Here is a 55807-nt window from a genome sequence, read left to right as displayed (position 1 = left end):
GAATCGCCGGTGGCGAGGAGGACCGCGTCTCCTGGCTCAACCGCTTCTACTTCGGCGGAGGTACCCACCCGGGGCTCCGCCACGTCGTCGACAACCTCGGTGAAATCGACGCGAAGAGCATCAACTCCGTGCGGATCACCGACGACATCACCCTGCGCATCGGTAAGTACGGGCCCTACCTCGAGGTCGCGCAGGAGGAGGGGCAGGAGACGCCCCGGCGCGTTAACCTGCCGCTCGAGCTGGCCCCCGACGAACTCACCCCCGCCAAGGCGCAGGAGCTCGTCGACGCCCCGGTGCAGACCGACCGCGTGTTGGGCAGCAACCCCGACTCCGGCAAGACGGTTGTGGTCAAGGACGGCCGGTTCGGCCCGTACGTGACCGAGATCGACCCCGAGCCCGAGACGACGGCGGATCCGGCAACGGGTGAGGTCGTCGAACCTGCACCCGTGAAGCGCGGCGCGAAGAAGCCCGCGGTCGTCAAGCCGCGCACCTCCTCTCTGTTCAAGTCGATGGACGTCGCGTCGATCGACCTGGCCACGGCACTGCGCCTCCTCGATCTGCCGCGGACTGTCGGTGAGGACCCCGAGAGCGGGGAGCCGATCACTGCGCAGAACGGCCGCTACGGCCCGTACATCAAGAAGGGCACCGACAGCCGGTCGCTCACGAGCGAGGACCAGATCTTCGAAGTCGACCTCCCGAGCGCGCTCGAGATCTTCGCGCAGCCCAAGTACGGGGCACGGCGTGCGTCGAGCGCACTCAAGGAGTTCGAGGCGGACCCGGTCAGCGGCAAGCCGATCCGCATCCGCGACGGCCGCTTCGGCGCATACGTCACCGACGGCGAGACCAATGTCACGATCTCCAAGGGCATGACGATCGAGGAGATCGACTTCGAGCACGCGGTCCAGATGCTCGCCGACAAGCGGGCGAAGGGTCCGGCGAAGAAGGCTCCGGCCAAGCGCGCGCCGGCGAAGAAACCGGCCGCCAAGACGACGGCCGCGAAGACGACGGCCGCGAAGAAACCGGCCGCGAAGACGACGGCCGCCAAGACGACTGCCGCGAAGAAACCCGTCGCGAAGACGACGGCGGCCAAGACCACCGCCGCGAAGAAGCCTGCCGCGGCGCGCGCGACCGCCGCAAGCCGCGCGGCGGCGTCGGCGGCCCCCGAGGCGACGGACGCGACCGAGTCGTGACGGGGCTGTTCGTCACCCTCGAGGGCGGGGACGGCGCGGGCAAAACGACGCAGGCCCGGCTGCTCGAGGAGTGGCTGGGCTCGCGTGGCGAGACCGTCGTCCGCACCCGGGAGCCCGGCGGCACCGAGGTGGGCGTGCAGATCCGCGAGATCGTGTTGCACCACCGTGGCGAGATCGCCCCCCGGGCCGAGGCGCTGCTCTACGCCGCGGACCGCGCCCAGCACATCGGCACGCTCGTGCGTCCGGCGCTCGAGCGCGGCGAGGTCGTCGTACAGGACCGCTACATCGACTCCTCGGTTGCTTACCAGGGTGCGGGCCGGGTGCTCGACGCGGTCGAGGTCCGGCGCCTCTCGGAGTGGGCGACCCATGACCTGCGGCCCGATCTGAGTGTCCTGCTCGATCTGGACCCCTCCGTCGCACGCGGCCGGCTCGACGCGGCCCGCACCCGCTTCGACCGGCTCGAAGCCGAGAAGGCGGAGTTCCACGGACGCGTCCGCGAGGGGTTTCTGGCCATTGCCGCGGGCGATGCGGAACGGTTTCTCGTGGTGGACGCCTCACGTCCGATCGAGGAGATCGCGGCCGAGATTCGCTCCCGCGTCGAGGCGCTGCTCGAGCGTCCGTCCGCTGTCGGTACTCATGGTTAGCCTGGTGGCATGACCGTCTGGAGCCAGCTCGTCGGGCAGGAGCACGCCATCGACGCCCTGCACGACGCGGCCGCGCCCCGGGACGGCCGCGGCCGCGAGTCGGCGTCGATGACCCACTCCTGGCTCCTCACCGGCCCGCCCGGGTCCGGGCGCTCGAACCTCGCCTACGCCTTCGCCTCCGCCCTGCTCTGCCGGCGGGGCGGCTGCGGTGAGTGCCCCGATTGCCGCCAGGTCGCGGCCCGCTCGCACCCCGATCTCTCGGTGCTCGCGACCGAACGCGTGATCATCTCGATCGACGAAGTGCGCCGCCTGGTCAGCAGCTCGCAGTATTCGCCCTCGGTCTCGCGCTATCGCGTCATGGTCATCGAGGATGCCGATCGGATGAGCGAGCGCACCTCGAACGTCCTGCTGAAGGCGCTCGAGGAGCCGCCGGAGCGGACGGTCTGGATCCTGTGCGCCCCGAGCGAGGCCGACCTGCTCCCCACCATCCGCTCCCGCGTGCGCTCGGTGCGCCTGCGCGTGCCGAGCGTGGCGGACGTCGCCGGGCTGCTCCGACGCCGCGACGGTGTCGACGCCGAGACCGCCGAGCGCGCCGCCCGCCAGGCGCAGAGTCACATCGGCATGGCGCACCGTCTCGCGACCGACGCGAACGCCCGCGAACGGCGGGAAGAGACCCTCCGGATCGCCCTGCGCCTGCGCGGAGTCTCGGACGCCGTGCTCGGCGCCGCGCGGATGATCGAGGTCGCGACCGAGGACGCCAAGGCGATCACGATCGAGCGCGACGAGGTCGAGCGGCAGCAAGCGTTGCGGTCGCTGGGCGTCGAGCCCGGCGGCACCGTGCCGGCGCAGCTCCGCTCGCAGCTCCGAGCGCTCGACGAGGACCAGAAGCGGCGGGCGACGCGCAGCCTCCGCGACGGCCTGGACCGGATCCTCGTCGACCTCCTCTCCCTCTACCGCGACGTGGTGCGCCTTCAGCTGGGAGCGCCCGGGGGCGTCATCAACGAAGAGGTCCGCGCCGAGATGACGGCCCTCGCGGAGTCGACTCTGCCCGAGCGCACTCTCGCCGTCCTCGAGGCGATCGCGACCGCCCGGCAGCGCATCGACGCCAATGTCTCCCCGGTCCTTGCTCTCGAGGCCCTGCTCGTGGTCGCCGCTCGGCGCCCGGTGGCCGCGTGAGGAGGGGGCGCCGGTCGGCAGCCGTGCTCGCGATCATTGCGGCCGCGTCGCTCCTCACCGCCTGCTTCGCACCCGGACCGAGCGTGGAGCGGACCTCCTCCCCGCAGCCGCAGGCCGTCGCAGCCGGTCTCGAGCCCTACTACTCCCAGGTCCTGGTCTGGGACGACTGCGGCGACGGCGCCCTCTGCACCGACGCGACCGTGCCGCTGGACTGGGACAACCCGTCGGGCGGGACCGCGTCGATTGCGCTGGTCCGCCGCCCCGCGACGCGGGGTCCTGCACTCGGATCACTGCTCGTGAACCCGGGCGGGCCGGGTGCCTCGGGCGCCGACCTCATTCGGGACAGCGCCGACTACGCGGTCGACTCGGCGCTCGCGGCCCGCTACGACGTCGTCGGTTTCGACCCCCGCGGAGTGGGGGCCTCGACCGCGGTCTCGTGCGTGGACGCCGCAGGACTCGACTCCTACCTCTACGACATCACGCCGGGGGAACGGGGCAGTGACGAGTGGATCCAGGCGCAGCGCACGTCGGACGCGGCGTTCGCGTCCGCGTGCGAGCAGCGCAGTGGTCCGCTTCTTGGCGAGGTCGGCACGACGAGCGCGGCCCGCGACCTCGACGTGCTGCGCGCAGCTCTCGGTGACGAGACGCTGCACTACCTCGGCTACTCCTACGGCACCTTCCTCGGCGCGACCTATGCGGGGCTCTTCCCCGAGCGGGTCGGGCGTCTCGTCCTCGACGGCGCGATCGACCCGGCGGCGACCTCGTTCGACGCGGCGCTCCAACAGGCGAAAGGTTTCGAAAGCGCCCTGCGCGCCTACTTGGCCGACTGCCTCCGCTCGGCCGACTGCCCGTTCACCGGCACGGTCGACGCGGGCGCGGCCCAGCTGGGCCGGATGCTCGAGGACGTCGAGGCGTCGCCGATCCGGGCCTCCGATGGCCGCGAGCTGGGCGCGAACACGTTGTTCACGTCCATCGTCTACCCGCTCTACGACGCCACCGCGTGGGGATCGCTGAGCGGGATGCTCGCCGAGGTGCGCAGGGGCGACCCCGAGATCGCCTTCCAGTTCGCCGACGCGTACAACGGACGCGACGGGGACGGGCAGTACTCGAGCAACACCACCGAGGCCTTCCTCGCAATCAACTGCGTCGACTACTCCTACAACGCCGACACCGCCTCGATGCGCGCCAACGAGGCGGCCCTCGAGCAGGCCGCGCCGACGCTCGGGCGCTACCTTGCCTACGGAGACATCCTCTGCAGCCAGTGGCCGGCCGCGTTCGAGGGGTCGCGCGCGCCGATCACCGCCGAGGGCTCGGCACCGATCCTGGTCGTGGGGACGACGAACGACCCGGCGACCCCCTACGTCTGGGCCCAGGCCCTGGCGGGTGAACTCGCCGCCGGTCACCTCGTCACGTACGACGGCGAGGGCCACACGGCCTACAACAAGTCGAACTCGTGCGTGAACGACGCGGTCGACGCGTACCTGCTCGAGGGGACCGTTCCGAAGGAGGACCCGCAGTGCTGACCGAGCAGGAGTGCATGCAGCAGCTCGGGCTCCGCGAGCGCAAGCGCCGCGCCACGCGTCGGGCGATCGAGATCGCGGTCCTGCGCCTCGCGAGCGAGCGCGGTCCCGAGCGCGTGACCATCGAGGACGTCGCGCGTGCCGCCGACGTGTCGACACGTACGTTCTTCAACTACTTCGCCTCGAAGGAGGACGCGCTGGTCGGCGGTCTCCCCGTAATCGCCGACGAGACCGCCGCCGCCTTCGTCGCCGGTCGGGGCACGGTACTCGATGATCTCCAGGTCGTCTTCGTCGCGGCGATGGAGGAGCCGTTCGAGGAGGACCGAGAGCTGCACGTCCTCCGGCGCGCACTCTTCCGCGAGCATCCCCACCTCGTGGGGCTCAAGATCGCCGGGATGCGCGAGTTCGAGCTCGCGATCGAGGGGCTGGTCGTCGAGCGCCTCGGCCACCAGGACGATGACGTCGAGCGCGTCCGCAGCCGGGCGCGGATGCTGACTCTCCTCGGTCTGGCCGCAGTGCGCCACGCCTGGGCGGCCTGGGTCGATCACGACGGCAAGGAGGCGCTGCCCGGCCGAATCGCCCGCTCGTTCGAGGAGCTGCGCGGTGCGCTGGCCTGAGCGGGCCGCGGCGGTCTCGGGCGCGTTCCGGGCGCCACCCGGCGGGGCAGTGGCCCGATTCACTCCAGGGTGCGCGAGCAGGCTATGCTGGTTAATCGTGTCCGAGGCTCCGGCCCTACGTACACGCCGCCTTAGCTCAGTCGGCAGAGCGTCTCACTCGTAATGAGAAGGTCGTGGGTTCGATTCCCACAGGCGGCTCCGTGTTGCCGGGGCTCCGTGTCCTCGGGCTTCGTGTCCTCGGGCTCCGTGTCGCCCGACCTGCGACGCCCAGGTCGCAGCCGGTTAGCCTGGTCGTGATGATCGCCACTCCGCCTCGCCGCCGCCTCCTCGCGATCGCCGCGGTGCTCCTCGCCGCCGTGCTGGGTATCGCTGCCTTCGGCGCTGGTACGGCAGTGGGCAGGGCCACGGAGCCGGACGCGCCGGTGGTGGCAGTGGCCGCGGCTCGAACCGCTCCTCCGAGTCCGACCGCCACGGCGCGGCCAAGCGCCGCCGAAGCAGGTGAGGCGCTGCGCACCTGCTCCGTCGCAGGGCTCGCGGCCGATCCGCGACTGGGCTCGCTGCAGGCGCGGGTGGTCGACGCCGCGACGGGCGAGGTGCTCTTCGACCGTGGGGGCGCGACGGCGTCCCGCACCGCCTCCGCTCTCAAGATCCTCACGGCAGCGTCGGCACTCGCCGTGCTCGGGCCCGACGCGCGCATTGCCACCACGGTGGTGCGCGGGAGCGCGCCGGGGAGCGTCGTCCTCGTCGGCGGTGGCGACCTCACCCTGAGCCGGTTGCCCACCGGGCAGGAGTCCACCTACGCAGGGGCAGCGCATCTCGACGACCTCGCGGCGCAGGTCGAGAGCGCTTGGGACGCCGACCCTTCGACGGACGGCACGTCGATCACGTCGCTCGTGCTCGACTCCTCCCTCTACTCCGGTGAGACATGGCAGCCCAGCTGGAACCGCAAGGAGCAGGTCGACGGGTACATGCCCGAGATCACGTCGCTCCAGGTGGACGGCGACCGCGAGGATCCGGCGGCCTCCACCTCCGAGCGCGGCACCGATCCGGTCGGCCGCGCGGGCCAGGCATTCGCCGACGAACTGAGCGGCGCGCCCACGATCTCGACCGGGACCGCGCCCGCCGGTGCCGCCGTGCTCGGGACGGTCGAGTCGGCCCCGGTCGGCACCCTGGTGCAGCAGATGCTGCTGGTGTCCGACAACGCGATCGCCGAGATGCTCGCGCGGCTCGTCGCGATCCGCACGGGCGCGGGCAGCGATTTCGGCGCGGAGCAGGCCGGTGTGCTCCAGGGGCTCGCGGGATACGGAGTCGACACGTCCGGCATCACACTCGTCGATGGCTCCGGTCTCAGCGACGACAACGCGGTCGCCCCGGCGTTCTTCACCGAGCTGCTGCGCAGGGTGCAGGCCCGCGAGGGGCAGCTGGGCGTTCTCCTCGACGGCCTGCCGGTGTCCGGCCGGACAGGGTCGCTGTCCTACGCCGACCGCTTCGCCGGTGACAACGCTGCCGCAGACGGGGCGGTGCGCGCGAAGACCGGCTGGATCGACACGGGCTACACCCTCGCCGGCGTGATCACCGCGGCGGACGGCACCGAGCTGACCTTCGCGATCTACGCTCTCGGCGACGTCACGGACTCGGCGAAGACGGCCATCGACACCCTGGTCACCGGCGTCTACCGCTGCGGCGGGGCGTTGTCCGACTCGTGATTCGAAGCGGCGTCGACCACCACCTCCTCGTCTCGGAAGGACCACGATGACCACCGCACTCCTCATCGTCGATGTGCAGAACGACTTCACCGAGGGAGGTGCGCTCGCCGTCACCGGTGGCACGGCCGTCGCCGAGGGCGTGAGCGCGTACCTCGCGGCGCACCCGGACCGCTACGCCGCGGTGCTCGCCTCGCGCGACTGGCACGAGGGCCACTCCGACAACGGTGGTCACTTCGCAACGGAGCCAGATTTCGTCGACAGCTGGCCTGTGCACTGCGTCGCAGGCACGACAGGGGCGCAGTTCCACCCGGGCCTGGACACCGCGCACATCGACGTGCAGATCCTCAAGGGCCAGGGCCGTCCCTCCTACTCCGCGTTCGAGGGTGCGACGCAGGAGGGGGCGGCGCTGGACGCCGTGCTCGCCGACCGGGGCATCACGGAACTCGACGTCGTGGGACTCGCGACGGATCACTGCGTCCGCGCCTCGGCACTGGATGCGCGCCGGGCGGGGCTCGAGGTCCGGGTGTTGAGTGATTTGGTGGCGGGCGTCTCTGAGGAGGCGAGTGCGGCGGCGCTGCGCGAGCTGACGGAGGCGGGGGTCCGCGTCGAGCGCTCACGCTGAGGGAGATCTCCCTCCACAGGGCTTGGCGGCGCGGGAGTTCTCACGACGGGCCAGGACCTCGCTCGCGGTGGGACGTCCCGACCTACACTGGAGGACGGAAAGCTCCTCTCCGCGCGGTCTCCGCGCTTCGATCCGAAGAAAAGGTTCCCTCCCGTGACTGATTCCGTCGCCGCTAGCGCCGCCGAGACCGCTCTGCTCGCGAGCATTCCCACGCAGCTGCTGATCGGTGGTGAGTGGGTGGACGCGTCCGGCGGCGGCTCGATCGATGTCGAGGACCCGGCGACGGGGGCGGTCCTCGTCTCGATCGCCGATGCGACCCCGGGGGACGGTGTCCGTGCGCTCGACGCCGCGGTCGCAGCCGGGCCCGCGTGGGCGGCGACCGCGCCGAGGAAGCGCGGCGAGATCCTGCGGAGGGCCTTCGACCTCCTGAAGGAGCGCACCGAGGAGTTCGCGCTCCTGATGGCGCTCGAGATGGGCAAGCCGGTGGCGGAGGCGCGGGGTGAGGTCGTCTACGGTGGCGAGTTCCTGCGCTGGTTCAGCGAGGAGGCCGTGCGCATCACGGGCCGTTACGGCGTCTCGCCCGAGGGCAGCGGGCGGATGATCGTCTCGCAGCACCCGGTCGGCCCCTGCTATCTGATCACCCCGTGGAACTTTCCCCTCGCGATGGCGACCCGGAAGATCGCCCCGGCCCTCGCAGCGGGCTGTACGGTCGTCGTGAAGCCGGCCGAACTCACTCCGCTGACCACCCTCGCCTTCGCGGCTCTGCTGGCCGAGGCGGGGCTGCCCGCGGGTGTCGTCAACGTGATCACCACCTCGTCGGCCGGGGCCGTCTCGGCTCCGATCCTCGCGGACCCCCGGCTCCGGAAGCTCTCTTTCACCGGCTCCACGCCGGTCGGGAGAACGCTGTTGCAGCAGGCGTCCGAGAACGTGCTGCGGACGTCGATGGAGCTCGGCGGCAACGCGCCGTTCGTCGTGTTCGAGGACGCCGATCTCGATCGCGCCGTCGAGGGCGCCATGCTCGCCAAGTTCCGCAACATCGGCCAGGCCTGCACGGCCGCAAACCGTTTCTTCGTGCACGAGTCGATCGCCGAGGAGTTCGCCGCGCGGGTCACCGAACGCGTGAACGAGTTGCGGATCGGCCGCGGCACCGAGGACGGGGTGAGCATCGGTCCGTTGATCGATGAGCACGCCGTCGAGAAGGCGGCCTCCCTCGTGGCCGACGCGGTCGCGCGCGGTGCGAGCCTGCGCACGGGAGGGAGCCGCCTCGACGGGCCCGGCCATTTCTACGAGCCGACCGTTCTCACCGGGGTCGATCGGGGGAGCGAGATCCTCCGCACCGAGATCTTCGGACCGGTCCTCGCGATCGTGCCCTTCGGTGACGAGGACGAGGCGGTAGCGCTCGCGAACGACACCGAGTACGGGCTCGTCTCGTACGTCTTCACGCGCGATCTCGCCCGCGGCCAGCGGATGGTCGAGCGGATGGCGACCGGGATGATGGGCCTCAATGTCGGCGTCGTCTCCAACGCGGCAGCACCCTTCGGCGGGGTGAAGCAGTCGGGGCTCGGCCGCGAGGGCGGGCTCGAGGGGATCCACGAGTACCTCAGCACCAAGTACACGCTCACCCCCGATCCGTTCGTCTGATCACATGGAGCGCATCGAGATCACGACGCTCGAGGACCCGCGTCTTCGCGACTATGCGCACGCCACGGACGTTGCGCTGAAGAATGCCCGCGGGCCGCTCGGGCTCTACATCGCGGAGTCGGCGCTCGTCCTGGAGCGCGCGCTCAGTGTCGGCCATCGGCCGAGATCGGTGCTCGCTCTCGGCGGGTCGGCTGCAGAAGCGGAGCGCCTGGTCGGTGCGTTCGATGTGCCCGTCTTCACCGGCCCGGGCGAGCTGCTGGCCGAGCTCACCGGGTACACCCTGCACCGCGGGTTGATCGCGGCCGTGGACCGGCCCGAGCTGCCCGATCCCGCCGAGCTGCTCGCCGGCGCTCGACGCATCGTCGTGCTCGAGGACGTGGTCGATCCGACCAACGTCGGCGCGATCTTCCGCTCTGTCGGAGCCATCGGAGCGGACGCTGTGCTCGTCACGGCGCGCTGCTCCGATCCCTTCTATCGCCGCGCGATCCGGGTCAGCATGGGCACCGTGCTGCAGGTGCCGTGGACTCGCGTCGGCGACTGGGAGTCGACGCAGCGGCTCCTGCGCGGGGCGGGCTTCACCATCGCGGCGATGGCGCTGACACCGGAGGCTGTGCCGCTGCGGGAATTCGCCGCCCGTGCCCCGGAGCGGGTAGCCCTGGTGCTCGGCACCGAGGGTCAGGGGCTCAGCGCTCAGGCGCTCTCCGCGGCCGATGTCGCCGTGCAGATTCCGATGAGTCACGGGATCGACTCGCTCAACGTCGCGGCGGCCGCCGCGGTCGGGATGTGGGCGCTCGCCGATCCCTCGTAGAACAGGACATTGTGCCCCATTGGGGGTGACAGTCGTCGGGAGAGCGCGCCCACCCCTGACGACGCTCGGTCACTGCGCTACCGTGGCCGCAGTCCCGCCCGCACCTTCGCCCGCATCCCGACCGCACCGGTCACGAACGAGGTCGCCCATGCTCCCGCGTACGAGGCTCCGCCCGCCCATCGCGCTGATCGTTGGCGCCGCGCTCGCCCTGGGTCTCACCGCCTGCACGGGCCTTACTGCCGACGTGCCCGACGACGCCGTCCAGGAGTCGAGCACCGTCCCGACCACCGAACCGACGTCGTCGAGTTCGAGCGATCCAGAGGACGCAGCGCGCATCGCCCGCCTGATCACGGACTGCCTTGCCCGCTACGGCCTGGGGGAGCGCCCGCCGCTCGCCAGCCCCCTCGCCGACGACCAGGACCGGATTGCGGCGCAGCGTGCCCGGGACGCGTACGACTCGACTCTGACCAACTGCTCGGCCCAGGCGCTCGCGTCTCCCCAGCCGGGGACAGACTCGACCGGCGAGCCGCGAACCGACCCGACCGGTGAGCCCGGGAGCGACAGCGCAGGTGATTCCGGGAGTGAGCCCACCGTGGTGCCCGGGGGCGAGCCGACCCGAGCCGCGGAGGGCTGATCGTGCGACTGGACGGGACATCCGCGCTGGTCGCGGGCGGCGCCTCCGGACTCGGGGCCGCAACTGCGAGCGCGCTCGCCCTCGCGGGAGCCCGAGTCGTCGTGCTCGACCTGCCGCGGGCCGTCGAGGCGGCGAGCCTGCCCGCGTCGGTGCGATTGATCGCGGGAGACGTGCTCGACTCCGACGCGCTCGCACGGGCCGTCGAGGCGGCAGGGGAGCTGCGGATCGCCGTCAGCTGTGCCGGCATCGCCCCACCGGGGCGGCTCCTCGGACGGGACGGGCCGCTGCCGCTGGAGGAGTTCGAGCAGGTAGTGCGCGTGAACGTGACGGGGACCTTCAACGTGCTGCGGCTCGCGGCGGCCTCGATCGCCGAGCGGGAGCCGATCGACGGCGAGCGCGGTGTGCTGGTGACGACCGCCTCCATCGCCGCCTTCGAGGGGCAGATCGGGCAAGCGGCCTATGCCGCGTCGAAGGGAGCCGTGGCCGCGCTGACGCTGCCGCTCGCGCGGGAGCTCGCCGCCCGGCTGGTGCGCGTGGTGTCGATCGCACCGGGCACCTTCGACACGCCCCTGCTCGCCGGCCTGCCGGAGAAGGCGCGGGAGGCGCTCGGCTCCGCCACACCCCATCCGGCCCGCCTCGGCCGCCCCGAGGAGTTCGCCGCGCTCGTGCGGCACATCGTCGAGAACCCAATGCTCAACGGCGACACCATCCGGCTCGACGGCGCGCTGCGGCTGCCGCCGCGCTGAGCCGCCGAGGGACCACCGGGCACCACGGCGGAGGCGGGTCACGAGACTGCGCCGCTTGTCGCCCGCCCGGAGCAACGGGGCGTCAGACCAGGAGCTGGTGCTTCGCGAGGTCGCGGTAGAGCGGGGTGGACTCGACGAGTTCGGAGTGAGTGCCGACTCCGACAACCTCGCCCTTCTGCAGGACGACGATGCGGTCGGAGTCGACGACCGTCGACAGGCGGTGCGCGATGACCAGCAGGGTCCGGTTCTCGGCGACCGCGTCGATCGCCAGGCGCAGCCGTTGCTCGTTCAGGCCGTCCAGGCTCGAGGTGGACTCGTCCAGGAGCAGGATCGGCGGGGCCGCTAGGAGCGCGCGGCCGATCGCCAGGCGTTGGCGCTCGCCGCCCGAGAGCATCACTCCGCTCTCGCCGACGGGTGCGTGCAGGCCGAGCGGATTGCGTTCGAGCACGTCGGTCAGATTGACGGCTTCGAGCACGCGGAGGCACTCGGCATCGTCGGCGTCGGGGCGGCCGAGGACGAGGTTCTCACGGATGGTACCGGCGAGAACAGGAGCGTCCTGCTCGACATAGCCGATCTGCGCGCGCAGGGCGTTGCGGTCGATGGCCGTGATGTCGACACCGCCGAGGCGGACGACGCCGGCTTCCGGGTCGTAGAAGCGCTCGATCAAGGCCAGGATCGTGCTCTTGCCCGCGCCCGACGGGCCGACCAGCGCGGTGCGCTTGCCGCGCGGCACCGTGAACGAGACTCCGCGTAGGACCGTCCGGTCGCGCTCCTCCACGGCACCCTGCCCAGCGAGCACGGCGCCCTTTGCAGCGGGCACAGCGCCCTCCTCGTACGAGAACACCACGTCCTCGAACGAGATCGCCTCCTCCGCGACGCCCGCGCCGAATCCGCCGGAGCTGGCGTCGCCGTCGCCCTCGATCGGCAGGTCGATGATCTCCTGAATGCGGCCGAGGGCCCCCAGGGCCGAGTTCACCGAGGTGATCGCGCCGATGAAGTTCCCCAGCGGCATCACCATCATGAAGAGGAAGAGGATGAACGAGATCAGCTGAGCGATGTCGATCGCTCCGGACGCGACGCGGTAGCCGCCGACGCCGAGGACGGCGAGGAACGCGACCTGGAGGGCGATCCCGGCGACCGGCACGACGAGGGCCGAGATGTGCGCGACGCGGACGCCCAGGCGGTAGGCCTCGGTCGCGTGCTGGTCGACGACCGCGATCTCGCGATCGGTCGCTCCGGCCGCGCGGATCGTGCGCACCGCACTGATCGCACGCTCGACGGCGGCGGCCAGGTCGCCGACCTTCTCCTGCGCCTTGCGGCTGGCCGTGCGGATGCCGCGGCCGAGGGTCAGCGCCAGCCCGAGGGCCACCGCCACCACGACCACGATGATCAGCAGCAGCACCCAGTCGATGACCGCCATCGCGATGATCGCTCCGACGAAGACCAGCGAGCCGGCGATCGAGTCGACGAGCCCCTGAGTCAGCACCGCCCGCAGGAGCGTGGAGTCGGAGCCGACGCGCGAGACGAGGTCGCCGGTGCGGCGCGCGTCGAACTCTCGGATCGGCAGGCGCAGGAGCCGTGCGACGAGTCGGCGTCGGCTCGAGAGCACGATCCCCTCGCCCGTGCGCTGGAGCAGGTAGTGCGCGAAGCCCGAGATGAGCCCGGAGGCGACCACCAGGCCGACGAGCGCCCAGACCAGCGGCCCGAGGTCGAGCCCGGACTGCACGCGGGTGATGACCTGGCCGACGAGGAGGGGCTGGCCCAGGCTCGCCGCCGCCCCGAACAGGCTCAGTACGACGACGACCGAAAGGATGCCGCGGTGCTCGAGGAGGTAGGGCACGAGCTGCGAGAAGGAGGCGCGGGGTCCGTCGTCGCGGGAGGGTCGTCGGCCGCCGCGCCGGGAGGTGGTGGTGCTCATCGCCGTCTATTCTGCCCCGGGATCGCTGCGAGCAGGCCGCCAGCGGGCGAGCTGGTGCGGCGGGAACGCGAACGGCCCGCCGGGGGACACCGACGGGCCGTTTCGAGCGGAGAGACTTACGAGATGTTGTCGTGGTACGACGCGTTCTTCGTCTCCGTGGAGAGCAGGAGCGCGATCAGCGTCAGCACCGCCGCGGCGCTGAGGTAGAGGCCGACCAGCACGGTGCTACCGGCCGCGGCCTTCCACAGCGCGACCGCGATGATCGGCGCGAGTGCCGCTCCGAGGATCGACGCGAGGTTGTAGGCCATCGCCGAGCCGGTGTAGCGGACGTTGGTCGGGAACAGCTCGGGTAGGACGGCGCCCATCGGGCCGAAGGTCAGGCCCATCAGCGTGAAGCCGAGGACCAGCAGCGCCATCGCGCCCGCGAAGCCGGCGCTGAACAGCGGCACGAAGAGCAGGCCGAAGACGATGATCGCCGCGGTCACCGTGAGCAGCGTGCGTCGACGTCCGAAGCGCTCGGCGAGCGGGCCGGAGACGAGGGTGAACACGCCGAAGAACACGACGCCGACGATCAGCATGATCAGGAAGTCGTTGCGGCTGTAGCCGAGGCCCGGCACGGCGCCGTCGGCGGGCGCCGTGCCGTAGGTCAGCGTGAACGTGGTCATCAGGTAGAAGAGCACGTAGGTCGCCAGCATGATGAAGGTGCCCAGGATGAGCGGGCGCCAGCTCGTGACGAAGACGCGAGCCAGAGGCAGCTTGGCCACCTCGCCCTTTTCGACCACCTTCTGGAACGCGGGAGTCTCGACGAGCTTGAACCGCACGTACAGGCCGATGATCACGAGCACGGCGCTCGCCAGGAACGGCACGCGCCAGCCCCAGGCGGCGAATGTCTCGTCGTCCAGAGTGCTCGACAGCACCAGGAACAGCACGTTGGCGACGATGAAGCCGATCGGCGCGCCCAGCTGCGGGAACGTGCCGTAGATGGCGCGCTTGCCGGCGGGCGCGTTCTCGGTCGCGAGCAGCGCGGCTCCTGACCATTCGCCACCCAGGCCCAGGCCCTGGCAGAAGCGCAGCACGACGAGCAGGAACGGAGCGAGGAAGTCCCACCCCGGCGTGAGCGCGGTGGGCAGGCAGCCGATCAGGAAGGTCGCGACGCCCATCGTGAGCAGGGACGCGACGAGGGTGCCTTTGCGTCCGATGCGGTCGCCGAAGTGGCCGAAGATGATCGATCCGATCGGGCGCGCGATGAAGGCGACACCGAAGACGGCGAAGGAGGCGAGCTGCGCGGTGGCCTGGTCGTCGTTGGCGAAGAAGAGCGCGGGGAAGACCAGGACGGCGGCGGTTGCGTAGGCGTAGAAGTCGTAGAACTCGATCGACGTGCCGATGAGGCTCGCGAGGATCACGCGCCCGCGGGAGTTCTGCGGGGCGGCGGCAGGCGCGTCGGAGACAGTGGGAGAAGACATGTGGGAGGCGCTCCGTGTGAACGGCGGCTCCCCTCGAGCCGGCGGGGCGGGGCGTCGGTCGGGCGTCGCGGGCCGCCGGGCGAGGGGAGGAGAGGGGTCGCTTGTGACGACCCGATCACCTTAGTCCGAGTTCTCCCAGGCTCGTGTGCGCTCTGGCGCAGGACGGGCCTCCCCGCAGCCGGTTAGCCCCGCAGCGAGCGCAGGAGCAGCGCGGTCGAGACCGCCGCCTCCGCCGCCTCGCGCCCCTTGTCCTCCTTCGAGCCGGGAAGGCCGGCCCGGTCGATGCCCTGCTGCTCTGTGTCGAGGGTGAGGACGCCGAAGCCGACCGGCTTGCCGGTCTGGATCGACACGGTCGTGAGCCCGGAGGTGGCGGCGTCCGAGACGTACTCGAAGTGCGGCGTGCCTCCGCGGATGATCACGCCGAGCGCGACGACCGCGTCGGCGCCCGCCTCCAGCGCCGCCTTGCAGGCCACGGGCAGCTCGAACGAGCCGGGAACGCGCACGAGCGACCAGGAGGCGCCGGCCTCGTCGAGGGCCCGGCTCGCTCCGGCGATCAGACCGTCGCTGATCTGCTCGTGCCAGGTCCCCGCGACGACGACGACGCGCAGGTTCGAGCCGTCGAGGGGGGAGGTGGTGGGGGCGCCGCTACCGGCCATTGCTACTCCTTCGTGGTGGCGCCGGAGAGCCCGGCGTCAAGGGCGAGGCCGGAGATCCCGGCGTCGAGGGGGTGGTGGTCGAGGACGCTGTCCAGAGCGTGGCCCATCCGGTCGCGCTTGGTCTCGAGGTAGCCCTCGTTGAATGCGCCGATCCCGACCACGAGCGGGACCCGCTCGGCGACGACGATGCCGCGGTCGGTGAGTTGGCGGACCTTCTCGGGGTTGTTGGTGAGCAGGCGCACCTCGCGGAGGCCCAGGTCCTCGAGGATCCCGACCGCCGCTCCGTAGTCGCGGGCGTCGGCGGGGAGTCCGAGCGCGAGGTTCGCGTCGAGAGTGTCGAGGCCGTCCTCTTGCAGGCGGTACGCGCGGAGTTTGTTGATCAGGCCGATGCCCCGGCCCTCGTGGCCGCGGAGGTAGACGACGACGCCTCCGTCCCGCTGGATCGTGTCGAGGGCGGCGTCGAGCTGCGGCCCGCACTCGCACTTGAGCGAGCCGAACGCCTCGCCGGTCAGGCACTCGGAGTGCACGCGCACCAGTGCGGGTAGTCCCGCGGTGACGCCACCGGCGAGGATCGCGACATGGTCGGCTCCGGTCTGTCGATCGCGGTAGGCGCGGATCCGGAACGGGCCGTGGTTGGTCGGCACCGTGGTCTCGACTTCGAAGCTCACCCGCGGGCTCTCCGGCACGGAGACTGCGACGGGCACCTCGGTGTCGCAGTGGAACTCCTGCAGGTAGGCGAGGAGGGCCGCGACCGTCGTCACCGGTACGCCCTCGCGCTCGCCGAGGGCGATCAGGCCGGGCAGTCGCATCATCTCTCCGTCCTCCGCGACGATCTCGGAGATCGCGCCGACGGGGTACAGACCGGCGAGCTTCATCAGATCGACCGCCGCCTCGGTGTGCCCGTCGCGCTCGCGCACGCCGCCGTCGACGGCGCGCAACGGCAGGATGTGCCCGGGTCGGTTCAGGCGGGCGGGAGTCGCCTCCGGGTCGGCCAGCACCCGGAGCGTGTGTGCGCGGTCGGACGCGCTGATCCCGGTCGAGAGGCGATCGGCCGCATCGACCGAGAGCGTGTACGCGGTACCGCGGGGGTCCTCGTTCTCGAGGACCATCAGCGGGAGTGCGAGGCGGTCGGCGATCTCGTTGGTCATCGGCGCGCAGATGAAGCCGGAGGAGTGGCGGACCATCCAGGCGATCGTCTCCTGGCTGGCCAGCTGCGCCGAGACGATGACGTCGCCCTCGTTCTCGCGGCCCTCGTCGTCGGCGACGATGATCGGTCGGCCGGCACGCAGGGCCTCGACGGCCTCGGGGATGGTCGCGAGGCTCACGAGTGGGCCTCTGCGACGGAGCGCAGCGCGAGCATCCGCTCGACGTGTCGGGCCAGGACGTCGGTCTCGATGTTGACCTGCTCGCCGATCGCGCGTGCTCCCAGAGTGGTCACGGCGAGCGTCTCGGGAATGAGCGAGACCTCGAACCACTGCTCCGGCTCCGCGGCGGGGCTGATCGCTGAGACGGTCAGCGAGACGCCGTCGACCGCGATCGAGCCCTTGTCGACCACCAGCGCAGCGAGCCCCGCCGGCAGCGAGAAGCGCAGCACCCGCCAGGCCTCGCCCGGGGTGATCGTGAGCAGCGTCGCGGTGCCGTCGATGTGGCCCTGGACGATGTGCCCGCCGAGCCGGTCGCCGACCAGTGCAGCGCGCTCGAGGTTCACCGGGTCGCCCACGCTGACGCCGTCCAGCGTCGACATCCGCAGGGTCTGCGCCATCACATCGGCGGTGAAGCCCTCGTCGGTGTGCTCGACGACGGTGAGGCAGACGCCCGAGACCGCGATCGAGTCGCCGTGGCGCACGCCCTCGACGGCCAGCGGGCCGCGGATGCTGAGGCGGACGGCGTCGGTGCCGGGCTCCACGGCCGTGACGACGCCCCTCTCCTCGATGATTCCGGTGAACATCAGTGCGTCTCCATCTGCAGGGCGTGGGGGCGGCGGGCCGGGGTCCCGGCACCGCCCGCGGGGAGGGCGTCGGGGCGTGCGATCACGAGCAGGTCGTCGCCGAGGACCTCGACCGAGCGGAGGGAGAGGCGTCGAGCGTCGCCGATGCTCGTCACGCCGAGATCGCCGAGCGCGAGTCGAGGGCCGCCGAGCAGGGCGGGTGCGAGGAAGACGAGGTACTCATCGACCAACCCGGCGGCGACGAGGGCGGAGGCGAGCGTCGGCCCGCCCTCGACATAGACGCTACGGATCTCGGCGGAGTAGAGGCGCCCGAGGACGGCGGCGAGGTCGTGAGTGCGCTCGAACATCGCGGCACGGGGGTGCGCGTGCAGTCGGGCGCCGGCTGGGATGGACCGGGTGCCGACGACGACGGGCACCGGTTGGTCAGTCAGCAGCTCGCCACCGTCGCCGCGGGCGGTGAGTGCGGGGTCGTCCGCGAGGACGGTGCCGGTGCCGACGAGGATCGCGTCGTGCGCGGCGCGCTGCTCGTGCACACGCTGGCGGGCCGCCGCGCCGGTGATCCAGCGGCTGCTGCCATCGGCGGCCGCGGTGCGGCCATCGAGCGTCGAGGCCCACTTCAGCGTGACGGAGGGGCGGCGTCGGCGGGTCGCGCTGAGCCACGGGTGCAGGAACTGCTCGCCCTCCTCGATGAGTACGCCCTCGATCACCTCGACGCCTGCCGCGCGGAGGGTGCGCCCGCCGCCAGCCGAGCGCTCGCCGGGGTCGGCCACGGCGTAGACGACGCGCGAGATGCCGGCCTCGATCAGGGCGCGGCTGCACGGGCCGGTGCGCCCGGTGTGGTCGCAGGGTTCGAGCGAGACGACGGCCGTGGCTCCGGAGGCGGCGCCGGGCGCGACATGCGAGAGCGCGTCGACCTCGGCGTGCGCGGTACCGGCGCCGCGGTGCCAGCCCTCGCCCAGCGCTGTGCCGTCGGGCGCGAGGATCACGCAGCCCACGCGTGGGTTGGGTCCGCGGGAGGGCCCGCGCTCGGCGAGCGCCAGCGCCCGGCGCATCGCGTGCTCGTAGTCGATCGTCATTCCCGGTCTTCCGTTCGTCGCCGAACTCCGGGGTCTCGATCGACGGTGCGCGGGCACCGTCGCTGCGCATCGCGCGATGATGCGCGACGCTCGTGCTGCCTCTCCTCCGGACTTTCACCGTCGGTCCTGGAGTTCCACCAGGTCAACCACCGCCCCTCGGGAGGGGCTGTGGCTCGCGGACTGTCACCGCCGGTTCGGAATTCTCACCGACCCCGGAGCACGTGCTGTCCGGTCAGCCTACCCACCTGTCGAGGGGTGGCAGGCCCCGCGGGTCACACTCGGGGGGAGCGGTCGGCTTCGGGCGCGCCCGGCAGGGAGAAGGGTGGACTTGCCTGCACCATTGCGTCCGACCAGAAACGTCAGCCCCGAACGGAACTCGAAGCTGTCGTCCTGAAAGACGGTCGTCGCTGCGAACCGCTGAGTGACGCGGCGGAAACTGATACTGCTGCTCATGTCCGAGATTTCGGTGCTCGGGCCCGTTCGGTCAGCGCGTCCATGCGTGATCCCCTTTCTAGGCGAAGAAGTGTCACGTGCCGGTCACAGTAACGAGGACGACAAAAGTGCGCAACCCTCAGAAGGTGTCGTCGGAGGAGAGCGCCGAGGCGCACGCGCCGTGTCCGCCCGGCGGCGGGCGCGCCTCCGGCTACCCTCGGTGCGATGGACGAGGACAGGTACGGGCAGGACGTGCTCGCGGGGGACTGGCGGGCGCGGGGCAGGGTCGAGGTGGCGGTCGTCGAGGCCGAGCGCGATCTGGTGGTCGAGGAGGTCGCCTCCGGTTTCGTCGGTGCCGTGCTCGGCGTGGAGCTGCGGATGGTGCGGCTGGAAGACCGGTTCGGCAAGGTCCGCGTGTTCCCGCTCGGTCCGGGGTTCCTTCTGGACGGGAAGCCCGTGTCGCTCAAGGCGCCCGGGCTCAAGCGCGACGCCAACCTCGGCCGCGCTCGCTCCGCCTCCGGGTCCTTCCACGTCGCGGACGCGAGATCCAGGGTCGCGCTGCCGAGCCGCATCTATGTGGAGGGGCGGCACGACGCCGAGCTGGTCGAGAAGGTCTGGGGCCACGACCTGCGGATCGAGGGGGTCGTCGTCGAGTACATCGAGGGCGTCGACAACCTCGACGAACTCGTCCGCGAGTTCCGGCCAGGGCCGGGGCGTCGTATCGGCGTGCTCGTCGACCACCTCGTGCGCGGGTCGAAGGAGACGCGCATCGCCGAGAAGGTCGCGGCTGGCCCGCACGGCGCCCATGTCCTCGTCGTGGGCCACCCCTATATCGACGTCTGGCAGGCCGTGAAGCCCGACCGGCTGGGCCTGGAACGCTGGCCCGAGATCCCGCGCGGGATCGAGTGGAAGCACGGCATCTGCGAGGCGCTCGGCTGGCCGCACGAGGAGCAGGCGGATATTGCGGGCGCCTGGCAGCGCATCCTCGGCCGGGTGCGCACCTTCCAGGACCTGGAGCCGGCGCTGCTGGGCCGAGTCGAGCAGCTGATCGACTTCGTGACGGAGCCGGCGTGACCCGCCGCGCCGGGCTCGCGCTCGCGCTCGATGCGGTGCTCGTCCTGGTGTTCGTGCTGATCGGGCGGCGAAGCCACGAGGAGGGGTCGGCTCTGCTCGGTCTGCTCGGCACGCTCTGGCCGTTCCTCGTCGCGCTCCTCGCGGCCTGGGCGGTGTCGCGCTCGTGGCGGGCGCCGGACCGGATCGTGCCCACGGGGCTGGTCGTCTGGGCGGTGACCGTGGCGGGCGGGATGCTGCTCCGGATCGCCTCGGGCCAGGGCGTGCAGTGGAGCTTCGTGATCGTGACTGCCGTGGTGCTGGCCGTGTTCCTCCTGGGCCGCCGCGCACTGACGCAGCTGGTCGGGCGCCGACGCTAGCGGGACCGCCCGCTCGGTCGAACCGTCCGCGCGCCTGTGTCGCGGGGCACTTCTCGGTGACGCCCCGTCGCGCCGCACACGCGGCGCGCCTCCTCCTGGCACCATGTCGGCATGCCCCGCCTGCTCGCCGTGTGCCGCGTCGTCCGCCTCCTGCCCGACTCCGGTACGGTCGGCGTGCGCGACAGCACGGCGTCCTGGTCGACCGGTGGTACCGCGAGCACAGCCCGGCCGACGCGCAAGCGCTCGTCGACGCTGAGGCGGCGGGATCGCTGCGCCCGGCGTCGGCGCTGCGGGCGAGCATCGAGCGGGCGCTCGCCCGAGGTCGGCTACTCGCCGCGCGCCTCGCGCTTCAGTCGGCGCTTGACCGCCCGCTCCGTGAGCACGGTCAGGTAGTCCTGCACGGGCCGGTCCTGCAGCCCGGCGAGCTCCTCGCGCACCAGCGGCGCGACCTGCTCCTCGGAGTGGTCGGGGAACTTTTTGCGCACGTTCGCGGTCACGTCGCGCACCACCTGGTCGAGATCGAAGTCGGTCGTCATGCGGTGATCCTGCACGGTGGAGGTGAACAGGAGGGGCGGAGTGGTTCCCGCCCCTCCTGCCCGCAGCTCGTCAGCTCGTCAGCTCGCGGCGACGGCGATCTCGTTCGGGGTCACGTCGAGCTCGCCCGTGGCGACGATCTCGCCCGTGACGAGGTCGACGGCGTGGATGCTGTCGGCGGCCGGGTCGGTCACGTAGGCGATGTCGCCCGCGATGGTGATGGCGGGGTGCGGGTCCTGCCACTCGACGGGGCTCTCCCACGCCTCGACGACAGGGTAGGCGGCGGTCAGCGCCCCGGTCTCGGGGTCGAGCACGTGGATCGCGCCGTCTGAGCCGATCAGGTAGGCCAGATCATCGGGGCCTCGGGCGACACCGCGGAAGGTGTACTCGACGCCGTCGGGCAGATCGATGACGTCGAGGGTCTTCGCGGCCGTGTCGATCACCGCCACGCGGTTCAGGAGGTAGCCCTCGGCGTCGCGGTCGTCCTTGTAGTCGCCGACGACGATCGGGCTGGTCTCGCTCACCCAGGCGTTGCCCATCCGGCCGTACGGCTGGTCGGGTGCGTCGAGCTTGGTGATCTCGCCGCCGTCGTAGACGAGGGCGCCGTCCTCGCAGCCGAAGACGACGACCTCGTTCTCGGCCGTGCCCTCGCCGTGGACGCCGGGGCACTGGTCGTTCGTGGCCGTGACGGCGCCGGACGCCTCGCGCACCTCGATCCCGGTGCGTCCGTCAGCGGTGCCGACCGTCGTGAGGAAGGTGCCGTCCTCCAGGACGATCGAGACGCCGTGGTGGGCCTGGACTCCGGGGATCGTCTCGGTTTCGGGCGCGCCGTTCGATGTGGCCAGGTCGGCGGTCTCGAGGACGGTGGTGTCGCTCGTGCCGTCCGCGTAGAGGATGGTCTTCCCGGCGTGGCGGACGACGTGGCCCGGGGTGTCCGCGGGGAAGACCGTGCCGGTCAGTTCCGGCTCGCCGGTGGTGCCGGCGCCGGTGTCGAGGAGCTGGAAGCCCTCGCTCATCGTGACCATGATGTGCCGGCCGTCGCCGGCGGGGTTGAGGCGGGTGAACTCCTCGGAGTCCATGTCCGCGACGGTCTTGAGGGTCGTGCCGTCGAGGACGAGAATGCCGCCCTCGTAGGCGACGGCGACGCGGGGACCGGCGGCTGCGGTCGTGCTCGTGGCGGAGGACTCCGCGGCGGGGGGCGTGCTCGAGGAGCAGGCCGCGAGGACCGCGATCGAGCCGAGAGCGATCAGGCCGAGGCCCGCCCGCCGGAGGTGGGGGTTCTGCATGGGTGTGTCTTCTTCCTGGTGGTGGGTGTGCGGATTCAGGGCGAGAGCCCGGTGGCGATGCGCTGCGTGTTGACGCGCATCATGGCGAGGTAGTCGGGAGCGCCGCCCTCGGGTCCGGTCAGGGACTCCGTGAACAGCTCGACCACCTCCACGCGGATGTCGGCCTCGCTCGCGAGCGCCTGGACCAGGCGGTCGGGGGATGAGGACTCCGCGAAGATCGTGGGGACACCGGTCTGCTCGACGGCGTCGACGAGGTCGGCGAGGTCGGAGGCGGAGGGTGCCGCGAGGGTGGTGCCGCCGGGGACGACCGCGCCGACGACGTCGAAGTCGAAGCGGGCGGCGAGGTACCCGAAGACGTGATGGTTGGTGACCAGCGCTCGGCGCTCATCAGGAATGCCGGCGAAGACCGCGGTCATCTCGGAGTCGAGGTCCTCGAGCTCGGCGCGGTACGCGGCCGTCCGCTCGGCGAGCACCGTCGGATCGATGCCGTCGAGTTCCGCGAGCACGGGGCCGAGGGCGTCGACGACGTCGAGCATCCGTCCCGGGTCCGTCCAGAAGTGCGAGTCCGGGCTCCCCTCGGCGTCGCCCTCGCTGTAGTCGAGGACGTCGATCACGTCTCCGGCGATGAAGGCGGGCACGTCGGCGGCCGAGGCCTCGTCGAGGTGCTGCTGGAGGCCCTCCTCGAGCCCGAGCCCGTTCGAGACGACGAGGTCGGCGGAGCGGAGGCGGGCCGCCTCCTGCGCCGAGATCTCGAAGGAGTGCGGATCCGCGTCCGGCTTCATCAGGGTAAGCACCTGCGCTTCGTCGCCGACGAGCTCTCCCACGACGTCGCCGAGGATGTTCGTCGAGACGATCACGAGTGCTCGGTCGTCCTCCTCCGCGGTGGCGCAGCCCGAGAGGAGGAGGACTGCCGCGGTGCAGGCGAGCGCCCAGCGGCGCCTCATCGTCCCGTCTCCGCGACGAAAGCCGGCTCGGAGGCGGTCTCGAAGCTGCGGGCGATCCGCGCTCCGTCCGCGTAGTCGATCTCGTGCAGCCTCCGCTCGGCAGGAGCGCTGAGGTAGGCGCGCTGCTGGTCGGCGACCAGGACAGGCCGGGCCCCGGTCGCCAGTGACTGGGCGACGAGGGGTGCCGTCTCGGCCAGGACCGCCCCGTCGGCGCCGTCGAGCACCAGGACGCGGCCGTCGGCGGCGAGGGCGAGCACGGTGTCGTCCGCATCGTCGACCGCGGTGACCTGCACTAGCGGAGTCGGTGCCGGGAGCAGGCTCCAGGAGCGGTCGCGGGTGTCGAGCAGCCAGATGCCGTGCTCCCCGGCGAGGGCCGCGACGGTGGGGCGGCCCTCCCGATTCGCGAAGGCGGTGGCGGGCGCGGCAGTGGTCCCCGAGGGGTAGGGGATGTGCTCGATGACGAGTCCCTCGCCCTCGACGGAGGCGAGCAGGGCGCCGTCGGAGCAGCCGATGACGGCGCCCACGCGGGTGGTGATCGTGCCGGCCGCATCGGGGCACGCCTCGCGCAGGCCGGTCGGCTCGCCGTCCGAGTCGTAGCCGACGACGTCCGTTGCGGATCCGGAGCCCTCGGTCACCAGGGCGGAGGAGCCGACTGGCACGACCATCCCGGGTCCGGGCTCGACGTCCCTTCGGAACCGCTCGACGATCTCGCCTCGCGACAGGGCCTCCGTGTCCAGGAGGACCGCCTCGCCGGAGTCGGGGAAGAAGAGGCCCGTGCCGCCGCTCGTCGAGAGGTTCGTCGTGGCGACGGTCGCCGTCCCCGCGCCCTCGACGGTACCGACCAGGCGCGGATCCGCGCGGTAGTAGTGGAAATGGTCGACGTGGTCCCAGGTCCACACTCCGCTGTCGATGATCTCGACGCCCGCGGCGGTCTGCGCGAAGAGGTAGCGGCCGTCGGTCGTCATCGCGGCGGGCTCGCCGATGGAGCCGAGGGCGCTGACGCTCTCGTCGAGCAGATCGAGATGCGAGACGGCACCGGAGGGGTCGATCGAGGTCAGGCCGAGGCGGGGTTCGGCCAGTTCGGCGGCGTTCGCGATCGCGCCGTGGCCGGAGTCCCCTGCGGCCGGTGCGGCGAGATCGGTCGGTGCGGCGGGATCGGTCGAGCAGGCGGCCAGGCCGAGTGCGAGGGCGCCCAGCAGGAGGGTGGAGGCGGCAGTACGGGAGTGCACGGAGTCCTTTCGACGGGGAGCGGGGCGGTCTCTGGGCGGCCTCATGCGGCCGCCAGGGGAGCGCTCGACCGGGAGGCGAGGGCCGAGGTGGCCGCGCGGACCGACCAGGAGACGGCCGCGATCGCGATGGCCGTGCCGGCGACCGAGGCGCCCGCGGCTGTCGCTGCGTGCCAGGAGACGAGCAGGCCGACGAGCACGGAGGCCGCGCCGAGGATCGAGGCGAGCACCATCCGAGTCGGGATGCGGGTGGTCCAGTGACCGGCAGCGACCGCGGGAGCCAGCAGCAGCCCCACGACGAGCAGCGAGCCGACCGCCTGGTAGGACGCGACGACGGCGAGGGTCACCAGGCCGACCAGCACCGCCTGGGCCGAGCGCGGGCCGAGACCGAGTACCGCGGCGATGCGCGGGTCCAGCGCCAGGGCGACGAGCGGACGGTGGAACGCCGCCGCGACGATCAGGCCGACTCCGGCCGCTGCGGCGAGCAGACCGATGTCGACGGAGGTGATCGCGAGGATGTCGCCGAAAAGGATCGAGGTCGCATCCGTGGCGAAGCTGCCCGAGTGCGAGATCACGATGACTCCCAGCGCCAGCATCGCGACGAACAGCAGACCAATGCTGGTGTCGTAGGACAGGCGTCCGCGCCGCTGCAGGGCCGCGATGCCCAGGCTCATGGCGACGGCGCTCGCCGCTCCTCCGATCAGCACCGGGACACCGAGCACCGTCGCCAGCGCAACGCCGGGGAGCATCCCGTGGGCCAGTGCCTCGCCGAGGAAGGCCATCCCGCGGATGACGACCCAGGTACCGACGACTCCGCAGAGGACCGCGACGAGGGCGCCGCCGAGCAGGCCGCGCTGGAGGAAGTCGTGGGCGAACGGTTCGAGGAGTCCGACGAGAGCGTGGGGCATGCTGCCCGACCGTACACGATAATGAGAACGGTTATCACTCCTGTACGCTCGTCGAGATGGATGTCCCGCCCCTGCCCGAGCCCCCGATCCGCCTCCGCGGTGCGCGCGTCGACTTCGGCGCCCGCCGTGCACTCGCGGACCTCGACCTCGACGTCGCCGCGGGCTCCCTCACCGCGATCGCCGGATCCAACGGCGCCGGTAAGTCGACGCTTCTGGAGGTGATCGCTGGCGTTCGGCCTCTGACCGAGGGCTCGCGCGAGGTCACCGGGGCGATCGCGTTCGTGCCTCAGCGGACGTCGATCCCGGACCGCCTGCCGGTGACGGTGCGCGACGTGGTGGCGGTGGGCACCTGGGGCAGGCTCGGCCGCCTCCGCCGGAGCGACGCCCGAGCCGCCGGGGCGATCGCGGCCGCACTCGAGCGGATGGAGCTGACCGGCCTCGCCCGTGAGAGCTTCGCGGTGCTCTCCGGCGGCCAGCGGCAGCGCACGCTGCTCGCGCAGGGGCTCGCCCGCGGAGCGGATCTGCTCCTGCTGGACGAGCCCACCACCGGCCTGGACGCCGCGAGCGCCGATCGGATCCGCGCGGTCCTGCGCACGGAGGCCGAACGCGGTGCGAGCGTGGTCTGCGTCTCGCATGACCCCGCCGTCCTCGCCGACGCCGACCGCGTCCTCGCGCTCGCCCACGGCGCCCTCTCCGACCGATCCCCGCGCCGATACCCGGTGATTCGTCGCAAAGAGTCGTCACACGAGCGGAATGACGACCGGTCGTGACGAATCACCGGGGCGCGAGGTTCCGGGGGCGGGGGCTGGCGCGGGCTGGGAGGATGGGGGGATGACCTCGACGCTGCTCGACCGGATGCCGACGCCCGACGCGGACGGGCGGATCGACGACGACGAGGTGTACCTGGCCTTCACGGAGTGGGCCGAGTCGCGGGGATTGCCGCTCTACCCGGCGCAGGACGAGTCGATGCTCGAGATCGCCTCCGGCTCGAACCTCATCCTTTCCACTCCTACCGGCACCGGGAAGTCGCTGGTCGCGATCGGCGCGCACGCTGCCGCGCTCGCCTCCGGACGCCGCAGCTTCTACACGGCGCCGATCAAGGCGCTCGTCTCCGAGAAGTTCTTCGCGCTGGTCGAGGTCTTCGGCGCCTCGAACGTCGGCATGGTCACCGGCGACTCCTCGGTCAACGCTGACGCACCGATCATCTGCTGCACGGCCGAGATCCTGGCCAACCTCGCGCTCCGGCACGGCGCGGACACTCCGGTCGACCAGGTGGTGATGGATGAGTTCCACTTCTACGCGGATCCGGCGCGCGGCTGGGCCTGGCAGGTGCCGCTGCTCACCCTCCCGCACGTTCAATTCGTGCTGATGTCGGCGACCCTGGGCGATGTGACGGCGCTCGCCGCCGATCTCAGTCGCCGCACCGGCCGCGAGACCGCCCGGGTCACCGGCGTCGAGCGTCCGGTGCCGCTGCACTACTTCTACGAGATCGCGCCGATCCACGACTCCATCGAGGAGCTGCTCGCGACGAACCAGTCGCCCGTCTACGTCGTGCACTTCTCGCAGGCCGCGGCCCTCGAACGCGCGCAGGCGCTCACCAGCGCGAACATCGCCACTCGCGAGCACCGCGACCGGATCGCCGAGGTGATCGGCGGCTTCCGCTTCACCACCGCCTTCGGCAAAACGCTCTCGCGCCTCCTCCGGCTCGGGATCGGCGTGCACCACGCGGGCATGCTGCCGAAGTACCGCCGACTGGTCGAGCAGCTCGCGCAGCAGGGGATGCTGCGGGTGATCTGCGGGACGGACACACTCGGTGTCGGCATCAACGTCCCCATCCGCACGGTGCTGCTCACCGCCCTGACCAAGTACGACGGCACCCGGTTGCGCCAGCTCTCCGCCCGCGAGTTCCACCAGATCGCCGGCCGCGCCGGCCGCGCGGGCTACGACACAGCGGGCACGGTCGTGGTGCAGGCGCCCGAGCACGAGTCCGAGAACCGCAAGGCTCTCGACAAGATGGGCGATGACCCGAAGAAGCGGAGGAAGTGGGTCGCCAAACGTGCGCCGCAGGGCTTCGTCAGCTGGGGCGAGCCGAGCTTCCGCAAGCTCGTCGACGCGGAGCCCGAGACGCTGACCTCGCACATGACCATCACCTCGGCGATGCTGCTGAACGTGATCGCCCGCGGCGGCGACGCCTACGCGAACGTGCACGCCTTGATCTTCGACAACCACGAGCCGTGGCAGCGCCAGTTGCAGCTCGCCCGCCGCGCGCTGGGCATCTACCGCACCCTGCGGGAGGCGGGCGTCATCGAGCAGAGCGTCGGTGCGGACGGCGCGATGCGCATCCGCTTGACCGTCGACCTGCAGCCGAACTTCGCGCTGAACCAGCCGCTCTCGCCGTTCGCGCTCGCCGTGTTCGACGTGCTCGACCCCGAGTCGCCCACCTTCGCGCTCGACGTGATCTCGGTGCTGGAGGCGACGCTCGATGATCCGCGCCCGATCCTCGGCGCCCAGCAGTTCCAAGCCCGCGGCGAGGCGGTCGCGGCGATGAAGGCGGAGGGGATTGAGTACGAGGAGCGGATGGAGCTGCTCGAGTCGGTGACGCACCCCAAGCCGCTCGAGGAGCTGCTCGCGGCGACCTTCGAGACCTACACGGCCGCGCAGCCCTGGGTGAAGGACTTCGAACTCTCGCCCAAGTCAGTCGTGCGCGACATGTACGAGCGGGCCATGTCGTTCGGCGAATACACCGCCTTCTACAAGCTCTCGCGCTCGGAGGGACTGGTGCTGCGGTACCTGTCCGACGCGTTCCGCGCGGCCCGGCAGACCATCCCCGACGAGCTGAAGAACGAGGAGCTGCACGACCTGATCGAGTGGTTGGGCGAGCTGGTGCGCCAGGTCGACTCCTCGCTGGTGGACGAGTGGGAGGAGCTGGTCAACCCGGCGCTGCACGCGGCGGACCAGTCGATCGTGCCGCCCGCTCCGCGCCGTCTCACCGCCAACCACCGCGCCTTCCGCGTGCTGGTGCGCAACGAAATGTTCCGCCGGGTGACGCTCGCCGCGCTCGACGACCACGAGGCGCTCGGCGAGCTGGATGCGGCCGCCGGATTCGACGCCGACGCGTGGGGTGCGGCGCTGGACGACTACTACGACGAGCACGAGCGCATCGGCACTGGGCCTGACGCGCGGGGACCCGCGATGCTCCTCATCACGGAGGAGCCGACGCAGTGGCGGGTACGGCAGATCCTCGACGACCCGGCGGGCGACCATGACTGGGGGATCTCCGCGACGGTCGATCTGGCGGAGTCGGACGAGCAGGGTGCGGCCGTCGTGCGCGTGAGTGCAGTAGGCCGACTGGACTGATCAGCGGGCGCGCTTCTCCCGGCGCTGCATCTCGGCGGAGATGTCCGCCTCGGTGATCTCCTTGCGGGTCGGCCCCCATATCGACGCGGCCTGGCCCACGACGCCGATCCCGATGCCGACCATCGGCCAGATCGGCCAGAAGTAGCCGTCGGCGCCCGACGCGACCCAGACGGCCGTGGTGATCGCCGAGACGCTCGCCCAGCCGCCGACCGACCCCAGGAAGTCGCGGCGCCGCTTGACCTCGCGCACCGCCAGTGCGCGCTCGGCGTCCTCGACGCGATCGGGCTCGACCGCCTCGCCGGACTCGGCGCCCGGAACGACCTCCGCGGACCGGTCGCGGCGCGCAGACGGATCCGGAGTTCCCCATTCGTTCGTCATGCGGTCAGCCTACGCAGGCGGGCCCGCAGCCGGTACGCCCGGCTCCGCCGCCCGCCGACTCCGGCTGGCCGTGCGGGCACCTATCGCGGGCGCGGATTGGGCTTGGGCACCAGCGAAACGGGAGTCGCTCGGAACGGCTTGGGATTGGAGACGACCTGCTGGCCCTCCCTGACACGGATCGGTCGAGGTTGCGGTGGCGTCGGAACACGACTCGGCACGCGGTCTTCCTCCCGTCGATGAAACACTGACACTCAGATTGTTGCTCACGGCGCCGCGTGAAGGAAGCAGATGGCATGATCCCCACCACCGTCACGGGCATTCTTCTCCTGCTTGTGCTGTTGCTCCCCGGATTCCTCTTCATCACGTTTCGCGAGCAGCACCGGCCGACGCGACGCTTGTCGACGTTCCGCGAGACGAGTGTGGTCCTGGCCGCGACGACCGTGTCGTACATCGTCCCGCTCGTCGTGGTGATCGCCGTCGCCGTCGTCGTGCCCGGGGTCCGCGAGGAGCTGGCTCGTGCCCTCGTCTCACCGCTGTGGATTCAGCCGCCCGACGCGTCAGAGGTCCGACACCTGGAGGCCGAGTCCATTGTCATCAGTGCGCGTCACCTCCGCTACCTCTCTGCTCGGTACTTCGCGATCACCGGTGGGGCCCCGCCGACGGATCGGGACCACCCCGATCCCGGTCGGCGCGGTCGCGGCACCCGCATCGTCCTCGCGATTATCTCCCTCGGAGTACTGGCGTTCCGGCGTCATCGCAGGCGCTAACCTCTCCGCCCGCCGGCTCCGGCTGGCAGTGCGGGCACCACCAGGTGCGGCGCTGCTCGGGGTCGTCGCGCACCTCCTCGCGGACGAGTATCGTGACGCCGCAGCGCAGACACGGACGCCCGGCGCGGCCGGCGACCCAGTGCCTCTCGCCGCGGCGGGTGTCGCCGGTGGTGGTCTGGAACATCCCGGGGACGGTGACGGAGGCGCGCAGGCCCCGCGCGACCGTCGCGACGAGGGCGCGGACGTCGAGGGAGCCGATCGGTCGCCAGGGCCAGGCGCCGCGGAGGAAGCAGACCTCGTTGGCCCAGAGGTTGCCGAGGCCCGCGAGGCAGCGCTGGTCGAGGAGCGCGGCGATGACGGGCCGGTCCGGGATCCAGGAGAGGCGCGCGACGGCCTCGTCGGCGTCCCAGTCGGAGCGGAGTGGGTCGGGGCCGAGGTGGCCGATGGCGCGGGACTCGTCCCGGGTGGGGAGGAGTTGGACGACCGGGAGGTCGATGCCCCAGACGGTCGAGCCGTCGTCGAGGCGGAGGCGGACGCGGACGTTCTTCTGCAGTGACCGGGGGACGACGCGGCCGGGGGTGGTCACGGTCCAGGAGCCCTGCATACGCAGGTGGGTGTGCAGTGTCGACCCGCCGGCGAAGCGGGTGAGGAGGTGCTTGCCGTGGGTGTCGTGCTCCACAATCTGCAGGTCGGCGAGGGACGTGCCGGCCGCGTCCCCGGAGCGCAACTCGCCGTCGAGGACGGTGCGCCCGTCCGCCGCCCGTCTGAGGCGGGCGGCGAGACGGTGCACACTGTCTCCCTCGGGCATCCCCGAACTCTAGGAGCCGTGGCTCGTCGAGGTCAGGGGTCGCGCGGGATCAGGCGCCGCGGTACGCCTGCTGGTAGATGCGCTCGGTGCCGTCGGGCGCGGTGACCTCGATGGTCGCCGTGCCGGCCTTGATCGGCTTGAGCACGGTCACGGTCTTCACGGTGAAGGACTGGCCCGGCTTGACCGACTTCCGCGTCTTCGAGCCGTAGGCCGTCGTGATCTCGATCGACACCGTCTCGGGCCCGTTGTTGACCGCCGAGACGGTCAGCGTGCGCAACACCGCGAGGCGCTTGGTCGACGCCGTGGTGGCGACGTCGATGGTCACCGGAGCGGTCTCGGGCAGGTCGAGGCCGATGACGACCGGGTCGTGGTCGCTGGAGCGGTACGCCGAGGTGTCGTAGAAGATCGTCGCGTTGTAGTCGTAGCGGCTGTACTCCAGTGCCACGGACTCTCCGCTGTTGATGTTCCAGGTGTCGACCCCGGTGACCGTCCTGTCGGCGGCGGGAGAGACGAAGACGTGGTCGAGCGAGCCGACCGCGCCGTCGAACGAGTACGAGTACGTGTCGTCCTTCGCTCCCTGGTCGATGTAGCCGGCGTCGGTGATGACCTTCACCGGGTCCTCCTGCGAGTAGGCGTTGAAGTCGCCGAGCAGGTAGACGAGTTCGGTGGCCTTGTCGGTGCCCAGGCGGTCGGCGAAGGCGACGAGGGAGGTCGCCTGAGCGACGCGCGACGCGTTCGAGGCGCCCTGGCCGTCGCCCTGGTCGGCGTCGGCACCCGATCCGGAGCCCTTCGACTTGAAGTGGTTCACGATCGCGACGAACTCGCTGGCGCTGTCGCCGATCAGGCGGAACTCCTGGGCGAGCGGCTTCCGGGCGTTCGAGAAATTCACCGTGTCGTTGAGCACGACGGACTCGCCGACCGGCTCGATCACGGCCTTCTTGTAGATGAAGGCGGTGCGGATGACGTCCTCGTCCGCGAGTGCGGGGAGCGCGGCGGGGGAGGGGACGTAGGCCCAGACCTCGGAGCCGATGGCCGCGTTGAGTGCGGCGGTGAGGGTGGCGAGGGCCTCGTCGCGGGGCTTGCCGAACTTCGCCGAGTTCTCGATCTCCTCGAGCGAGACGACACCGGCGCCGAGGGCGTTGATCGCGGTCACGATCTTGGCCTGCTGGCGCTCGAGGTCGTCGGCGTTGGCCGCTCCACGCGCGTCGCAGCCGCCGTTGACGGTGACGGGGTCGCCGTCGCGGTCGGTGTAGAACGTGCAGCCGCTGATCGAGTCTCCCGTGGTGGAGAAGTAGTTGAGCACGTTGAACGATGCAATCGACAGGTCGCCGCCGACGGCCTCGGGCTTTGCGGTGCGGGTGTTCGCGAAGGTCGCGGGCTGGACATCGTCGGCATTGTCGGCCGTGAGCTGCGTGGTGGGCTGGAAGGCCCAGCCGCCGTTGCGGTAGTCGAGGACGACAGGGCGGGAGAAGCTCGCCGGAGCGCCGACGCCGATCGGCTCGGTCGGCGTGAGGTAGGGCAGCGGGATCGCCTTGTTCGCGGCGGCGCCGAGGAAGTTGATCGAGGCGCCGTCGTCGAGCGTGACCGCCCGGGCGGCGTTGTCGGCGACGACGGCGGCGAGCTCCGGCGAGCCGGGACGCGCGACCTCCGTCGGCGTGAGCAACGGGGACGTGCCGGCGGCGAGGCCGACCGAGCCGAAGCTGTTCAGATCGAAGGTGTCGGTGACGGTGTAGGCCCCCTGCGGAGCGATCAGCATGCTCTCGAGCGCCTCGCGCTCGGCGGTCGCGCGGGGGAGCGAGACGGCTGCGGGCACCGGAGCGGCGGCGGCGTCGAGCGTGACGACGGACGCGGCCGAAGTCGGCGTGAGTTCCGTCAATCCGTTGTACTCGCCCACCGCGCCGGTGACACGCAGGTGATCGCCGATCTCGACCGAACCGACGGAGGCGGAGGAGAAGACGAAGACGGCGTCGGACGCAGTGCGGGTGCTCTCACCGCCGGTGCCGGGGGTCTGGATCACGTAGCCGTTGTAGCCGCCGGAGGGGTAGCGCGCGGTGACCACGCCGGAGGTGGTGACGGTGCGGCCGACGAGCGGCGACGCGTCTTGGGTGCCCTGGATGTCGGCGATCGAGACGGCCGGGATTTCCGCGGGCGGGGTCGTCGGGGGAGTGGTGGGCGGGGTCGTCGGCGGCGTGGATCCGGTACCCGCGGTCTGCGGGGTCGGCTCGCCGAGCACGAAGTCGGTCGCGTTGACGTCGGTGTCGCCGGTGGCGGTGTCCGCACGCGCGATCGTCTGCGTGAGCGAGGGGACCGTGGCGACGGCGGTTTCGAACGTGTTCGAGGTGCCGTAGCCGACGAGGTCGAGCACCGAGTCCGGCTGGGCGGCGGCGCCGGTGGGCGGAGCGACGAGCGCGGTGGTCCCCTCGACCAGGAAGAGGGTGCCGCCGGCCGCGGCCATGTTCAGGCCGTTCGCGCTCTGGTCGGGAGTGGGGAGGGCTGCTCCGTTTGTACCGTTGCTGGCGCCCGCGAGCAGGAAGTGGCCGCCCGCCGGGACGGAGCCGGTGAGCGGCACGGTCGTGGTGGGATTCGCGGCGCCCGTCGCGGAGCGGTACTGGATCGAGAGCCCGCCGAGGGCGATCTCGGCCGCGGTGGGGTTGTAGAGCTCGACGTAGCGGTTGCTGAACGCCGCGCCGGCGGAGCCACCGCGGGCGAAGATCTCGCTGATGACCAGCTCGTCGCCGGAGGGGGCGGCGGTGGCGGGAGTCGCGACCAGCGCAGTGGCCGCCAGGGCCAGGCCGGTCAGGGCTGCCAGGCCGAGCCGGCGCCTGCGTCGGTGGTCGGGCGGGGTGGGAGAGTCGGGCATGGTGGTCCTCTCGATCGCCGCTCGGAAGAGCGGTCGCAGCGTCGTCGCCGCGCGGTGCGGCCGGCACACCCCCAGAAGGGGCACGCATGGTCACGCAATGCAGTGCGGGTGCCCGGCCTGTGAACCGGACATTTCATGAACGTAAACTCATCCACCGACATCGGGGCGTGCGCCGGGTGCGGTCAGGCCCGATCCGGACCGCACGGCGCCACCGCGTCGACGCCGTAGAGGCCGTGGAGACCGAAGAGGTTCCCGGTCCGGAAGCTGGCCCGGTCCACCGGTCCGCCGGTGCCGTGCACGACGGGGAGGGGGCGGTCGCGGGCGATCCTGACCGACATCCCGAGCGACTCCCAGTAGAGAGCGACGAGCGCAGCGTCCGCGGCGGCGGTGCTTCCGTGCGGAGCCCAGATGTCGAAGCCGACCGCGGAGCCCGCGACCACGGCCGACCCGATCGAATCCACGCCGATCGAATCAGCGGCGGTCGGGCCGGGCACACCGTCCAGGTGCTCCCGCGTCGCCACGATCAGATCGATGATCCGCTCCGACACCACCCGCGCGCCGTCGGGTCCGATCGTGTCCGACATCGCCCTGCCTTTCGCTCTCCTTCTCGCCGGAGCGACTTTACAAGGCTCGGTTGAGAAGGGCAGCACTCGCGGTCTGTTCGCGGCTTCGCGCGTCACACTCATCCGATGATCTCCTTCGAGTTGGCCCGCGCCCTGCGCACTGCGGGCGCGCGCTGGACGCCCGTCACCGGCGACCACTTCCGCATCGAGCGGGAAGGCTTCGACGGCGATGTCTTCACCGTCAGTGACATGACCATCGAGGCCCACGAGTATCCGACCGGGACGGTCCTCGGTTTTAACGGCACGACGGAGTGGGCCCTGGACTCCGTCTCGCTGGAGGACTCGCTCTGGCTGCCGCGGGAGGACCAGCTGCGGGAGCTGCTCCGCGGGACGTTCCGTTCCCTCCGCCGGGTGACGGAGCCGCAGCTGCGGTTCGTCGTCGAGGTCGAACTCGGCGGGCAGCCACGGACCTTCGAGGCCGCTGCGGCCGAGAACGCCTACGCGGAGGCGCTACTCGCGCTGGTCAGCTCGGTCGCGGTCGACCTCGACGACGTGGACGCCGCCGACATACTCGACGTCGACGGGACGGACGCTCCCGGCCGGGTGGACGAGCGCGCCTAGCCAGCAGCGGGATCCGGCGGCAAGCCCGGCCGGCCTAGGAAGCGGCCTTCTCGGTCGTCGCGGCCTTCTTCGTCGGCCGCTTCTTCGCGGGTGCTGCACCTTCCTCGACCGTGTCAGCCGCCTTTGCGGCCGCCTTCTTCTTCGCGGGAGTTTTCGCAGGCGTCTTCGGTGGTGACGGCGGTGAAGCCTCCTTCGCGGGTGACTCCGCTGCCCCCTTCGCTCCGCGGCTGCGCTCGACCGAGCGCTGGAGCGCCTCCATCAGATCGAGCACCTCGCCGCCGCCCTCCTCCCCCGGAGCCTCGCCGAAGGTTGCCGCGGTGTCGAGGGCGTCGCCCTGCTCGATCTTGGCGTCGATCAGCGTGCGCAGCTCCTCCTGATAGGCGTCGTGGAACTTCGCGGCGTCGAAGTCCTCGGAGTACGCGTCGACCAGGTGCGCTGACATGTCCAGCTCGCGCGCCGCGATCCGGGTGCTCCCCGCCAGCGACGAGAACTCGACCTCCCGCACCTCGTCGGCCCAGAGCAGGGTCTGCAGCATCAGCAGGTTGCCGCGCACCCGCAGCGCGGCGAGCCGGGTCTTCTGCCGCAGCGCGAACTCGACGATCGCGGTGCGGTCCGTCTGCTCGAGGGTGCGTCGCAGCAAGACGTAGGCCTTGGGGGACGAGGAGTCGGGCTCGAGGATGTACGCGCGGTCGAACATGATCGGGTCGACCTGCTCGCTCGGCACGAACTGCACGATGTCGATCTCGCGGTCGCGCTCCTCGGGTAGCGCCTTCAACTCGTCCTTCGAGAGCACCACCGTGCGCTCGCCGTCGTCGTAGGCCTTGTCGATGTGGTCGAAGGTGACGACTTCGCCGCAGATCTCGCACCTGCGCTGGTATCGAATCCGGCCGCCGTCTTTGTCGTGGACCTGGTGCAGGGGGATGTCGTGGTCCTCGGTCGCGCTGTAGATCTTCACCGGCACGTTGACCAGGCCGAAGGTGATCGCGCCCTTCCAGATGGCTCGCATGCGCCCAGTGAACACCGTGTCCCCGGCCGCCGGTAGCCCTGCCGCCCGCGCGAGGGAACCCCGGACCGTCGAGGGAGCCCGCTGTTATAGGCGGTCTCGACTGTGAAGTCTCGGGACATGGGTGACGGTTCTGTCTCAGGACATCGGTGACGGTTTGGCGGATTTGGTGGTGACGGTTCTTTCGGTCGTGATCGTGGGATGGCTGCTGTCACCCCGATCTCCTCGTCCGTTCGTCTCGCTATCGTTCAGTGGCCACAGGACGCTCCGCGGGGCGCGGTGACAGCGTTCTGCGCGGAGTGCGGGATCAGCCGGAAATCGTTTTACGCGATCCGCGCGCATGCTCGGGACGAGGGCCCGGTCCAGGCGCTCGCCCCGCGCTCGCGTCGACCCCGGACATCGCCCACGAGAACAGGGGAAGCTGTGATCGAGCAAGCGATTCGCGTGCGGGCATCGCTGGAGCAGTCAGGGCTGGACCACGGTCCGATCAGCGTCCACGACCGGATGGTGCAGCTGGGTCTTGCAGCGCCGTCGCGGGCAGCCCTCGCGCGAGCGTTCCAGGCGGCCGGAGTGATCGTGCCCGAGCCGAAGAAGAAGCCCCGATCCGCGTATCGCCGATTCGTGTATCCGGCGCCGAACTGCCTCTGGCAACTCGACGCCACCCAATACGCGCTCACGGGCGGCCGGACGTGTGTGATCTTCCAACTCATCGATGACCACTCTCGCGTCGCTGTCGCCTCCCACGTCGCGTCCGGTGAAACCACGGAAGGCGCGCTGGCCGTGGTCCGCAAAGGGATCGCTGCGCGCGGAGTAGAGCCTGTCAAGTTGTGTGTGTAAGTGCGTGGTCCTCGGGGGTTTAGAGGTAGCGGTGGATTCGTTCGGGAAACGCGATCGAGAGCTGCTCGAGAGCCTTCTTCCAATTCGTGACGACTTGTCCTTCGACGAGGCGTCCCTCAGCTCGACGTTCGGCGGCGGGGCGTCCTCGGTCGCGGGCTCGGTCGCGGGCGCGTTTGTCTTCGATGTCGCAGATCGCGAGCCAGAGCAGCTTGATCACGGCCGCGTCGTTGGGGAAGTGTCCGCGGTTCTTCGTGACTTTGCGCAGCTGGAAGTTCAGCGACTCGATCGCGTTGGTCGTATAGATCACCCGGCGCACCTCGGGCGGGAACGCGAGGAACGGCGTGAACCGCTCCCACGCGCTCTCGAACACCGCTGCCGCGTGCGGGTTCGCGCGCCCCAGCTCTGACGTCGTGAACGCCTCCAGCGCGGTCCTGGCGGCGTCCGCGGTCGGCGCTTGATAGACCGGCTTCAATGCGGCGGCGACGGCCTTGCGCTGCCCGTAGGCGACGAACCGCACGGCATTGCGGATCAGGTGCACGACGCAGGTCTGGACCATCGAGTCCGGCCAGGTCGCCTCGATCGCTTCCGGGAACCCCGTCAGCCCGTCGCAGCAGACGATGAGCACGTCACGGACGCCGCGGTTCGCGAGTTCCGCGCAGACCGACGCCCAGAACTTCGCGCCCTCGGCCTGCTGGACCCAGATCCCGAGAACATGCTTGATGCCGTCCATGTCAACGCCGACCGCGAGGTGCGCGGCCTTGTTGCGCACGTGCCCGCCGTCGCGGACCTTCACGATCAGAGCGTCGAGGTAGATCACCGGATAGAACGCCTCCAACGGCCGCGACTGCCAGGCGAGGACCTCGTCGGAGATCTCATCGACGATCTTCGAGATCGTCTCGCGCGAGAGCTCCGTGCCCACCGTCGCGGCGAGGTGATGCTCGATATCGCGGACAGTCATCCCACCGGCATACAGCGACACGATCATCTCGTCCAACTGCGACAACCGCCGGCTGCCCGTCGGGACCAGCCGAGGCGTGAACGTTCCCTTGCGATCCCGCGGGATCCGCAGCTCAACGTCGCCGACGTTCGTGGCGACGGTCTTCGGGAACGACCCGTTCCGGGAGTTCTCGTGAAACGCCGCGTCCGGGTCGCCCTTCTCGTATCCGACGTGCTCGGTCAGCTCCGTCTGCAACCCCCGCTCGAGCCCGGACTTGATCAGCTGCTGGATCAGCCCTCCAGCGCCCTCCAACTCGATCTCGCCCGCGTCGATCTTCGCGAACAGGTCATCCATCACGCCCGACTCGACCAAACGCGCAGCGCCCGCCTCCTGGGTCCTGCGCCGCGCTTCACGTGACACCCTATCGATAGCCAACAGAGTCATTCCTTCCATCAGGAGGCCCACTCCTTACACACACCATCAGACACGCTCGCGGAGTACCCCGGAAACTCCTCTCCGATAACGGTGCCGCGCTGAACCCGACCCGGCGCGGCGTCCGCGGCCAACTCGTCGACTACGTCACCGCGCTGGGCGTCGAAGCGATCACCGGGAAACCCGGGAAACCAACCACGCAGGGCAAGAACGAACGCTTCCACCAGACCCTGTTCCGTTGGCTCGACAAACAGCCCCTCGCCGCAACCCTCGACCAGCTACAGACGCAGGTCGATGAGTTCGATGACATCTACAACACCCAGCGCGGACACCAAGCCCTTCCCGGCCGGATCACCCCGCAACAGGCATGGAACGCGACCGACCCCATCGAACCGCCCCGACCCGCTCCCGCCCCCGACCTTCCCCAGCCGCTCACGAACACCTCGGGAACCGCGACCAGAACCGTCACCGCGAACGGCGTCATCGGAGTGGCCAGCACCCACGTCAAAATCGGCAAAGCCCACGCCAGAACGACCGTCCACGTCACCTGGAACCTCGACGCCATCACCGTCACCGACGCCCACGGCACCCACCTCGGGACCTTCCCCCGACCCCCCAAAGGCACCCGCTACATCGGCAACGGCAAACCCCGCGGCTTCATGGCCACCCACACACCGTCACCGATGTCCCGAGACACCAACCGTCACCCATGTCCCGAGACACAACCGTCACCCATGTCCTGAGACATCACAATAGGCGGTCTCGACGGTTCGGGGTTCCCTCGCGGGGGTGGGGGTGGGGAGGGAGGGGGAGGGCCGCCGCTATGCGGCGGGCGCAGGTGAGGGGGGAGTGGTCGTCGGAGTGGACCTGGAGGTTGTAGTGGACGCCGAGGTGGACCCGCTCGGCCTGGTGGGCGGCCATGCCGGGGGTTCGGTCGCGGCGGGTCGCCTCTCGGGCGGTCGCTACGTCGGCGCGGCAGCGCACGCCGACCCAGAACACGGTCAGTCCCTCCAGATGGCTGCGCAGCCGTGCTTGCGAGACGCTCGAATCCAGGAAGACGTCGTCAAGCACGATCTGGGTTCCGGAGCGGACCACGGCGACGAGACCGGCAAGCCACGCGGCCTCGAGCTGACGGAAGTCCTCGCCGAGCTCGACCTCTCCGTCCTCTGCGTAGGACACTCCGGCATCGTCCCGACCGTCGAGGTTCGGCGGAAGCGCGTCGATCAGATCGTCGATGGAGAAGCGGAGCCAGGGGTCGGGGAGGAGCGTCTGCAGGCAGCGGGCGATCGTGGTCTTGCCCGAGCTGGAGCCGCCATTGAGGACGATGAGATCGGGAACGATGAGGGAGTCCTTCCGTTCGTGAGCGTCTGGGAAGCAGAGGCGGCGGGAACGACGGAGCCGCCCGGACGTCGCGCAGGGCGACGGCCGGACGGCTCCGGGGTGGCGGCTAGCCGCGCTCGGCGCGCTGGCGGCGCAGCGCGGCGAGCAGGAGCCCGCCGATGCCGCCGGCGACCAGCAGGGCGCCGAGGCCCAGCGGCAGCCCGATGTCGGCTCCGGTCGAGGCCAGGGGCGGGCGTCCGCCGGGGTGCGGGGCGACCGGCGCCGGCGTGCTGCCCGGGGTTGGAGCGTTCGTCGGAGCGTTCGTCGGCGCGGTGGTGGGAGCGGTCGTCGGGGGGACGGTCGGCTCCGCGATCGGGGGGACGGGCGGCCCGGCGGTCGGAGTCGCGCTGGGCTCCGGAGTCGGCGTGGTCGGGTTCTTCTCGGCGTCGATCGCGGAGGTGTCCGCGGCGAACGAGGCGGTCACGAACGCGATGGCCTTGGACGTGATGCCCAGCGCCTCCTGATTGATGTTGTCGATGTCATCGGCGGCGGAGTGGTAGTTCGGGTCGTGCGTGATGCCGGCGGTACCGCCGAACAGCGCGACCTCCTCCTCCGTCTTGACGTCGTCGGCGCCGGTGAAGACTCCCGAGGACGGGATGCCCACCGAGATGAAGCCGTCGTAGTCGCTACGACCGTCGAAGGCGGTGTCGATCCAGGGCTGGTCGATCGAGTCGAAGTAGTCGGTGAATGCCTTCTCGGTCGCGATCGAGCCGGCCGGCACCTCCACGGGAGCCTCGTAGGTGGACTCATTCGCGTCGTACACGGAAATCACGTAGTTCGGCGAGGCGACCATGTCGAAGTTCATGTAGGTCGCGATCGTCGAGGCGTCCTCCTCCGACAGGGAGTCGACGTAGGTGTACGAGCCGACCAGGCCCACCTCCTCGGCGCCCCACCAGGCGAAGCGGACCGCGTTGGTGGTCTCGCCCGCGGCGGCCAGCTGCACGGCCGTCTCGAGCAGCGTCGCGGATCCGGAGCCGTTGTCGTTGATGCCGGGGCCGGCGGGCACGCTGTCGAGGTGCGCGCCGAGCATGACCACGTTGTCGTGGTCGCCACCCGGGGTCTCGGTGACGATGTTGAAGGTCGCCACCTCGGTGGTGGTCTGCTCGATCAGCACCGAGACGCTGGCGGGCAGGGCGGCCAGGAGCGCCTGGCCCTCGGCCTGGGTGAGTCCGACGCCGGGGACCGCGGCCTCGTCCTGTGCGCCGAAGGTGCCGTTGAGGGCATCGCTCGGGGCGTTGTCGTAGATCAGGATCGCCGAGGCGCCCGCGGCACCGGCGGCGATCGACTTCTCGAGGAAGCTGCAGGAGCCGCGACTGACAAGCGCGACCTTGCCGGTGGCGTCGAGTCCGGTCCAGGCATCGGCGCTGCAGCCCAGCGGATCGACGGGTGCGATCAGTTCGCCGGTCACGCCGCCCTCGGGTGTCGACGGAGTAAACTCCATCGGGGTGCCGACGGCGCCGGTGCCGGTGGTCAGCGTGAAGGCATCGATCGTCTGGGTCGAGGTGGTGAAGTCCTGGCGGGTCGTGGTGTAACCGGCGGATGCGAGGACCGCTTCGACGTACTCCCCGCTCAGCTCGTAGCCCGGAGTGCCGATCGCCCGGGTGCCGCCGTTGGCGTCCGCGATGGCCTGGAGCGCCTCCAGGTGGGTCATGATGCCGTCGACCGTCACGGTGGCGGCGAAGGCGACCGGCTCGACGGCGTTCGCCGCCGGGGCGAAGGCGAGACCGGCGACGAGGGCGCCCGCACCGATCATCGCGCTCGAGCCGATCAGTGAGCGGCGTCGACGGCCGCTCGGGGTGTTCGTGGTGGTTCGCGCCACTGGGGCTCCCTCTCCTCGAGAACGGGCCGCCGCGTCGGCGGTCCGGACGGGTTCCTCCCTGAAGACTGGGAGAAAATCGCGTCTTCTGCGAGGGTATTCACAGGAAGGAGATCCGCCCAGTCCCTCCCTGCCAGATTTCATCCGCTCGAAACACGGCGTCTGCGCTCACACCGTCGCCGGGCTCTCGGCCCACTCGCGGAGCATCGCGAGGGTCGCAGTGGGGTTGTCGCGCCAGGCGCCGCGCCCAGCCGCGGTCGCGGGCAGCGGCACGCACCGCGACCGCTCCGCCGAGCGAGTGGCCGACGACGAGGTCGAACGGCCCTCGCACGAGGGCGTCGTCGGCGTAGGCGTCACGTCGGTAGGAGCCGTGCCGCGGCGCTGCCCGCCGGCATCGTCTCTAGAGCCTCAATCGAACCGAGGGTCGCGGCCGGTGCGCTCGCCGGTCGCGAGTCCCGCGATCACCGCGAGATCCTCCTCGTCGAGAGTGAAGTCGAAGACGTCGAGGTTCTCGCGAATCCGCTCCGGAGTCACCGACTTCGGGATCACCACGACGCCGAGCTGCACGTGCCAGCGCAGGACCGCCTGCGCCGGCGAGACGCCGTGCTTCGCCGCCACGCGCGCGAGCGCGGGCTCGCCGAGCAGCCGCCCCCGGGCCAGAGGGGACCAGGATTCGGTGACGATGCCGTGGGCGGTGTCGAAGGCGCGCAGCTCCTCCTGCGGCAGCCTCGGGTGCAACTCCACCTGATTGATCGCGGGCACGACGCCGGTCTCCTCGAGCAGGCGCTGCACGTGCTCCTCGGCGAAGTTCGACACGCCGATCGAGCGGGCCCGCCCCTCGCTCTGCAGGCGCTCGAGCGCGCGGTAGGTGTCGACGTAGCGGTCTCGAGAGGGGATCGGCCAGTGCACGAGGTAGAGGTCGACGTAGTCGGTACCCAGCAGCTCGAGGCTGCGGTCGAAGGCGGCGAGAGTCTCGTCGAACCCGTGGTCATCGTTCCAGACCTTCGTGGTGACGAAGACCTGCTCGCGGGGGAGGCCGCTCGCCCGGATACCCGCGCCGACGCCGCGCTCGTTGCCGTAGAGCGTCGCGGTATCGACGTGGCGGTAGCCGGCCTCCAGGGCGAGGGCGACCGTGCGGGCCGCCTCCTCGTCGCCGATCTTGTAGACGCCGAGCCCGAGCTGAGGGATCGCGCGGCCGTCGTTGAGGGGGATCAGGGGGACGCTCATGCCCCCATGCTGACACGTGGGCTCACACGTTCCAGGCGAGCTCGCCGTGCGCTCCGACGCGCACTCCGTCCTCGATCAGCGCCGCGAGACCGGCCACCCCGAAGAGGAGGCGCCGCTCGGCACGCGCCACGTCGCTCCGCTCGATGATGCCGCGCACGGCGAAGTGCACGTCGTGACCCGCCTGCAGACCCTCGACCCCGGCTCGGCCGCGACGTGCGCGCACCGGGCGGTGCCCGACGCCGAGACCGCGCCAGAGGGAGCCGGTCTCGAGGACGACGGCTGTCTCGGAGGCGAGCACCCCGTGCTGCTCCCGGTGCGCGGTGAGTTGCCAGCCGTAGCCGAGGTGGTGCAGACGCATCGAGTGCGGGCCGCGGAAGGCATGCGCGGACTGCTCACGGCGGAAATAGACGGGACTGGGCCGGAACGAGCCCTGCCAGAGAGCGGCGGCGAGCTCGGTGCACCACTCGGGGCTCTCGGGGTCGGACCACGGGTCGAGCAGGTCGGTGCGGGCAGCGGAGCGACGGTGCTCGCGCACCAGTTCTTCCGCGTCCTCCCGCAGCCCCATGCCATCGTCCTCCCGAGCCGTGGGGCCCCACACTAGGGGGCCCACGGGTGGCGGACAACGGGATGTCGCCCTACGAGGGGAGGGTGACGGGTTCCGTGTCGGGAAGGGGGCTGGCGTCACGTCCGCGCAGGTCCGGGTGGTAGCGGCGGCCGAGCAGCGGCACCAGGAAGCCGACCAGCGCGAACGCGGCGGCGACGAGGATCGCGGCGGTTGGACCGGCCTGGTCGATCTGCACCCCGGCGATGGCGGAGCCGAGCGCGGCCCCGATCAGCTGACCCGTGCCGACCCAGCCGTAGGCCTCCGCGGTGTCCGAGAAGCGCACGCTGGAGGCGGTGATCGCGAACAGGGCCGCGAGAGCGGGGGCGATGCCGATGCCGGCGAGGAAGAGGGTGACGCAGAGCCACCAGAAGTCGGTCGAGACGGCCGCCAGGCCCATGCCGACCGTGACGATCAGCATCCGCCGCGCCGTCGCCCACCGGCTGATCGGAATGTGGCCGAGCGCGAGTCCGCCGGCCAGGGAGCCCGCCGCGAACACCGCGAGCACGACGCCGGATTCGACTCCGCCCTCGCCGAAGACCGCGACGACGCCCGCCTCCACAGCCGAGCAGGCGCCGATCAGGAGGAAGCCGACGATCGTCGCCAGCAGCACCGGGGGCTTGGTCAGCACCACTCCGAGGCGGCGCTTGGAGCGCGGAATGCGCACGCGACCCACCTCGGGCGAGGCGATGAACCAGATGCCGCCGCCGATCAGGAACGCGGCGGCGGTCAGGATGCCCGCGACCGTCGACACCTGGATCGAGATGACGGTGGCCAACACCGGGCCGAGCACCCAGATGATCTCCTGGGCGGAGGCGTCGAGCGAGAAGAGCGGAGTGAGCTGCGAGCTGGTCACCATCTTGGGGTAGATGGTCCGCACGGCCGGCTGCACGGGTGGCATGCTGAGGCCCGCGATGAAGCCGATCACCACGAACTGCCACACCTCGAGCGGCAGCACGGCCATCGCGATGATCGCGCTCGCGCAGACCACGAGGGTGATCGTGAGCACGCGGCGCATCCCGAGCCGACCCATCAGGCGGCTGGTCAGCGGCCCCGCGATCGCCTGCCCGATCGACATCGAGCCGAGCACCAGGCCGGCGGCCGCATACGAGTGGTGCACCCGCTCCACGTGCAGGAGGAACGCGAGCGAGAGCATCCCGAACGGGAAGCGCGCGGTCAGCTGCGCGAGGATGATGCGCCCCACCCCGGGGGTCTTCACAAGATCGGTGTAGCTGCCCACCGGACGACCCTAGCGCCCCTCGAGGGAACCCCGGGCGGTCGAGGGAGCCTGCTGTGATGTCTCAGGACATGGGTGACGGTTGTGTCTCGGGACATGGGTGACGGTTGGTGTCTCGGGACATCGGTGACGGTGTGTGGGTGGCCATGAAGCCGCGGGGTTTGCCGTTGCCGATGTAGCGGGTGCCTTTGGGGGGTCGGGGGAAGGTCCCGAGGTGGGTGCCGTGGGCGTCGGTGACGGTGATGGCGTCGAGGTTCCAGGTGACGTGGACGGTCGTTCTGGCGTGGGCTTTGCCGATTTTGACGTGGGTGCTGGCCACTCCGATGACGCCGTTCGCGGTGACGGTTCTGGTCGCGGTTCCCGAGGTGTTCGTGAGCGGCTGGGGAAGGTCGGGGGCGGGAGCGGGTCGGGGCGGTTCGATGGGGTCGGTCGCGTTCCATGCCTGTTGCGGGGTGATCCGGCCGGGAAGGGCTTGGTGTCCGCGCTGGGTGTTGTAGATGTCATCGAACTCATCGACCTGCGTCTGTAGCTGGTCGAGGGTTGCGGCGAGGGGCTGTTTGTCGAGCCAACGGAACAGGGTCTGGTGGAAGCGTTCGTTCTTGCCCTGCGTGGTTGGTTTCCCGGGTTTCCCGGTGATCGCTTCGACGCCCAGCGCGGTGACGTAGTCGACGAGTTGGCCGCGGACGCCGCGCCGGGTCGGGTTCAGCGCGGCACCGTTATCGGAGAGGAGTTTCCGGGGTACTCCGCGCGCAGCGATCCCTTTGCGGACCACGGCCAGCGCGCCTTCCGTGGTTTCACCGGACGCGACGTGGGAGGCGACAGCGACGCGAGAGTGGTCATCGATGAGTGAGCGTGTCTGATGGTGTGTGTAAGGAGTGGGCCTCCTGATGGAAGGAATGACTCTGTTGGCTATCGATAGGGTGTCACGTGAAGCGCGGCGCAGGACCCAGGAGGCGGGCGCTGCGCGTTTGGTCGAGTCGGGCGTGATGGATGACCTGTTCGCGAAGATCGACGCGGGCGAGATCGAGTTGGAGGGCGCTGGAGGGCTGATCCAGCAGCTGATCAAGTCCGGGCTCGAGCGGGGGTTGCAGACGGAGCTGACCGAGCACGTCGGATACGAGAAGGGCGACCCGGACGCGGCGTTTCACGAGAACTCCCGGAACGGGTCGTTCCCGAAGACCGTCGCCACGAACGTCGGCGACGTTGAGCTGCGGATCCCGCGGGATCGCAAGGGAACGTTCACGCCTCGGCTGGTCCCGACGGGCAGCCGGCGGTTGTCGCAGTTGGACGAGATGATCGTGTCGCTGTATGCCGGTGGGATGACTGTCCGCGATATCGAGCATCACCTCGCCGCGACGGTGGGCACGGAGCTCTCGCGCGAGACGATCTCGAAGATCGTCGATGAGATCTCCGACGAGGTCCTCGCCTGGCAGTCGCGGCCGTTGGAGGCGTTCTATCCGGTGATCTACCTCGACGCTCTGATCGTGAAGGTCCGCGACGGCGGGCACGTGCGCAACAAGGCCGCGCACCTCGCGGTCGGCGTTGACATGGACGGCATCAAGCATGTTCTCGGGATCTGGGTCCAGCAGGCCGAGGGCGCGAAGTTCTGGGCGTCGGTCTGCGCGGAACTCGCGCACCGCGGCGTCCGTGACGTGCTCATCGTCTGCTGCGACGGGCTGACGGGGTTCCCGGAAGCGATCGAGGCGACCTGGCCGGACTCGATGGTCCAGACCTGCGTCGTGCACCTGATCCGCAATGCCGTGCGGTTCGTCGCTTACGGGCAGCGCAAGGCCGTCGCAGCCGCATTGAAGCCGGTCTATCAAGCGCCGACCGCGGACGCCGCCAGGACCGCGCTGGAGGCGTTCACGACGTCAGAGCTGGCGCGCGCGAACCCGCACGCGGCAGCGGTGTTCGAGAGCGCGTGGGAGCGGTTCACGCCGTTCCTCGCGTTCCCGCCCGAGGTGCGCCGGGTGATCTCTACGACTAACGCGATCGAGTCGTTGAACTTCCAGCTCCGCAAAGTCACGAAGAACCGCGGACACTTCCCGAATGACGCGGCCGTGATCAAGCTGCTCTGGCTCGCGATCTGCGACATCGAAGACAAACGCGCCCGCGACCGAGCCCGCGACCGAGGACGCCCCGCCGCCGAACGTCGAGCCCAGGGACGCCTCGTCGAAGGTGAGGTGCCCCATTCTTTCTGGACCACCGCGGAATTGGTAGGATTACCGCGATGACCGAAAGGAAGGCCCGGGTTGTCCAGTTCCCGTGGGAAGTATTCTCGGGAGTTCCGTGCGGAGGCAGTGCGCGAGGTGATTGATAGGTCGCGATCCGTCGCGGACGTCGCTCGAGAGCTCGGACTGGTTCCGCAGACCCTCACTAATTGGGTGGCGGCGCATCGCCGAACCCGTGCTGGCGGCGAAGAAGAACTGACCGTTCAGGACAGGGCGCGAATAAAGGAACTCGAACGGCGGGTCCGCGAACTCGAAGAGGAAAACCTGTTTCTGGGAAAAGCATCCGCGTTCTTCGCGAAGAAGTTCCGCTAGCCGACAAGCTCGAACTCATTCGCCGCGAAGAACGCGACCCCAGCCGCACGCTATCGATCCGCGGACTGTGCCAGACGGTCGGCGTCAATCGATCTAGCTATGACGAATGGTGCGATCGCAAGACCTCCGCAACCGCTGAATGGCGTAGTGGGTATCACCGAACTCATCCGAACAGCCTTTCAGGCATCCGATGGCACCTACGGCTACCGCCGCATCACCGCGCAGCTGGCGCGATGGGACCGTCCAGTCGCCCACGAGACCGTCCGCCGGCTCATGCGCGCAGCAGGACTGGAACCCTGCCAGCCCAAGCCCTGGCGGCCGGTGACCACGACCCCAGGCGATCCGACTGACATCCCTGACCTCGTCAAGCGGGACTTCACCGCAAACCAACCCGGCTGCAAATGGGTCGGTGATATCACCAATACCCGCACCTGAGAGCGTTATTCATAAGGCCTGTTTCACGCGTGTCGCAGTGAAGACATCGACTTCTCGCAGAAGAGAATGGAAGTTCCTACACACCATTCTTGAAGCGAGAAGTCGATGCGCTATGACTCTACTACAGGTTTGACCTCTGGGCAGGTGACGGAGTTGGTGGCTCGGATATTCCAGGTCCTGTCCGGGCGTCCATCGTTGCCTGGCCGCCCCGCGCTTCTCAACCTGCGGGAGCAGGTCATTCTGACGTTGCTGCTGTTGCGACAGAACCTGAACCAAGCCGCCGTCGCGGACCTGCACGGCGTCTCCCAAGCCACCGTCTCGCGGATCTACCGGCGCATCGTTCCGCTGATCGAGCAAGCCTGTTGCTTCTCAGGGATTTCCCTGGAAGAAGCTGTCCGAGGCCGTGTCGTCCTGGTCGATGGGACAGACGTTCCCACCGGGAACCGCGCGAAAACGGGTCGGTCGACTTACTCCGGGAAGCGGCACCGACAAGGCCTCAATGTGCAGATCGCCGCAGATCTGGACGGCGGCCTCCTCGCCGCGTCAGACCCTGTCGCCGGCGCCCGTCATGATCGTGTCGCTCTCGCGCTCTGCGGCTGGGAGCCGATCCTCGATGACACGGACTGGATCGCCGACCCGGGCTACATCGGCACCACCGCGACCACTCCCCGCAAACGACCCCACGGCACCACCCTCGACGACAACACCAAGAAATCGAACCGGGAAATCTCCAGAACCCGATCCGCAGTCGAGAGGTGCATCGCCCACTTCAAGAACTGGAAAATCATCGCTACCGGCTACCGGCTACCGGCTACCGGCTATCGGCTATCGGCTACCGCGGACGCCTCAGCGAACTCCCCGCCATCATCCGCACCATCACAAAACTCGAACTCTACCGACTCGGCTGGTAAACAACCTTATGAATAACGCTCTAAGGAAGATCACTATCAGAATCGCAAGCGGCGTGTAGAGGATCGTGGCCGGGTTCGCAAAGTGGAGGCGGACGATACTGCCGAGGCGTCCGGCGGCGGTCCTGTGCCGCGAGGGGGCGGCGGTGAGGGCGGTCATTCCGAGTCCTTCCCGGTGGTGAGCTGGACGACGAGCTGCTGAAGCGGCACGGGTTCGAGGTCGAGCCCGTGTCGGCGGGCCTGGTCGCGTCCGAGGGCGTCGAGGCGGGGGAGCGTGGCGGAGGCGCGGCTGCCCAGGGTGGAGCGGCCGATGACCTCGCGGTTCGCGGTGAACGACTCGACCGCCTGCCGAGGTCCGGTGACCGTCGCAGCGGCGCCCCGCAGCTCCTCCGCGTCACTGTCGACGACGAGGCGGCCCTGATCGACGACGAGGACGTGCTCGAGCAGGTTGCTGACCTCGTCGATCAGGTGGGTGGAGAGGACGACCGTGCGGGGGTGCTCGGCGAAATCTTGCAGGAGGCGGTCGTAGAAGATCTGCCGGGCGACGGCATCCAGACCCAGATACGGCTCGTCGAAGAATGTGAGCGGAGCGCGCGAGGCGAGCCCGACGATGACTCCGATCGCCGAGAGCTGCCCGCGGGAGAGTTTCTTGGTCTTGCGGTCGATGGGCAGGCGGAAGTCCTCGACCAGCTCCCGGGCGAACGCCTCGTCCCAGCCGTCGAAGAACCACGGGGCGCTGCGCAGGACGTGCTTCACCGTGAAGTCGTCGGGGTACTTCTGGCTCTCTTTGATGAAGCAGGTGCGGGAGAGGACGGATGCGTTCTCGAGCGGCTTCTGCCCGAAGATCCGGATCTCGCCTCCGCTAGGGAACTCCTGCCCGGTGAGCAGCGACATCAGCGTCGTCTTGCCCGCGCCGTTGCGGCCGAGGAGGCCGTGGATCCGGTTCTCCTCCAGCTCGAAGCCGATGCCGTCGACGGCGCGCATCCGGCCGTAGTGCTTGCTGAGGTCGTGAACCTCGATGACCGCGCTCATCGCGATCCTCCTTCTCTGATCATGTCGGCGATCTGTTCGGTGCTGAGGCCGAGCTTGGCGGCCTCGGCGAGCAGCGGAGCGACGAACTGGTCGCGGAACTGTGTGCGGCGCTTCTCCACCAGTCGGCCGAGCGCCCCCTCGGCGACGAACATCCCGATCCCTCTTCTCTTGTAGAGCACCCCGTCATCGACGAGCAGGTTCACGCCCTTGCCGGCCGTGGCCGGGTTGATGCGGTGGAACGCTGCGAACTCGTTCGTCGACGGGACCTGCGACTCCTCCGGCAGCGCGCCGGCGATGATGTCGTTCTCGATCTGCTCGGCGATCTGCAGGAAGAGCGGGCGGGAGTCGTCCACGCGGGATCCTTCCGGGGCGGGCTTCGGTGGTTGGTTGGTTATGTGACTAACCATGCAAGCCGAGCGGGCCCGCTGTCAAGAGGGGCCGAGATCGAGGGCTGAGGTTGCAGGGACGCGGGCGCGCTTCGCGAGCGGCGGCGGGCGGCGGGGCGCGGCGGGTACACTGGCTCGGCCAGCCTCTGTAGCTCAATGGAAGAGCGACTCCGTCCTAAGGAGCAGGTTGGGGGTTCGAGTCCCTCCAGGGGCACCGCAGTGTCGTTACTAAAACCCTTGCCAGAGAAAAACGCCGTTTCGGCGCCGATCTCGACCTCCAGGGAACTGGTAAGGGTCCGAGCACCACTCCTGTGAGTGGTGCTTTTTTCGTGCGCGCTCGCCTGGACCGCCCGCGAGGTGATCGTCGCGAACGGCTCATTCAGTTCGACCGTGATGGTCTCGTCCGTGTGGACGAGGACCCGCTCGAAGAAGACCTGGTTGAAGAGCCGCTTGATGTGATCGGGTGCACTGCCGTACAGGCGGGCGCACTCCATTGTCACGTCGAGAGCGATCTGGACGGCGTGCTCGACGTCGGCGATGTCTTGGGTGAGGCGAGCTTCGTCGCGCTCGGCGGTCGTGCGCTCGGAGCGGATGCGGTCCTGCTCCTTCTTGAACAACTCGAGCGGGATCGCGTCTGCGTAGTGGGCCTGAAGAAGTCGGAGCTGCTCGCGTTCGAGTCGCTCCAGGTCGGTCGTGATCTGCGCGCGCTGCCGTTCGGCGTCGCCGCGGGTGGCAACGAACTCGTCGTGGAACAGCCGCTTGAGGTCGTCTCGGGCGATCTGGTCGAGTCGGAGACGCTTTTGGTACTCCTCAACGATCTTGTCCTCCACCACGTGTATGAGCACCGCCTTCTGCGTGCAGACGTTGCGTTTTGCCTGACGCGCGGAACAGTAGAAGTACGGGTAGATCTCGCCCGACTTCGACCGCGTCATCTGCACGATCAGCCGGTTGTGGCAGTTCCCGCAGTACACCGTGCTCTTGAGGTAGTGGTCGTGGCGCCGCCTGCGCTCGCCGGAGCGACGGGCTTGTAGCGCGTCCTGCACCTTGTCCCACGTCTCCTGATCGATCAGGGGCTCGTGCTTGCCGGCGTAGGTCGCGCCCGAGAACGAGACCAGGCCGAGGTAGTACGAGTTGGTCAGGATCTTGTGGAGGTCCGTGTCGGTGAGCGCTCGCGACGGTACCTGCGGAGTTCGTCGAGTGGTGAGTCCACGCTGAGCGAGTTCGAGCGCGAGCTGCGACAGACTGACGCTCGGCTCGGTGTAGCGATGGAAGGCCCAGGTGATGAGCGGAGCGCGGTCAGCGTCTGGGCGAACGGTTCGGCTCTCGCGTCCGTCGCTGTCGAATTCGCGGACGTTCAGGTACCCGAGCGGAGCCCGGCCTGGGGTCCCGCCCTTCTGCACCTTCTGCGTCATGCCCTTGGTGACCTCGTGCGCGAGGTTGCGCGAGTAGAACTCGGCGATCGAGGACATGATGCCGTGAAGAAGTGCACCAGACGGCGATTGGTCGATGCTTTCCGTAGCCGAGATCAGCGCGACGTTCGCGGCGGTCAGTTGCTTCATGATCTCGACGTCGTCCTCCCGGTTGCGGGCGAGGCGGTCGACCTTGTGCACGACGACGTAGTCCACGGAGTGCTCGCGGATGTACTCGAGCATCTCCTGTAGCGCTGGACGATTCGCTGTCTTCGCGGACTCTCCGCGGTCGACGAATTCCTTCGCGACCATGGCGCCCATTGACTGGGCCTTTTTTCGGTTCGCTTCGCGCTGCGCGGGGATCGAGAAGCCTTCCTTTTCGTCACCGCGTTGCGCCTGCCGCGCAGTCGAAACGCGCAGGTATAGGACCGCGACCTTCGGCGTCAGCATCTCGCCGATCACAGAGAGTGGGTCGGGGGCGACCGGCTGAGGGCTCAGGGTAGGGCTGGCGAGAAGCGGTGAGAGTGTCATAGCGCTCTGATTAACGCTCTGAACGCGCGCAGAGTCGAGTCTTTTCTGCTCCGCTGCCCGATGAGCTTCCGAATCGCCAAGTCCCCACCCCCGGTCGGCGGGTGTTGCGGAAATTGCTACGGATGCGTCGGTGTCCTGTCCTGTCGCTGGCGTGAAATCGTCTCTCATTTGTGGAAGACGTAGACCCGGTCAGCGTGGTGGACGATGTCGAAGATCTCGCGGAACTGGATCTCGAGCGATTCGTAGTTCCAGCGCAGGTCGTGGTCGGCGATGCCCTGCTCCTGGCGGAGCTGGGTCAGGGCGGCGCGCCAGCCCAGTCCATTGATGTGCTCGTCAAGGGCGGCCCGGAGGCTTGGGTACTCGCCGAAGAAGCTGTCCTCGAACTCTGCGTCGAAGGTGCGGGGGTCGGCATCAGCGCGAAAGACCTGCAGGAAGGCGGTCATTGCCTTCGCCCGGTCGTGGGTGTCCACACCCTCCCGAGGTCGCAGCTCGTGGTCTTCCGGGTGGTGCGGTTGTTCTGGTTTTGTCATGCTTCGTTCTCTTTTCTGCCCACCCGGTGAATGATTGATATGGGGAATGCTGCTAGCTGTGGAAGGTGTAAACCTTGTCTCGGTAGTAGACGATGTCGACGAAGTCACGGAAGCGGTATTCGATGGCCGCGCGGTTCCATTGCACCTCGTCGGGGGAGACGCCGTATTCCTTGAGGCTTATGCAAAATTGGTTTTTTGCCGAGTGAAAAAGATGAGTCCGCGGACGGCGTTGAAGGCATCTCGGAAGGTGCGCAGTGGCCGCCGGTAGTCGGTGTGGAATATCCGCCAGGTCTTGATGCTAGCAATTGTTCTCTCGATCACGTAGCGGTGGGTGTTCACGAAGCGATTGTGGTGTTTGGCGTAATTTGGCAGATGTTCTTCGCTTGGCCTCTTCTTTATTGGTGTGACCATTCCGGTGCCTTGATAGCCTTTGTCGGCCAGCGTGTTCGAGAGGTTAACGGTGTCGGCCAACCCGGTTTCTCGAAACGCGTGGGCATCGTGATGCTTGCCCGCGATCGGATCCGAAATGTGGATCAACCGACCGGAGAGATCGGCGAGGACCTGGCAGTTGTGCCCCGTGGTCATGTGTTTCCCGGAGTACAGCTCTGGCGCGTCCGACCAGGACCAGCACGGCAGGAGCGTGCCGTCGATGACGGCCGTTGTCCCGCGGAGCGCGGCCTCGACGTCCGGTTGCTCGTCGTCTATCACGACATTGAGCATCGCCTCAACCGACGCGATCGTTCGCGACACGGTCGACTGACTGACACCGACCACATCAGCGATCAACTGCTCGGTCACATTCTGGCGATAATAGAGAAGAGTGACCCGCAATGCTCCCTCGAGGGAAAGTCTGCGCGGACGTCCTCGCCGCCGACGCCACATGAACTCGTTCTCGATCCGTTCGGCGAGGATCGCGTAGTGCTCGGCCGTCATTCCCGTAGTAGACTGTGTGCGCACCGGCTGGTTCCTTTGCGAAGAGTTTCTGTTAGAGGCTGCTCTTCAATCAAAGCGGATTAGCCGGTGTTATTCGTGACCGACACGCGCAAATCCATCTCGATCAATCGTATTTTGCATAAGCCTCCTTCTGCAGTACTTCCAGGCCGTCGTTCCAGCCGAGCAGGTCGATGTAGTCATCGATGGCTTCGTCGAGGCTGTCGTACTCGGCGTAGAAGATGTCAGCGAACTCGGTGGCCAGGGTCGGAGATTGAACGTCGGTGTGAGGTAGGAGTAGGAAAGCGGCGAATGGTCCCGGGTGGTTGCGGGCGGCGCGGGCAATGTAGGGGTCGTTTTCCCAGTCGGGTCGGTTGCGGAAGAGGTGGGCGATCTCTTCCTCTGCTTCTGAGCGGCGGTGTTTCGGTCGTTGTTGCTCGTGGGGTGTTTCGTGTTCTGGTGAGGTCATGGAGATCCTCCTTTCTGCTTCCGGGGTTGGTCAGCGCGCGGGAGCGGTTAGTGGTGGTGTCGGTAGATGAGGACGCGGTCGGGGTACTCGCGGACGTCGAACACGTCGCGGTACAGCATCTCGAGCACCGGGTCAGGTCTGCCCGGGTCGTGGTCGGGGATGAGCTCGGGGTCCCAGCCGAGAGCATCGACAATCGCGTCGATGGCCTCAGCGAGCGTCGAGAACTCGGCAACGAAGCCCGGGTCCTCGCGCAGTTCCTGCGCGGTCGGTGCGGAGTCCTGAGCTGCCCAACGTTTCCTGGACCAGTTGAATAGTTGTCTACGCGGCGAGGTTCTCGGTGATCCATGCCTGCTCGGCTTCGTTCGGGGTCCGATAGCCAAGCCCCGAGTGAAGTCGTTGTTGATTGTAACGCAGTTCGATGTACCGTGTCACGTCGCGGATCGCTTTCTCTCTTGTCGGATATTGAGTGCGATTGCAGCGCTCGTTCTTCAGTGTTCCGTTGAATGATTCGGCCCACGCGTTGTCCCAGCAGACTCCCGTCCGGCCCATCGATTGTCTGATGTCGAGCTTCTTCGCGAGTTTCCCGAAGTCGGCGGAGGTGTAAACGGAGCCGCGGTCGCTGTGGAAGATCGTTTTCGCGGCCCGGTTCGGCTGGTTCCTTGCCGCCATTTCGAGAGCTTCGCTGACGAGTTCGGTACGCATGTGGTCGGCGAGGGCGTACCCGACGACCTTCTTTGAATAGCAGTCGAGGACGGTCGCGAGGTAGACCCATCCTTCCCAGGTGCGGATATAGGTGATATCACCGACCCATTTGCAGCCGGGTCGGTTTGTGGTGAAGTCCCGCTTGACGAGGTCGGGGATGTCAGTCGGATCGCCTGGGGTCGTGGTCACCGGCCGCCAGGGCTTGGGCTGGCAGGGTTCCAGTCCTGCTGCGCGCATGAGCCGGCGGACGGTCTCGTGGGCGACTGGACGGCCCCACCGCGCCAGCTGCGCGGTGATGCGGCGGTAGCCGTAGGTGCCATCGGAGGCCTGAAAGGCTGTTCGGATGAGTTCGGTGATACCTATACGCCATTCAGCGGTTGCGGAGGTCTTGCGATCGCGCCATTCGTAATAGCTAGATCGATTGACGCCGACCGCCTGGCACAGTCCGCGGATTGATAGCGTGCGGCTGGGGTCGCGTTCTTCGCGGCGAATGAGTTCGAGCTTGGCGGCTAGCGGAACTTCTTCGCGAAGAACGCGGATGCTTTTCCCAAAAACAGGTTTTCCTCTTCGAGTTCGCGGACCCGCCGTTCGAGTTCCTTTATTCGCGCCCTGTCCTGAACGGTCAGTTCTTCTTCGCCGCCGGCACTGCTTCGGCGATGCGCAGCCACCCAATTAGTGAGGGTCTGCGGAACCAGTCCGAGCTCTCGAGCGACGTCCGCGACGGATCGCGACCTATCAATCACCTCGCGCACTGCCTCCACGCGGAACTCCGGAGAATACTTCCCACGGGAACTGGACATCCCGGGCCTTCCTTTCGGTCATCGCGGTAATCCTACCAATTCCGCGGTGGTCCAGAAAGAATGGGGCACCTCATCCTCAGGCGAAGAGTTCTCTGGCGTTCGTGGGCGTTCTGGATCAGTCATGGAGGCTTATGCAAAATACGATTGATCGAGATGGATTTGCGCGTGTCGGTCACGAATAACACCGGCTAATCCGCTTTGATTGAAGAGCAGCCTTTAACAGAAACTCTTCGCAAAGGAACCAGCCGGTGCGCACACAGTCTACTACGGGAATGACGGCCGAGCACTACGCGATCCTCGCCGAACGGATCGAGAACGAGTTCATGTGGCGTCGGCGGCGAGGACGTCCGCGCAGACTTTCCCTCGAGGGAGCATTGCGGGTCACTCTTCTCTATTATCGCCAGAATGTGACCGAGCAGTTGATCGCTGATGTGGTCGGTGTCAGTCAGTCGACCGTGTCGCGAACGATCGCGTCGGTTGAGGCGATGCTCAATGTCGTGATAGACGACGAGCAACCGGACGTCGAGGCCGCGCTCCGCGGGACAACGGCCGTCATCGACGGCACGCTCCTGCCGTGCTGGTCCTGGTCGGACGCGCCAGAGCTGTACTCCGGGAAACACATGACCACGGGGCACAACTGCCAGGTCCTCGCCGATCTCTCCGGTCGGTTGATCCACATTTCGGATCCGATCGCGGGCAAGCATCACGATGCCCACGCGTTTCGAGAAACCGGGTTGGCCGACACCGTTAACCTCTCGAACACGCTGGCCGACAAAGGCTATCAAGGCACCGGAATGGTCACACCAATAAAGAAGAGGCCAAGCGAAGAACATCTGCCAAATTACGCCAAACACCACAATCGCTTCGTGAACACCCACCGCTACGTGATCGAGAGAACAATTGCTAGCATCAAGACCTGGCGGATATTCCACACCGACTACCGGCGGCCACTGCGCACCTTCCGAGATGCCTTCAACGCCGTCCGCGGACTCATCTTTTTCACTCGGCAAAAAACCAATTTTGCATAAGCCTCATGGTTGTGGTCCTTTCTGGTGTTGTAGTTGGAGGCGCCGGTGCGCAGCAGCGATTGGAACTCGTCGAGGCTGATCACGGTGAAGAGCTGGTCGTCGAGGTCTGCCTCGCTCGTGATGCGATGGGCGAGTTGGTCGCGTCGCCTTGTGGT

At 69.2% G+C, this 55807-nt stretch carries 55 protein-coding genes, 2 tRNA genes, 3 pseudogenes and 1 riboswitch (2 of these 61 only partly in view); of the genes and pseudogenes, 27 read left to right on the top strand and 33 right to left on the bottom strand.

Annotation, left to right across the window (positions count from 1 at the left end; genetic code table 11):
* The 12 genes from topA to A6122_RS11080 form a co-directional block, all read left to right on the top strand.
* Positions 1-1190: the 3' end of a type I DNA topoisomerase gene (gene topA / locus A6122_RS11135; RefSeq protein ID WP_068254908.1), read on the top strand. 1720 nt of this gene lie to the left of the window's left edge; only the last 1190 of its 2910 coding nucleotides appear in the window; the start codon falls outside the window, past its left edge; it ends in the stop codon at positions 1188-1190.
* Entirely contained in the window at positions 1187-1834 is a 648-nt protein-coding gene (gene tmk, locus A6122_RS11130) for a dTMP kinase (protein ID WP_068254901.1), read from the top strand. Before topA ends, tmk begins: the two co-directional genes overlap by 4 nt.
* Positions 1835-1843: 9 nt before the next feature.
* Complete coding sequence (locus A6122_RS11125) at positions 1844-3010, top strand: DNA polymerase III subunit delta' (RefSeq protein WP_068254898.1); 1167 nt, start codon at positions 1844-1846, stop codon at positions 3008-3010.
* A gap of 23 nt (positions 3011-3033) precedes the next feature.
* A complete protein-coding gene (locus tag A6122_RS11120) occupies positions 3034-4533 on the top strand; it encodes an alpha/beta hydrolase (protein ID WP_237358174.1) in 1500 nt (499 codons plus the stop codon).
* On the top strand, positions 4527-5147 hold the full coding sequence (locus A6122_RS16985) for a TetR/AcrR family transcriptional regulator (RefSeq protein WP_084415996.1): 621 nt from the start codon (positions 4527-4529) through the stop codon (positions 5145-5147). Before A6122_RS11120 ends, A6122_RS16985 begins: the two co-directional genes overlap by 7 nt.
* A 125-nt stretch (positions 5148-5272) precedes the next feature.
* Positions 5273-5345, top strand: a tRNA-Thr gene (locus tag A6122_RS11110).
* Positions 5346-5443: 98 nt separating this feature from the next.
* Positions 5444-6853 (top strand): D-alanyl-D-alanine carboxypeptidase/D-alanyl-D-alanine endopeptidase, encoded by a 1410-nt coding sequence (gene dacB, locus A6122_RS11105; protein ID WP_068254893.1) that lies wholly within the window; start codon positions 5444-5446, stop codon positions 6851-6853.
* A gap of 46 nt (positions 6854-6899) precedes the next feature.
* Positions 6900-7475 carry a nicotinamidase gene (locus tag A6122_RS11100; protein ID WP_068254890.1) on the top strand — a complete coding sequence of 192 codons (576 nt, stop codon included), beginning with the start codon at positions 6900-6902 and terminating at the stop codon, positions 7473-7475.
* 153 nt (positions 7476-7628) lie between these two features.
* Complete coding sequence (locus tag A6122_RS11095) at positions 7629-9116, top strand: NAD-dependent succinate-semialdehyde dehydrogenase (RefSeq protein ID WP_068254888.1); 1488 nt, start codon at positions 7629-7631, stop codon at positions 9114-9116.
* Positions 9117-9120: 4 nt separating this feature from the next.
* Positions 9121-9924: a TrmH family RNA methyltransferase gene (locus tag A6122_RS11090; RefSeq protein WP_068254886.1), complete on the top strand. Its 804-nt coding sequence runs from the start codon at positions 9121-9123 to the stop codon at positions 9922-9924.
* 148 nt (positions 9925-10072) lie between these two features.
* Entirely contained in the window at positions 10073-10558 is a 486-nt protein-coding gene (locus tag A6122_RS11085) for a hypothetical protein (RefSeq protein WP_068254884.1), read from the top strand.
* Positions 10559-10560: 2 nt separating this feature from the next.
* On the top strand, positions 10561-11304 hold the full coding sequence (locus A6122_RS11080) for an SDR family NAD(P)-dependent oxidoreductase (protein ID WP_068254881.1): 744 nt from the start codon (positions 10561-10563) through the stop codon (positions 11302-11304).
* Positions 11305-11386: 82 nt separating this feature from the next.
* On the opposite strand, the gene A6122_RS11075 is transcribed toward A6122_RS11080, so the two are convergent.
* The 7 genes from A6122_RS11075 to A6122_RS17735 all read right to left on the bottom strand — a co-directional run bounded on the left by A6122_RS11075 (position 11387) and on the right by A6122_RS17735 (position 18818).
* Positions 11387-13222, bottom strand: a complete 1836-nt coding sequence (locus A6122_RS11075) for an ABC transporter ATP-binding protein (RefSeq protein WP_068254878.1) — start codon at positions 13220-13222, stop codon at positions 11387-11389.
* Between the two features lie 116 nt (positions 13223-13338).
* Positions 13339-14685, bottom strand: a complete 1347-nt coding sequence (locus A6122_RS11070; protein ID WP_068254877.1) for an MFS transporter — start codon at positions 14683-14685, stop codon at positions 13339-13341.
* Positions 14686-14867: 182 nt separating this feature from the next.
* Complete coding sequence (ribH, locus tag A6122_RS11065) at positions 14868-15341, bottom strand: 6,7-dimethyl-8-ribityllumazine synthase (protein ID WP_068254876.1); 474 nt, start codon at positions 15339-15341, stop codon at positions 14868-14870.
* 2 nt (positions 15342-15343) lie between these two features.
* A complete protein-coding gene (locus A6122_RS11060; RefSeq protein ID WP_068254875.1) occupies positions 15344-16666 on the bottom strand; it encodes a bifunctional 3,4-dihydroxy-2-butanone-4-phosphate synthase/GTP cyclohydrolase II in 1323 nt (440 codons plus the stop codon).
* Complete coding sequence (locus A6122_RS11055; RefSeq protein ID WP_068254872.1) at positions 16663-17289, bottom strand: riboflavin synthase; 627 nt, start codon at positions 17287-17289, stop codon at positions 16663-16665. The genes A6122_RS11060 and A6122_RS11055 overlap by 4 nt, the downstream gene beginning before the upstream one ends.
* Positions 17289-18365, bottom strand: a complete 1077-nt coding sequence (gene ribD, locus A6122_RS11050; RefSeq protein ID WP_068254866.1) for a bifunctional diaminohydroxyphosphoribosylaminopyrimidine deaminase/5-amino-6-(5-phosphoribosylamino)uracil reductase RibD — start codon at positions 18363-18365, stop codon at positions 17289-17291. Before ribD ends, A6122_RS11055 begins: the two co-directional genes overlap by 1 nt.
* Positions 18366-18454: 89 nt before the next feature.
* A riboswitch (FMN riboswitch) is annotated at positions 18455-18589 on the bottom strand.
* Between the two features lie 13 nt (positions 18590-18602).
* The gene (locus A6122_RS17735; RefSeq protein ID WP_146085101.1) at positions 18603-18818 is read right to left on the bottom strand and encodes an AAA family ATPase; all 216 of its coding nucleotides are present in this window, start codon (positions 18816-18818) and stop codon (positions 18603-18605) included.
* Between the two features lie 204 nt (positions 18819-19022).
* On the opposite strand from A6122_RS17735, the gene A6122_RS11045 reads away from it, so the two are divergent.
* Complete coding sequence (locus tag A6122_RS11045) at positions 19023-19871, top strand: DUF3097 domain-containing protein (RefSeq protein ID WP_068254863.1); 849 nt, start codon at positions 19023-19025, stop codon at positions 19869-19871.
* Positions 19868-20227 carry a DUF3054 domain-containing protein gene (locus tag A6122_RS11040; protein WP_068254860.1) on the top strand — a complete coding sequence of 120 codons (360 nt, stop codon included), beginning with the start codon at positions 19868-19870 and terminating at the stop codon, positions 20225-20227. The genes A6122_RS11045 and A6122_RS11040 overlap by 4 nt, the downstream gene beginning before the upstream one ends.
* Before the next feature lie 326 nt (positions 20228-20553).
* On the opposite strand, the gene A6122_RS11035 is transcribed toward A6122_RS11040, so the two are convergent.
* The 5 genes from A6122_RS11035 to aztB all read right to left on the bottom strand — a co-directional run bounded on the left by A6122_RS11035 (position 20554) and on the right by aztB (position 25125).
* Positions 20554-20763 carry a three-helix bundle dimerization domain-containing protein gene (locus A6122_RS11035; protein WP_068254857.1) on the bottom strand — a complete coding sequence of 70 codons (210 nt, stop codon included), beginning with the start codon at positions 20761-20763 and terminating at the stop codon, positions 20554-20556.
* A gap of 78 nt (positions 20764-20841) precedes the next feature.
* Positions 20842-22047 (bottom strand): zinc metallochaperone AztD, encoded by a 1206-nt coding sequence (aztD, locus tag A6122_RS11030; RefSeq protein WP_068254854.1) that lies wholly within the window; start codon positions 22045-22047, stop codon positions 20842-20844.
* Positions 22048-22082: 35 nt separating this feature from the next.
* Entirely contained in the window at positions 22083-22991 is a 909-nt protein-coding gene (gene aztC, locus A6122_RS11025; protein ID WP_068254852.1) for a zinc ABC transporter substrate-binding protein AztC, read from the bottom strand.
* A complete protein-coding gene (locus A6122_RS11020; RefSeq protein ID WP_084415995.1) occupies positions 22988-24220 on the bottom strand; it encodes an ABC transporter in 1233 nt (410 codons plus the stop codon). Before A6122_RS11020 ends, aztC begins: the two co-directional genes overlap by 4 nt.
* A gap of 41 nt (positions 24221-24261) precedes the next feature.
* Positions 24262-25125: a zinc ABC transporter permease AztB gene (gene aztB, locus A6122_RS11015; protein ID WP_068254847.1), complete on the bottom strand. Its 864-nt coding sequence runs from the start codon at positions 25123-25125 to the stop codon at positions 24262-24264.
* 56 nt (positions 25126-25181) lie between these two features.
* On the opposite strand from aztB, the gene aztA reads away from it, so the two are divergent.
* On the top strand, positions 25182-25895 hold the full coding sequence (gene aztA, locus A6122_RS11010) for a zinc ABC transporter ATP-binding protein AztA (protein ID WP_068254844.1): 714 nt from the start codon (positions 25182-25184) through the stop codon (positions 25893-25895).
* A gap of 61 nt (positions 25896-25956) precedes the next feature.
* Positions 25957-28482, top strand: coding sequence for a DEAD/DEAH box helicase (locus A6122_RS11005; protein ID WP_068254841.1), 2526 nt, complete (start codon positions 25957-25959; stop codon positions 28480-28482).
* Here the strand turns inward: A6122_RS11005 and A6122_RS11000 are convergent, their stop codons facing one another.
* Positions 28483-28860, bottom strand: a complete 378-nt coding sequence (locus A6122_RS11000) for a 2TM domain-containing protein (protein WP_084415994.1) — start codon at positions 28858-28860, stop codon at positions 28483-28485.
* A 293-nt stretch (positions 28861-29153) separates the two neighbouring features.
* Between A6122_RS11000 and A6122_RS10995 the strand changes: the two genes are divergently transcribed.
* Entirely contained in the window at positions 29154-29627 is a 474-nt protein-coding gene (locus A6122_RS10995) for a DUF6338 family protein (RefSeq protein WP_068254838.1), read from the top strand.
* On the opposite strand, the gene A6122_RS10990 is transcribed toward A6122_RS10995, so the two are convergent.
* From A6122_RS10990 to A6122_RS10980, 3 genes are all read right to left on the bottom strand, one after another.
* Positions 29581-30435, bottom strand: coding sequence for a DNA-formamidopyrimidine glycosylase family protein (locus A6122_RS10990; protein ID WP_068254835.1), 855 nt, complete (start codon positions 30433-30435; stop codon positions 29581-29583). The two genes, A6122_RS10995 and A6122_RS10990, sit on opposite strands and share 47 nt — an antisense overlap.
* A 49-nt stretch (positions 30436-30484) precedes the next feature.
* Positions 30485-33295, bottom strand: coding sequence for an ExeM/NucH family extracellular endonuclease (locus A6122_RS10985; RefSeq protein ID WP_068254833.1), 2811 nt, complete (start codon positions 33293-33295; stop codon positions 30485-30487).
* 182 nt (positions 33296-33477) lie between these two features.
* Positions 33478-33879 (bottom strand): hypothetical protein, encoded by a 402-nt coding sequence (locus tag A6122_RS10980; protein WP_068254831.1) that lies wholly within the window; start codon positions 33877-33879, stop codon positions 33478-33480.
* 105 nt (positions 33880-33984) lie between these two features.
* Here A6122_RS10980 and A6122_RS10975 point away from each other — a divergent pair, with 105 nt between their 5' ends.
* Positions 33985-34479, top strand: a complete 495-nt coding sequence (locus tag A6122_RS10975) for a hypothetical protein (RefSeq protein ID WP_068254828.1) — start codon at positions 33985-33987, stop codon at positions 34477-34479.
* A gap of 34 nt (positions 34480-34513) precedes the next feature.
* On the opposite strand, the gene ku is transcribed toward A6122_RS10975, so the two are convergent.
* Positions 34514-35485 carry a non-homologous end joining protein Ku gene (ku, locus tag A6122_RS10970; protein WP_068254824.1) on the bottom strand — a complete coding sequence of 324 codons (972 nt, stop codon included), beginning with the start codon at positions 35483-35485 and terminating at the stop codon, positions 34514-34516.
* 198 nt (positions 35486-35683) lie between these two features.
* On the opposite strand from ku, the pseudogene A6122_RS10965 reads away from it, so the two are divergent.
* Positions 35684-36295: pseudogene (locus tag A6122_RS10965) on the top strand (DDE-type integrase/transposase/recombinase); the annotation flags it as partial.
* Positions 36296-36338: 43 nt separating this feature from the next.
* Here the strand turns inward: A6122_RS10965 and A6122_RS10960 are convergent.
* Entirely contained in the window at positions 36339-37610 is a 1272-nt protein-coding gene (locus A6122_RS10960) for an IS256 family transposase (RefSeq protein ID WP_418320007.1), read from the bottom strand.
* A gap of 125 nt (positions 37611-37735) precedes the next feature.
* Between A6122_RS10960 and A6122_RS17335 the strand changes: the two are divergent.
* Positions 37736-38035, top strand: a pseudogene (locus A6122_RS17335) (integrase core domain-containing protein); the annotation flags it as partial.
* Between the two features lie 141 nt (positions 38036-38176).
* Positions 38177-38431 carry a hypothetical protein gene (locus A6122_RS17330; protein ID WP_157593811.1) on the top strand — a complete coding sequence of 85 codons (255 nt, stop codon included), beginning with the start codon at positions 38177-38179 and terminating at the stop codon, positions 38429-38431.
* A 4-nt stretch (positions 38432-38435) separates the two neighbouring features.
* Here A6122_RS17330 and A6122_RS10945 read toward each other — a convergent pair whose 3' ends face one another.
* The 6 genes from A6122_RS10945 to A6122_RS16625 form a co-directional block, all read right to left on the bottom strand.
* A complete protein-coding gene (locus A6122_RS10945; RefSeq protein ID WP_257722323.1) occupies positions 38436-39014 on the bottom strand; it encodes a chloramphenicol phosphotransferase CPT family protein in 579 nt (192 codons plus the stop codon).
* 121 nt (positions 39015-39135) lie between these two features.
* The gene (locus A6122_RS10940) at positions 39136-40887 is read right to left on the bottom strand and encodes a M28 family peptidase (RefSeq protein ID WP_068254815.1); all 1752 of its coding nucleotides are present in this window, start codon (positions 40885-40887) and stop codon (positions 39136-39138) included.
* Positions 40888-41292: 405 nt separating this feature from the next.
* The gene (locus A6122_RS10935) at positions 41293-42111 is read right to left on the bottom strand and encodes an aldo/keto reductase (RefSeq protein ID WP_068254812.1); all 819 of its coding nucleotides are present in this window, start codon (positions 42109-42111) and stop codon (positions 41293-41295) included.
* A 22-nt stretch (positions 42112-42133) separates the two neighbouring features.
* Positions 42134-42676 carry a hypothetical protein gene (locus A6122_RS10930; RefSeq protein WP_068254807.1) on the bottom strand — a complete coding sequence of 181 codons (543 nt, stop codon included), beginning with the start codon at positions 42674-42676 and terminating at the stop codon, positions 42134-42136.
* 70 nt (positions 42677-42746) lie between these two features.
* On the bottom strand, positions 42747-43952 hold the full coding sequence (locus A6122_RS10925) for an MFS transporter (RefSeq protein ID WP_068254804.1): 1206 nt from the start codon (positions 43950-43952) through the stop codon (positions 42747-42749).
* 61 nt (positions 43953-44013) lie between these two features.
* Positions 44014-44721: an integrase core domain-containing protein gene (locus A6122_RS16625; RefSeq protein ID WP_418320012.1), complete on the bottom strand. Its 708-nt coding sequence runs from the start codon at positions 44719-44721 to the stop codon at positions 44014-44016.
* Positions 44722-44935: 214 nt separating this feature from the next.
* Between A6122_RS16625 and A6122_RS10910 the strand changes: the two genes are divergently transcribed.
* The 4 genes from A6122_RS10910 (at position 44936) to A6122_RS15925 (ending at position 47854) form a co-directional block, all read left to right on the top strand.
* The gene (locus A6122_RS10910) at positions 44936-46183 is read left to right on the top strand and encodes an IS256 family transposase (protein WP_418320010.1); all 1248 of its coding nucleotides are present in this window, start codon (positions 44936-44938) and stop codon (positions 46181-46183) included.
* Between the two features lie 18 nt (positions 46184-46201).
* On the top strand, positions 46202-46492 hold the full coding sequence (locus A6122_RS15935) for a transposase (protein ID WP_084415991.1): 291 nt from the start codon (positions 46202-46204) through the stop codon (positions 46490-46492).
* A 147-nt stretch (positions 46493-46639) separates the two neighbouring features.
* Entirely contained in the window at positions 46640-46927 is a 288-nt protein-coding gene (locus A6122_RS15930) for an IS3 family transposase (protein WP_167542376.1), read from the top strand.
* A gap of 105 nt (positions 46928-47032) precedes the next feature.
* A complete protein-coding gene (locus A6122_RS15925; protein WP_208855022.1) occupies positions 47033-47854 on the top strand; it encodes a transposase family protein in 822 nt (273 codons plus the stop codon).
* 137 nt (positions 47855-47991) lie between these two features.
* On the opposite strand, the gene A6122_RS10900 is transcribed toward A6122_RS15925, so the two are convergent.
* A complete protein-coding gene (locus A6122_RS10900; protein WP_068254790.1) occupies positions 47992-48867 on the bottom strand; it encodes an ABC transporter ATP-binding protein in 876 nt (291 codons plus the stop codon).
* A complete protein-coding gene (locus A6122_RS10895) occupies positions 48864-49220 on the bottom strand; it encodes a GntR family transcriptional regulator (protein WP_237358173.1) in 357 nt (118 codons plus the stop codon). Before A6122_RS10895 ends, A6122_RS10900 begins: the two co-directional genes overlap by 4 nt.
* A gap of 175 nt (positions 49221-49395) precedes the next feature.
* On the opposite strand from A6122_RS10895, the gene A6122_RS10890 reads away from it, so the two are divergent.
* Positions 49396-49467 (top strand) — tRNA-Arg (locus tag A6122_RS10890).
* Positions 49468-50116: 649 nt separating this feature from the next.
* On the opposite strand, the pseudogene A6122_RS17730 reads toward A6122_RS10890, so the two are convergent.
* The 6 genes and pseudogenes from A6122_RS17730 to A6122_RS10860 all read right to left on the bottom strand — a co-directional run.
* A pseudogene (locus A6122_RS17730) lies at positions 50117-51112 on the bottom strand (recombinase family protein); the annotation flags it as partial.
* Positions 51113-51357: 245 nt separating this feature from the next.
* On the bottom strand, positions 51358-51723 hold the full coding sequence (locus A6122_RS10875; protein WP_146085070.1) for a hypothetical protein: 366 nt from the start codon (positions 51721-51723) through the stop codon (positions 51358-51360).
* Positions 51724-51900: 177 nt separating this feature from the next.
* Complete coding sequence (locus tag A6122_RS10870) at positions 51901-52656, bottom strand: transposase family protein (RefSeq protein ID WP_084415693.1); 756 nt, start codon at positions 52654-52656, stop codon at positions 51901-51903.
* A 124-nt stretch (positions 52657-52780) separates the two neighbouring features.
* The gene (locus tag A6122_RS10865) at positions 52781-53122 is read right to left on the bottom strand and encodes a hypothetical protein (protein ID WP_068254777.1); all 342 of its coding nucleotides are present in this window, start codon (positions 53120-53122) and stop codon (positions 52781-52783) included.
* 47 nt (positions 53123-53169) lie between these two features.
* Complete coding sequence (locus tag A6122_RS16615) at positions 53170-53502, bottom strand: hypothetical protein (RefSeq protein WP_146085131.1); 333 nt, start codon at positions 53500-53502, stop codon at positions 53170-53172.
* Positions 53441-54624 (bottom strand): IS3 family transposase gene (locus A6122_RS10860; RefSeq protein WP_157593810.1). Its coding sequence is split into 2 segments (ribosomal slippage): positions 53441-54372 and positions 54372-54624, totalling 1185 coding nucleotides; the frame shifts between segments, so codons are not numbered across the junction. The genes A6122_RS16615 and A6122_RS10860 overlap by 62 nt, the downstream gene beginning before the upstream one ends.
* Before the next feature lie 272 nt (positions 54625-54896).
* Between A6122_RS10860 and A6122_RS15915 the strand changes: the two genes are divergently transcribed.
* Complete coding sequence (locus A6122_RS15915) at positions 54897-55652, top strand: transposase family protein (protein WP_084415693.1); 756 nt, start codon at positions 54897-54899, stop codon at positions 55650-55652.
* On the opposite strand, the gene A6122_RS10850 is transcribed toward A6122_RS15915, so the two are convergent.
* A protein-coding gene (locus A6122_RS10850) for a replication-relaxation family protein (protein WP_068254771.1) crosses the window boundary here: on the bottom strand, positions 55562-55807 show its final stretch. The gene runs 693 nt beyond the window's last position; the window shows 246 of its 939 coding nt (coding positions 694-939); its start codon lies off the right edge, out of view; the stop codon is at positions 55562-55564. The genes A6122_RS15915 and A6122_RS10850 overlap by 91 nt on opposite strands.

The organism is Rathayibacter tritici (assembly GCF_001641005.1).
GTDB classification, from domain to species: Bacteria; Actinomycetota; Actinomycetes; order Actinomycetales; family Microbacteriaceae; genus Rathayibacter; species Rathayibacter tritici.
The sequence above is the reverse complement of the archived record's forward strand: the minus strand, read 5'-3'. Positions and strand labels throughout refer to the sequence as shown.

Bases quoted from the DNA above. Each gene is read 5' to 3' on its own strand.
- A6122_RS11125 (WP_068254898.1), top strand. From the start codon at position 1,844: ATGACCGTCTGGAGCCAGCTCGTCGGGCAGGAGCACGCCATCGACGCC.
- dacB (WP_068254893.1), top strand. From the start codon at position 5,444: ATGATCGCCACTCCGCCTCGCCGCCGCCTCCTCGCGATCGCCGCGGTG.
- A6122_RS11100 (WP_068254890.1), top strand. From the start codon at position 6,900: ATGACCACCGCACTCCTCATCGTCGATGTGCAGAACGACTTCACCGAG.
- A6122_RS11090 (WP_068254886.1), top strand. From the start codon at position 9,121: ATGGAGCGCATCGAGATCACGACGCTCGAGGACCCGCGTCTTCGCGAC.
- A6122_RS11085 (WP_068254884.1), top strand. From the start codon at position 10,073: ATGCTCCCGCGTACGAGGCTCCGCCCGCCCATCGCGCTGATCGTTGGC.
- A6122_RS11075 (WP_068254878.1), bottom strand. From the start codon at position 13,222: ATGAGCACCACCACCTCCCGGCGCGGCGGCCGACGACCCTCCCGCGAC.
- A6122_RS11070 (WP_068254877.1), bottom strand. From the start codon at position 14,685: ATGTCTTCTCCCACTGTCTCCGACGCGCCTGCCGCCGCCCCGCAGAAC.
- ribH (WP_068254876.1), bottom strand. From the start codon at position 15,341: ATGGCCGGTAGCGGCGCCCCCACCACCTCCCCCCTCGACGGCTCGAAC.
- A6122_RS11055 (WP_068254872.1), bottom strand. From the start codon at position 17,289: ATGTTCACCGGAATCATCGAGGAGAGGGGCGTCGTCACGGCCGTGGAG.
- ribD (WP_068254866.1), bottom strand. From the start codon at position 18,365: ATGACGATCGACTACGAGCACGCGATGCGCCGGGCGCTGGCGCTCGCC.
- A6122_RS17735 (WP_146085101.1), bottom strand. From the start codon at position 18,818: ATGAGCAGCAGTATCAGTTTCCGCCGCGTCACTCAGCGGTTCGCAGCG.
- A6122_RS11045 (WP_068254863.1), top strand. From the start codon at position 19,023: ATGGACGAGGACAGGTACGGGCAGGACGTGCTCGCGGGGGACTGGCGG.
- A6122_RS11035 (WP_068254857.1), bottom strand. From the start codon at position 20,763: ATGACGACCGACTTCGATCTCGACCAGGTGGTGCGCGACGTGACCGCG.
- aztD (WP_068254854.1), bottom strand. From the start codon at position 22,047: ATGCAGAACCCCCACCTCCGGCGGGCGGGCCTCGGCCTGATCGCTCTC.
- aztC (WP_068254852.1), bottom strand. From the start codon at position 22,991: ATGAGGCGCCGCTGGGCGCTCGCCTGCACCGCGGCAGTCCTCCTCCTC.
- aztB (WP_068254847.1), bottom strand. From the start codon at position 25,125: ATGCCCCACGCTCTCGTCGGACTCCTCGAACCGTTCGCCCACGACTTC.
- aztA (WP_068254844.1), top strand. From the start codon at position 25,182: ATGGATGTCCCGCCCCTGCCCGAGCCCCCGATCCGCCTCCGCGGTGCG.
- A6122_RS11005 (WP_068254841.1), top strand. From the start codon at position 25,957: ATGACCTCGACGCTGCTCGACCGGATGCCGACGCCCGACGCGGACGGG.
- A6122_RS11000 (WP_084415994.1), bottom strand. From the start codon at position 28,860: ATGACGAACGAATGGGGAACTCCGGATCCGTCTGCGCGCCGCGACCGG.
- A6122_RS10995 (WP_068254838.1), top strand. From the start codon at position 29,154: ATGATCCCCACCACCGTCACGGGCATTCTTCTCCTGCTTGTGCTGTTG.
- A6122_RS10990 (WP_068254835.1), bottom strand. From the start codon at position 30,435: ATGCCCGAGGGAGACAGTGTGCACCGTCTCGCCGCCCGCCTCAGACGG.
- A6122_RS10985 (WP_068254833.1), bottom strand. From the start codon at position 33,295: ATGCCCGACTCTCCCACCCCGCCCGACCACCGACGCAGGCGCCGGCTC.
- A6122_RS10980 (WP_068254831.1), bottom strand. From the start codon at position 33,879: ATGTCGGACACGATCGGACCCGACGGCGCGCGGGTGGTGTCGGAGCGG.
- A6122_RS10975 (WP_068254828.1), top strand. From the start codon at position 33,985: ATGATCTCCTTCGAGTTGGCCCGCGCCCTGCGCACTGCGGGCGCGCGC.
- ku (WP_068254824.1), bottom strand. From the start codon at position 35,485: ATGCGAGCCATCTGGAAGGGCGCGATCACCTTCGGCCTGGTCAACGTG.
- A6122_RS10960 (WP_418320007.1), bottom strand. From the start codon at position 37,610: ATGGATGACCTGTTCGCGAAGATCGACGCGGGCGAGATCGAGTTGGAG.
- A6122_RS10935 (WP_068254812.1), bottom strand. From the start codon at position 42,111: ATGAGCGTCCCCCTGATCCCCCTCAACGACGGCCGCGCGATCCCTCAG.
- A6122_RS10930 (WP_068254807.1), bottom strand. From the start codon at position 42,676: ATGGGGCTGCGGGAGGACGCGGAAGAACTGGTGCGCGAGCACCGTCGC.
- A6122_RS10910 (WP_418320010.1), top strand. From the start codon at position 44,936: ATGGATGACCTGTTCGCGAAGATCGACGCGGGCGAGATCGAGTTGGAG.
- A6122_RS15925 (WP_208855022.1), top strand. From the start codon at position 47,033: ATGCGCTATGACTCTACTACAGGTTTGACCTCTGGGCAGGTGACGGAG.
- A6122_RS10900 (WP_068254790.1), bottom strand. From the start codon at position 48,867: ATGAGCGCGGTCATCGAGGTTCACGACCTCAGCAAGCACTACGGCCGG.
- A6122_RS10875 (WP_146085070.1), bottom strand. From the start codon at position 51,723: ATGACAAAACCAGAACAACCGCACCACCCGGAAGACCACGAGCTGCGA.
- A6122_RS10870 (WP_084415693.1), bottom strand. From the start codon at position 52,656: ATGACGGCCGAGCACTACGCGATCCTCGCCGAACGGATCGAGAACGAG.
- A6122_RS10865 (WP_068254777.1), bottom strand. From the start codon at position 53,122: ATGACCTCACCAGAACACGAAACACCCCACGAGCAACAACGACCGAAA.
- A6122_RS15915 (WP_084415693.1), top strand. From the start codon at position 54,897: ATGACGGCCGAGCACTACGCGATCCTCGCCGAACGGATCGAGAACGAG.